The organism is Micrococcus sp. 140720015-1, from assembly GCF_053627595.1.
Map to the genome: position 1 here is coordinate 391783 of NZ_JBSEYC010000002.1, position 57497 is coordinate 449279.

Genomic DNA, 57497 nt, shown 5'->3' on the forward strand with positions numbered 1-57497 from the left:
CAGGGCGGGGCCCTCGTCCGCCTCGGCCTCCGGGTCCACGCCGATGCCGAGCTTCGTGAGGATGCGCTCCTCGATCTCCTGGGCGAGGTCCGGGTTGTCCTTGAGGAACCGGCGGGCGTTCTCCTTGCCCTGGCCCAGCTGGTCTCCGTCATAGGTGAACCAGGCGCCGGACTTCTTCACGATGCCCTCCTCGACGCCCATGTCGATCAAGCCGCCCTCGCGGGAGATGCCCACGCCGTAGAGGATGTCGAACTCGGCCTGCTTGAAGGGCGGGGCCATCTTGTTCTTCACGATCTTCACGCGGGTGCGGTTGCCGACGGGGTTGCCGGCCTCCTTGAGCGTCTCGATGCGGCGAACGTCGATGCGCACCGACGCGTAGAACTTCAGCGCCTTGCCGCCCGTGGTGGTCTCCGGGGAGCCGAAGAACACGCCGATCTTCTCGCGCAGCTGGTTGATGAAGATGGCCGTGGTCTTGGTCTGGTGCAGCCGGCCGGTGATCTTGCGCAGCGCCTGCGACATCAGGCGGGCCTGCAGGCCCACGTGGGAGTCGCCCATCTCGCCCTCGATCTCGGCGCGCGGCGTGAGCGCGGCCACGGAGTCGATCACGACGATGTCCAGGGTGCCGGAGGAGACCAGCATGTCCATGATCTCCAGGGCCTGCTCGCCGGTGTCCGGCTGGCTGACGAGGAGCGCGTCCGTGTCCACGCCGAGCTTGCGCGCGTACACCGGGTCGAGCGCGTGCTCGGCGTCGATGAACGCGGCGATGCCGCCGTTGCGCTGCGCGTTGGCCACCGCGTGCAGGGCCAGCGTGGTCTTGCCCGAGGACTCCGGGCCGTAGATCTCCACGACGCGGCCGCGGGGCAGGCCGCCGATGCCCAGCGCCACGTCCAGGGCCACCGAGCCCGTGGGGATGACCTCCACCGGCGTCTGCGTCTGATCGCCCAGCCGCATGACGGAGCCCTTGCCGAACTGCTTGTCGATCTGCGCGAGGGCTGCCTCGAGGGCCTTCTCGCGATCCGGAGTCTTGCTCATCCTTCACCCCTAGCTCTGGTGGCGGTGCGGCGGGCGGCTGCGCGCCCGTCTTCGGTCATGTGCGTGAACCTACGGGGAGCGGCGGACACGTTAAGCGCCCCCGATCCGCCTGTGGACGAGATCACCCCGTCGCACTGCTGTGCAGGACTCTACCGCACGGATCGAACATGTGTTCGATCTCCGGCGAGTCGCGCGCGCCCGGCAGCCTCCGGGCCTCAGGATGTCGATGGCTCGAGCCGACGCGCACGCCGGTCGAATCGGACCGAGCCCACGGCCCGGCCTCGCCCGTCCCACATGTCCAGGCGCCAGGACCCGTCATCGCCGAGCGGCTGCACGATCAGGGGCGGCACGGCGTCCTCCACCGTCGCCTCCGTCAGCCCGTCTGCCTCGATCGAGAAGTCCGCTCCGGCTGCCCGGCCGTCCGACAGCTCGGCGAGGTCCCAGTCGACGCGCACCCGACCGTCGTCGGTTCCCCGCACGGCGAGACCGGCGCTCGCGCCCTCGGCCGGCCCCGGCTCGTCTACGACCGGCGCCTCCGTAGGCTCCGGGCCCGTCCTCTCCTCAGGGGAGGACCGCGCCTCCGGCACCGCTCCGGGGGCGTGCGCGACTGCTGCCGGCGGACCGGACGCCAGGCGCCGCTGGAGGGCGGAGAGCACCGCCCTCGGGCGGCCGCCCCGGCGCAGTGCGTCGAGGACGAGCAGGAGCACCGCCGGAGGGATGTCATCCTCGCCGCCGGGCCACCGCAGCACGAGGGCTGCGTGGCCGTCCCCCACCCCGTACAGCAGGGGGCCGGGCCCCGCCCCGGGGGTCCGCTGGACGACCGGCATCAGAGTCGACTGGAGCCGAGGGTCCTCCGAACCCTGGAGGACCAGCGCACGCCGTCCCGCGACGAGGGAGTCGACGCGCTCTGTGCTCGCGCCGTCGCCCTCCTCGTCCTGCGGCTCGGGACCGGCATCCGGGTTCCACGCGAGCGCGGACGCCGCGTCTCCGAGCCGGCCGGCCAGCCGCAGCGCCTCGTATCCGGCGCCTCCGCCGCCCACGAGGAGCAGATCGCGGCCGGTCGCCTCGGACAGCTCGGCGAGCTCGGCCGCCGCCTCCGACACGGCCGTCTGGCCGCCGCGCACCGTCAGCGAGAACCACGGCACGGCCCTCTGCGTGAGCCACCCCTGCGCGGCCACGACCGCACGGGGCGCCGCCCCGTCCTCGTGGTGCAGACCGTCGAGGAGGACGACGAGGGATCGATCCTCCTCTGCCCGGGAGAGGTCACCGTGGAGGACGAGGCCGCCCGGGCGCCCGGCGACGCCCCCCGAGGTGGACTCCACCGCCGTGAGCACGCGACGTGCCAGCTCTGCGGCCGAGTCCGGACTCAGGGCCAGCGGATCAGCGCTCCCCTCGCCCGATGCGGCGGCGTGCGCCGCCGCTGGCGGAAGGGCCACGACCCGTCGCCAGGGCAGGTCTTCCTGCATGCGCCCGTACACCCGTGCGAGAAACCGGTTGGCCCGGCGTCGCTCGGCGGCGCCCGCCAGAACGTCCCCCGCTTCGTCCTGGGTCGGCAGCAGCACTCGATGGAGGATGAGCCGGTCGCGCAGGCCGACCGATTCGAACACCACCAGTGCGCGTTCCCACCCGGCCTCCCAGAGGGCGAAGTGACGGTCCGATCCGAACGGAACCCTCTCCCCTGCGACCTTGCCGAGCCTTCCCAGCTCGGGAGACGCGGTCACCACCGCGCCGGAGGGGAGGACGACGAGCGGCCATCTCTCCTCCAGCGCGTCCAGCACGACGACGTCCGGTTGCGAGACCACGACGTCCGCGAGGAGGGTGCGGCCCAGGTCGCGGGTCAGCGTCGTGCGTGCAGGGGTCGGCACCGATGCGAGGTCGACCTCCGCCACGGGAGGAGTGCCGCATCCGGCCAGGGACACGCGGGACAGGAATCCGGCCGTCGACGTCACGAAGTCCGGGTGCCTCGACAACGCGTTGAAGGTCAGCCGACTGCCGAGCACGGTGGTGCGCAGAGTCATGAGGCGGTCCTCCCGAACGAGGCCGCCATCTCCTCGGCGACCACGTGGTCCGCCCCGGACTGCGCCCGCACCCGCTCCGCGGCGGCGCGGGACATCCCCAGGTAGCGCTCCGGGTCCCGGTGCAGCGCCCGCAGCGCGTCGGCCAGGCCGTGGTGGTCCTCCGGCGGGGCGAGGAACGCGCACTCCTCGTCCACGAATTCCGGCACTGCGGCGACAGCGGATGTAATCGGCACCAGCCCAGAAGACATGGCCTCATCGCGACTCACGCCCTGAGTGTCGCTCCGGGTGGGCACAAGCAGTACGCCGTGGCGCGCGTGCTCGGCCGCGATCTCGGCGTGGGTCAGGAAGCCGCGGCGCACCGTCACGTTGGGCAGATCACGCAGCGGCGCGACCGTCTCCTCGAAGAGCGGCCCGTCCCCGAGGAACGTGAACTCGAGCTCGTCGAACCACGGCTCGGCCGTGAGATCGAGGACGGCCGCCACGGCCAGGTCGTTCGCGTACACCCGGGAATGGTACGGCCGGATCGAGAGGATGCGCAGACGGTCCTCGGCCGTCTTCTCCCGGTAGCGGAAGACGTCCGCGTCGATGGGGTTGTGGATGATGCTCCAGCGGTGGTCGGGCAGCCGCACGCCGACGTCCTCGAACACCGTCTCCGCGAACCACTGGGAGACGAAGACGAAGTGCATGTCCTCGGGGGAGGACTCGAAGATCTCCCGCCACATCGTCAGACGGGTCTCCGACAGGTCCTTGGCGGCCTCCAGCTCCTCCTCGGAGGTGTAGTTGAACCGCCGGCGCCACCAGGGCTGGATCTCGAACCCGTGGATCCACACGGTGGTGGGGGGCAGCGACGGAGCCGTCTTCAGCACGTCCCAGGTCTCCGGCAGGAGGCAGTGCACGGTGAGCGAGCGCGCCTCCCCCTTGGCGAGCGTGGCGGACAGGTCAGCCGGCCGCAGCACGGCCACGTCCACGTCCTCGAACTCCCGGAACTCCGGCTGATGAGCGGTCCCCAGGGTGACGGTCTCGAGTCGGCGCCCCGCCTCGAGGTAGCGACGCAGGCGGCTGTGCACGAACCCGTTGCGGTACAGGTTCCCGTAGGACGGGTAGATGTTCGTCACCAGCACGTCCGGGCTGCGCACCAACAGCGGGACGGGCGGCGCCACGAAGGGGCCGTTCACCACACGGTGGATCACCGCACTGCCGGACCCGCTCACCCGCAGTCCCCAGCGCATCGCCACGGCGTCGTCGGGAATGGTCACCTCCACGAACTGGCGCGCCGGGATCATCGCGTGGCCGATGCGTCCTCCCGCGGAGTCGAGCCAGTACGCGACCAGCATGACGTCGAGCCCGACCCCGACGTCCAGGTAGAGGGGCTCCGTGCGGCCGAGGAGCTCCGCGTCCAGCGGCCTGACGTGCGGGTTGATCCAGTACTGGTGACGGCCCGCCTCCATCCGCGATGTCAGCCGCGCCTCGCCGTCCTCCCACGTCATGGTGATGGCGTCGAAGGTCGTCATGCCCTCGAACAGCATGTCGAGGTCGAGGACGGGCAGGTCGTCGGAGGACTCCTCGAACACCAGCGCGTCGGCGTGGCGACGGATCTCGTCCAGTCCGAGCCCCTGGTCGAGGGGCAGCGCCGACACTGGCTCCAGGAGGGCGGCCGGGGCATGCGCCCCGCCCGCGCAGTACTCGAGCGCGGAGACGGCCAGGCCGGCAGGCGCCGTCGCCTCGGTGAGGACGCCGGACACTGCGGCCTCCGCCGCCGGGTCGAGGCGCACCAGCGACCGGTGCAGGGGCAGTCCGTCGCACGGGGTCCACGCGGTGCGCGGCTCGCGGCGCACCGGGGCGCCGCCGCCCTCCGGCACCGCGTAGTGCTCCCGGTGCCCGACGGCGTCCACGTCGGCCCACCGCAGGGTCAGCACGAGGTCCTCGAGGTAGTGCGGCCCGTACCAGTCCTGGGGCTCCAGGGTGCCGAGGGCGGTGCATCCGCGCGACCGCGCCAGCGCCGCAAGGCCGTCGGCGGACTGGACGGCGACCACGCGGTCGTCGTCCGCCGCGGCCTCGACGGCCGCCGCGTCCGCATCGTCCTCCACCAGGACGGCGAGCACCCAGTCGGTCCAGGACTGCCGCGTCCAGGACGCCAGGAGGCCGCGGACGGCCTCCTCATCGCGGCCCGGTGCATGCGGCACGATCAGCAGCGGGCGCTCGACCTCGGCCGGAGGCAGGGTGACCCCGGCGTGCTGGGCCACGAAGGAGAGCCGCTCGGCGTAGGTGTGCTCCCGCAGGACCTTGCGCAGCGCCATGGCGCGCATCCGCTCGTTGCCGTTGGAGTGGGCCTCGATCTGCTCGAGCCGACGTCGCATCTGCGTCCCCGAGTCCGTCGCCACCACGAGGTCGCCGAACATGAGCCGCAGCCCGCGGGAGAAGTTGCTGACCACCAGCGTGTTGGAGGCCAGGAGCTCGAACACCCGGCGGGCGAACATGGACTGGGACTGCTTCACGGAGTTCAGGTTGAGGTTGACCGTGTAGCCCTTGTAGGGGATGTCCAGCAGGTCCGGGGTCAGCGCGCCGCCCACGATGAACCGCTTGTACTCCTCCGGGAAGGCGTAGTCGGCGTTCCCCCGGCCCAGGTTGCGGTCGTAGATGTCGAACCGCCGGCCATCCGCGGAGAGCTGCGAGCTGAGCTCCCGCAGATCCGCCAGCCGCTCGGGGTAGCGGGCGTAGTAGGCGCCGGCGAAGGCGCACCCCTGCACCCGCTCGAAGGCCTCCACGGGATTGGAGTGGACCGGCTGGGCCGCGAACGGCAGGAAGTGCACGTTGCTGTGCCCGAGCTCGCGCTTGTAGCGCGGGACGCAGTCCAGGTCCGTGGTGAACACCGCGTCGAAGTGGCCCGCCGTGGTGAGGAACGTGTTGAAGTGCACCGGATCCTCCTTGTTCCAGAAGGCGGTGGGCACAGCCCTCTCACGGCACCACCGGAGGATGCCCTCCAGCTCGGGGCCGAACCGATGGACGGTGTTCCACCAGGTCTGGCGGTGCCCGCGCCACGCGGACTCCACGAGCAGCAGGTCCGGCTGCGCCGCCGTCAGCTCGGCGCGCCAGTACTCCATGGTCAGCGGCACCAGGTCCGCCTCGCCCTCGAAGGAGGTGAAGGAGAACTCGTCCAGGATGCAGGCCACGACGAGCTTCCCGGCCCGGCCGGTGCGTCTGCGGACCGGCACCGGATCCGTCTCACGGCGCCGCGACGGGACGTCCTCGGGAACCACAGGTGCGGGGATCCGGGGGCTCATGCCTGCCCACCCTTCTTGTCGGCGCGGATGATCGAGATGAGTCGGGGCACGGCGCGGCGCACGCCGGTCAGGCTCCGGGCCTCCCGCAGCGCCTTGCCCGCCTGGAAGGTGCGCGAGGACCGCACGTGACGCAGCGTGGCCCGCGTCTGCTGGACCGCCTGCAGGGCCGACTCCTTCTCCACCGCGAGGCGTTCCAGGGCGTCCTCCATCTCCTGCAGGCGTTCCTGCGCCGCCTCCCGCTCGGACTGGGCGTGCCGCTGGTTCCAGATGCGGTCCTCGGCCTCCGCCACGAACCCCCGGAGCACGCGGAAGTCCTCCCGGTTCCGGGCGACGAGCGCCTCCAGCTCCTCGACTCGACGGCGCGCCGCGTCCCGGTCCGCCTCCGCCTCCGCCAGGTCGGCTCGCATCTCCGCGCCCTCGCCGGGCTCACCGTCACCGGCCGGCAGCCGCTCCCGGAGGGCCAGCGCGGTCGAGCGCTCGGCGTACATGCGGCGCATGACCGCGTCCATCCCCGCCTCCTGCCGCCCGTCCGCGGATCGCGGGACGAAGAGGACGGTCGGCGAGGAGTTCTCCACGTCGGCCACGCGGTAGCCCAGGGGGCGGAGCCGCTCGACCGCCGCCTCGTAGGCGGGCTCGTCGAGGCACTCGATCCACAGCAGGGGCTGGCTGCGCCGGAGCGTGCGGCGGGCGCCGTCGAGCACGTGCGCCTCGAATCCCTCGACGTCCACCTTGAGCATCGCGACGAGGCGCGAGCCGACGATCTCGTCCACGGTGCGCACCGGCACCCGGTCGCCCTCGGCCTCCGGAGACCGGTCGATCGACCGCGTCCCGAGGTTGGCCGGGTCCCCCTCGCGCAGGACGGCCTCGCCCTCGCCGGCGCCTGCCGCGCAGGCGTGCACCTCCACGGCGTCCTCGACGCCGTTGAGCGCAGCGGAGCGGCGGACGGCGTCGGCGAGCCGTGCATCTGGCTCCACGGCGATCACCCGAGCCCCCACCGTGCAGGCGAGGAACAGGGTGTGGTTGCCCACGTTGGCCCCCACGTCGACGACCACGTCACCCGGCGAGAGCGCCTCCGCCATCTTCTCCAGCATCGCGGACTCGTACACCGTCCCCTCCAGCACCATCCCCTGGATGTAGTCCTCACCCGCATCGGGAACGATCACACTGTACTCTGAGCCGCGCGCCAGCAGGCGTGCGACCGGTTCATCCGAACCGGGCGTGGGCATAGGGCCTCCTCGAGGGGTGGGACGAGACATGGGTCCTCGCGCTGTCGAGAGGACGCGCGACGTGGGTCCTTCACGCGCGGCGCGCGCCGAAATCCACAGGTCACTGTAGCCGCCGCCACCGCCGGGCAGGCGCCGCGGCCTCCCCGGCGCGCCCCGGCGCCCTCACCGCTTCGGCGGCACGTACCGACCGAGACGCCGCTCCTGCGGGATCTCATGCAGGTCGCAGACCGCCAGCCACACCCGCCGCGGGTCCACGCCGGCGGCGAGCGCCGCCGTCGCGGTGGTGTCCAGGCCGGGCAGGTGCAGGGAGTCGGCCACGAGGCCGGCCCGGGCGGGGCCGAACTCCTCGTCCATCAGCCGGCGGAACTCGCTCTCGCGCACGGGAGGTCCTCTCTGTGGTCGGTCGCGGGGTCAGGGACGGGGACGCAGACGGCGCGGGCGCCCCGAGACGGGGCGCCCGCGCCGTGGGGGTGGCGGGGTCAGCGGCCGGCCAGCGAGCCCAGGCTCGGGTCCGTGAGATCGTCCGGCAGGGTGTCCGGGACGACCATGCCCTCCTGCTCCACGAGCCGGTCCGAGACCTCCCGCAGCAGGTAGGACAGCGGGATGTCCAGCGCCTGGCAGATCGAGGCCAGCAGCTCGGAGGAGGCCTCCTTCTGGCCGCGCTCCACCTCTGACAGGTAGCCGAGCGAGACACGGGCGTCGTGCGAGACCTCGCGCAGGGTGCGGCCCTGGAGCTGCCGGACGTCGCGCAGGACGTCGCCGATCTCGTGGCGGAGGAGGGGCATGCTGCGCTCCTTGATGTCGGGGGCGGCCGCGCGGGGACGGGGCTGGTCATCGACCCAGCGCGTGATTCCGTGGGAATGGACGGGATGTCGCATCATGTCTATCGCCTGCTCCTGGACTTTTCCTGAAGGGTGCCGGGCCGCGGGCCTGATCCCGCGAGGCACTCTTCTTGACTCGTTACATTCAACGTCGGGCGGGGTCGCGTTCATTCCCGGGGCACGGCCTCCCCCGCCGTCGGGCCCTCGGCGGCCCCGTCGCCCTCGTGCCGCTCCGAGCGCCGATGCCGTTCCCGCAGGGAGTAGGTGGCGTTCCGGATGCGGTCGGAGTCGTCCAGGCTCGAGCCGACGGCTCCGGCCATCGTGCCCATCGACGCCGCGAGCCACACGAGCCGGACGTAGTCGCCCACGCCGCTGGGCTGCTCGAGCTCCTCCCCCAGATACTCCACGGGGATGATCATGAGCGCGACCAGCAGCAGCGTCACGAAGAGCAGCACGTAGACGACGGTGCAGGCCAGGCCCACGGTGAGCACGGTGGAGAGGTTGTCCAGCCGCGAGCTGTGCCGGTGGGCCGCACCATGCGTCCACAGACCGTTCGTGGTGACCAGCCACGCCACCAGCAGCACCACGGACAGCACGCTGACCGCCGCGAGCCGCCCCGGGGACATCACGCTGGAGAGCACCCAGATGGAGCCGAAGAACACGCCGTAGGCACCGGCCGCGCTGGCCGACGCGATCGTGAACGTCATGTCCCGCGGCATGAGCAGCGGCCGGTTGGCCATCACCATCCCGGCCAGCAGACGCAGCGTGCCCGTCCAGCCCTTCACGTACACCGTGGACGTGCGCCGGGACCCGCCGCCCATCCCGGTGGTCGTGGCCACGTCCGCGTCGACGTCGCCCAGCGGGGCGATGCCCCGCAGGGCGTCCGTGTCGGGCTCGGGGGGCTCGTCCGCCGGGGGCCGGCCGCCGTCCTCCTCCACCTCGCCGGACTCGTCCGAGGACTGCACGTCCAGCTCCCCGTCCGGCGGGTCCACGTGCGGGGCGGTGTCGATGTGCTCGACGATCCGCAGCACCGTCTCCCGCAGCCGGCGGGCCGGGGTGATGACCCCCAGCGCCGGGACGCACACGACGCCGACCCGCAGCTGCGGCACGACGTCCGCCACCACGCCGCGCCGGTCGTCGAACCGGGGCAGGTCGACGACGGCGACCACCGTGTCCCATCCCTGACCGTCCGCGAGGGAGCGGACCGGCTCCTCCAGGACCATGCCCCCGGTCGCACCGACCGGCAGCGACTCCTGACGTGTCTCGACCCGCCAGCCGCCGGGCTGCGGCAGGCGTTCGTCGAGCCGGTCCTCGACGTCCCCGGCGATGCGGCGCACGAGCGCCCACGGGGTGCCCGGGTCGGCCACGAGGCCGATGACGCGGGGGCCCGGGGCGTCGTCGCCGTCCTGCGGTGCACGCTCGGGCGGGGTGGGAGGCGATGCGGTCTCCATCGCGCCGAACCTACGCGGCGGGGCGGGCCGGCACCAGGGACGGGGCGCCGAGGCGGGTCGGTCGAAGCCCCCCGTGCCGCCTCAGTGGCCGCGGCCGGCGAGCAGGCGCGTCAGGGCCTGCAGCGCCGCGGCGACGGTGGCCTCCCGGATCGCGGCCCGGTCGCCGTCGAGCCGGAGGAGGACCGCGGTGGCCGCGCCGTCGCGCTCGCCGCCGACCACGTCCAGCCCGCTCGCGTCCGCGTCGGGCACGGCCAGGCCGAGCCACACGGTGCCCACCGGCTGGCCCTGGTGGGGCTCGGGCCCGGCGACGCCCGTGGTGGCCACGCCGACGTCGGCGCCCAGGGCCGCGCGGGCGCCGAGGGCCATCCGCCGGGCCACGTCCGCGTCCACCGCCCCGACCCGCGCGAGCAGGTCCTCGGGCACGCCCAGCAGGCCGGTCTTCACGGCGTTCTGGTAGGCCACCACGCCGCCGTGCAGCACCGCCGAGGCCCCGGGGACGTCGGCCAGGCGCGCGGCCAGCAGGCCGGCGGTGAGGGACTCCCCCGTCGCCACCGTGAGGCCCGCCTCCGCGAGCGCGTGCACCACGTCCCGGGCCGCCGCCATGGTCATCGCCTCAGGCCCCCCGCTGGGCGGCGAGGGCATCCCGCCGCAGGACCCACGCGTCCTTCACGTACTCCAGGCCGGTCAGCACCGTCAGCACGGTGGCGGCCCCGATGACCACCCAGCCGGCCCACGGCCACCAGCCGCCCACGAGCGGGGCCAGGGGCAGGAGCAGCAGGCCGATGCCCACGGTCTGCAGCACGGTCTTGAGCTTGCCGCCACGGCCGGCCGGCATCACTCCGTAACGGATCACCACGAAGCGCATCAGGGTGATGCCCCATTCGCGCACCAGGATCACGATGGTCACCCACCACCACAGCTCCCCCAGCAGGGAGAACAGCACGAGGGCCGTGCCCGTGAGCAGCTTGTCCGCGATGGGGTCCGCGATCTTGCCGAAGTCGGTGATCAGCCCGCGGGCGCGGGCGATGTCCCCGTCGAGCTTGTCGGTGTACATGGCCGCCGCGAACAGCGCCAGCGCGAGCCAGCGGGCGACGGGCGAGTCGCCGCCCCACGGCCCGCCGCCCCACAGCGCCCAGGCGAAGAAGGGCACCATCAGGATGCGCACCGAGGTCAGGATGTTCGGCAGGTTCCAGGCGGACACGCGCTGCGCCCCGCCCGCCGTGCTCATCTGCCCGTCAGCTGCCACGCGTCCTCCGATCCCTCGTCGTCCTCATCGTTCCAGTCCACGGCGGCCGGGCGCGATTCCAGGTCCTCCTGCACCAGGTCGCGCGGACCGGCCGACGCCGAGGCGTCGCCGTCGCCGGATGCGGCCGAGGGCGGGGTGTCTCCGGAGATGGTGGCGAGCACGTCCGCGAGGTCGTCGGGCTTGACCAGCACGTCGCGGGCCTTGGAGCCCTCGGAGGGGCCCACGACGCCGCGGGACTCCATGAGATCCATGAGGCGGCCGGCCTTCGCGAAGCCCACCCGCAGCTTGCGCTGCAGCATGGACGTGGAGCCGAACTGCGTGGTGACCACGAGTTCGACGGCCTGCAGGAGCAGGTCCAGATCGTCGCCGATGTCCTCGTCGATGACCTTCTCGGTCTTCTCGGGGATCACGTCCTCGCGGTACTGGACCTGCATCTGCGACTTCACGTGCTCCACGACGGCGTGGATCTCGGACTCGTTGACCCACGCCCCCTGCACGCGCATGGGCTTGGACTTGCCCATCGGCAGGAACAGGGCGTCGCCCTGGCCGAGCAGCTTCTCCGCGCCGGGCTGGTCCAGGACCACGCGCGAGTCCGTGACCGACGACGTCGCGAACGCCATACGCGAGGGCACGTTGGCCTTGATCAGGCCCGTGACCACGTCCACGGACGGCCGCTGCGTGGCGAGCACGAGGTGGATGCCTGCCGCACGGGCCAGCTGGGTGATGCGCACGATCGCGTCCTCGACGTCGCGCGGGGCGACCATCATCAGGTCCGCGAGCTCGTCCACGATGACCAGCAGGTACGGGTACGGGCGCAGCACGCGCTTGGAGTCCGGCGGCAGCTTCACCTGGCCGGCCCGGACGGCCTTGTTGAAGTCGTCCACGTGCTTGTAGCCGAACGCCGCGAGGTCGTCGTAGCGGGTGTCCATCTCCTTGACGACCCACTGCAGCGCCTCGGCCGCCTTCTTCGGGCTCGTGATGATCGGGGTGACCAGGTGGGGCACGCCCTCGTACGCGGTGAGCTCGACGCGCTTGGGGTCCACCATCACCATGCGCACCTCGTCCGGGGTGGAGCGCATGAGGATCGAGGTGATCATCGAGTTCACGAACGAGGACTTGCCGGCGCCGGTGGCGCCCGCCACGAGCATGTGGGGCATCTTCGCGAGGTTGGCCACCACGTAGCCGCCCTCCACGTCCTTGCCGACGCCCATCACCATCGGGTGGTCGGTCCGCTGGGCCGCTTGCGAGCGCAGGACGTCGCCGAGGGCCACGACCTCCTTGTCCGTGTTGGGGATCTCGATGCCGATCGCGCGCTTGCCCGGGATGGGGCTGAGGATCCGTACGTCCGAGGAGGCCACCGCGTACGCGATGTTCTTCTCCAGCGCCGTCACCTTCTCCACCTTGGTGCCGGGGGCGACCTCGACCTCGTAGCGCGTCACCGTCGGCCCGCGGGAGAACCCGGTGACCTGGGCGTCCACCTTGAACTCGGTGAACGTGGTGGTCAGCGCGGCGACGACCCGGTCGTTGGCCTCGGAGCGCTCCTTCGGCTGGGGGCCGGCCGGGAGCAGGGCCGACTGCGGCAGCGTGTAGGACACGTCCCCGCCCAGCTCGGACTGGGTGCCGCGGGCCGGCTCGGCGGTCACCGGCGGCACCGGCGCGGGGGTGCGGGCGGGCACGGCGGAGGACGACGACGGCGCGGCGGCCCCGGAGCCCTGACCCGGGGCGTCGTCCAGGGCGAACGGGGTGTCCTCCCCCGCGTCCTCCTCCGGGGCTCCGGCGGCCGGGGCGGCGGCCTCACGCTGGGCGCGGGCGTGCTCGCGGACCTGCTCGAGGGCACGGTCCGCGGCCGTCGGCCGGCGCACTCCGGCGGGCGGCTGCGGCTCGGCGTCCGCGTCCTCGGGCGCGTCGTCCTCGTCCACCCACGGGTCGAAGTCGTCCGAGGCGTCCCGGTCCGTGTCCCGCGGGTCGCGCGCGTCCGCGGCGGCCTGCTCGGCGTCGAACACGCCCTGCTCCCCGCGGGCGGCCCGCCGGGGGGCGGGCCGGGGCAGGACCTGGGTGGTCTCCGCCTCGGGGGCGGCGTGGGAGCCGGCCTCGGCCTCGTGGATCACCGGGGAGTCGTAGGCGGTGCTGGCGGTGCGCTCCGGGGCGGGGTCGGCGGCCTGCTCCTCGCGTGCCCGGCGCCCGCCGAACAGGCGCGCGAACAGGCCGGGGCGGGAGGCTTCTGCGGCGTGGGCGCCGGCGGCCGGGCCGTCCAGGTAGGACTGGTCGTGGTCCGGGTGGGTGCGCCCGGTCTCCGCGTCCACGGAGAGCGGGGTGGCGAGGTCCTCGGCCTCACGGCGCACCTCACGGGCCCGGCGCCGTTCGGCGCGGCGGGCGGCCCGCTGCTCGGAGGCGCCCTCGGGGTCCTGGCCCGTGAGCCAGTCGTAGCCGCCCGCGATCCGCTGCGGGATCGCGCCGACGGGCGTCGCGGTGAGCACGAGCACCGAGAAGAAGGCCAGCAGGATCATGAGGACCCAGACGGGCACGGGTGTCAGCAGGGAGGCCAGCGGCGCCGTCGCCAGGTAGCCGACCATGCCCCCGGCGCCGAGCATGTCCTCGAAGGCCTCGGCGGCCGAGGGCACGCCGCCCACGAGGTGGGCGATGCCGGAGCCCGCGACGGTGGCCATGAGCAGGCCGATGATGATGCGTCCGTTGGCGCGATGGTCTGTGGCGTGGCGGAAGCAGCGCACGGCCACGACGAGCAGGGCGACCGGCACCAGGAGGGCGAACCACCCGACGGTGCCGCCCACCACCCCGTGCACCACGCGGCCGACGGCGGTGCCGCGCAGGCCCCACCACTCCACGGCCGCGATCAGCGCGGCGAGCAGCAGCAGGAGCAGGCCGGTGCCGTCACGGCGTTCCTCGCGGTCGATGCGCACGTCCGGGCCGAGCTTGCGGAAGCCCGCGCCGACCGGTGTGGCCAACCCCATCCACAGGGTGTGCAGGGCGCGCAGGGGCGCGGCGGGCCGGTCGGCCTCGGGGACGGTCGCGGTCGACCCCTTCCGTCCGGAGCCTCGGCGTCCGGCGGAGCCGGAGCGGGACGTGGCGGAGGAGGACGACGAACGCGTGGGGGAAGTACGGGTCGCCATGCCCACCAAACTACCGCGAACCGCGGACACGGCAGGCATGGCGACCCGGAGGGGTCAGGCCTCCAGGACCACCGGGATGATCATCGGGCGGCGGCGCAGCTTGCGGTTGACCCACGTGCCGACGGTCCGGCGGACCACCTGCTGGAGCTGATGGGCGGTGTGGTCCTTGCTGGACTGCACGGCCTCCTCGAGCGCCCGGACGATCTTCGGCTTGATCTCCTCGAACACCTTCTCGTCCTCGGCGACGCCGCGGGCGTGGACGTCCGGGCCGGACACGATCGTGCCGGTCTGCCGGTTGACCACGGTGATGATCGAGATGAAGCCCTCCTCGCCCAGGACACGGCGGTCCTTGAGGTCCGAGTCGGAGATCTCGCCCACGGAGGAGCCGTCCACGTACACGTAGCCGCACTCCACCTCGCCGACGACCTTCACGAGGCCGTCGGTCATGTCCACCACGGTGCCGTTGCCGGCCAGGATGACGTTCTCGGCCGGCACGCCGGTCTTCTCCGCGATCCGGCCGTTGGCGATCAGGTGGCGGGTCTCGCCGTGCACCGGCATCACGAACTCGGGCTCGACGATGTTGTAGCAGTACAGCAGCTCGCCCTCGGAGGCGTGGCCGGAGACGTGCACCTTGGCCATGCCCTTGTGCACCACGGTCGCGCCGAGCTTCATGAGCCCGTTGATCACGCGGAACACGGAGTTCTCGTTGCCCGGGATCAGCGAGGAGGCCAGCACGACGAGGTCGCCCTCCTCCAGCTGCACCTGGTGGTCCCCGTTGGCCATGCGGGACAGGGCCGCCATCGGCTCGCCCTGCGAGCCGGTGACCATGAGCACGATCTCGTCGTCGCGGTACTTGTCCACCTTGCGGATGTCCACGAGGATCCCGTTCGGCACGTTGAGGTAGCCGAGCTTCGCCGCGATGGTCATGTTGCGGATCATGGAGCGCCCGCCGAAGGCGACCTTGCGACCGTGCTTGTGGGCGGCGTCGAGGACCTGCTGGACGCGGTGCACGTGGGAGGAGAACGAGGCCACCACGATGCGGCGCTTCGCCGTGGCGAAGTAGCGCTCGAGGGTGGGGCCGATCTCCGCCTCCGTGGTGGTGAACCCCGGGACCTCGGCGTTCGTGGAGTCGGTCATGAACAGGTCCACGCCCTCCTCGCCGAGTCGGGCGAAGGCGCGCAGGTCCGTGATGCGGCCGTCGAGCGGCAGCTGGTCCATCTTGAAGTCGCCGGTGTGCAGGATGGTGCCGGCGTCCGTGTGGATGGCGACGGCGAGCGCGTCCGGGATCGAGTGGTTCACGGCCACGAACTCGCACTCGAACGGGCCGAACTCGACGATGTCGTCTTCCTTGACCACGCGGGTGCGCGGCTTGATCCGGTGCTCCTCGAGCTTGGCCTCGATCAGGGCGAGCGTCAGCTTGGAGCCGATCACGGGGATGTCGTCGCGCAGGCGCAGCAGGTACGGCACGGCGCCGATGTGGTCCTCGTGGCCGTGGGTCAGGATGATGCCGACGACGTCGTCCACCCGGTCCCGGATGTAGTCGAAGTCCGGCAGGATCAGGTCGACGCCGGGCTGGTGCTCCTCGGGGAAGAGGACGCCGCAGTCGACGATGAGGATCTTGCCGTCGATCTCGAAGGTGACCATGTTGCGGCCGACCTCCTCGAGGCCGCCCAGCTGGACGATGCGGCAGGTGCCCCGCTTGAGCTTGGGCGGGGTGGACAGGCGGGTGCCTGCGGTCATGGAACGGGTCCCTTCTAGAAGGTGATGCCGGCCTCCGCGAGGTCGGCTCGGATGACGGAGAGCTCGTCCGGCGTGGCCTGGACGAGGGGCAGCCGCACGGCTGCGGACGGGATGACGCCCTGGGCGGCGAGGACGGCCTTCGCGGCCACCGCGCCCTGGACGTGGGTCATGATGCCGCGCTGGACGGGGTCCAGCGCGAAGTGGTGATCACGGGCACCGGCCAGGTCGCCGGCGTGGACGGCGTCCACGAGCTGGCGGTACAGCTCGGGGGCCGCGTGCGCGGCCACCGAGACGACCCCGACGGCGCCGAGCGCCATGAGCGGCAGGGTCGCGCCGTCGTCGCCGGAGTAGAGGTCGAGGTCCGTGTGCGCCAGGACGGTGGTGGTGGACTGCAGGTCCCCCTTCGCGTCCTTGAGCGCACGGATGTTGGGGTGCTGCGCGAGCGCGATGATCGTCTCGGGCTCGATCGGCATCACGGAGCGGCCCGGGATGTCGTAGAGCATGATCGGCAGGTCCACGCCGTCGGCCACGGCCTCGAAGTGCGCGCGGATGCCGGCCTGGTTGGGCTTGTTGTAGTACGGGGTGACGAGCAGCAGCCCGTCCACACCCGTCTCGGCCGCGCGGCGGGACAGCTCGAGGGTGTGCGCCGTGTCGTTGGTGCCGGTGCCGGCCACGACCCTGGCGCGGTCCCCCACGGCCTCGACGACGGTGCGGAACATCGCCACGTTCTCGTCGTCCGTGAGCGTGGAGGTCTCGCCGGTGGTGCCGGTGACCACGAGGCCGTCGGCCCCACGGTCCACCAGGTGCTCGGCCAGCGCGGCGGCCGCCTCGAGGTCCACGGCGCCCTCGTCCGTCATGGGGGTGACCATGGCGGGCACGACCGTGCCGAAGAGCAGCTCGGAGGGGATGACGGCGGAACGGACGGCACTCATGGGCCCCACCCTACCTGCGAGACTGGGGGTCCGCGCCGTCCGTGGCCCCTCCGCGACGCGCGGCGACCCGAGAGGAGCCCGCCCTGCGTCCCGCCCCGCCCCCCGCCGCCGTCCGCCCGGACCGGCCCGCGCGTCGTCGGCTGCCCGGCGTCGACGCGGCCCGCGGGATCGCCCTGCTCGGCATGATCACCGTCCACGTCGTCGACCCGGCGACGGCGGACGGGGCGCCGCACCCGGCGTTCCTGTGGTTCGCCGGACGCGCCTCGGTGCTGTTCGTCCTGCTGGCCGGGGTCGGGCTGGCCCTGTCCACGGGGGGCGCGACGCCGGCCACGGGGGTCCGGCGCGCGGCGCTGCGCCGCCGGATCGCCCGACGGGCGGGCCTGCTGCTCGTGCTCGGGCTCGCCTGCGGGACGCTCGGGGTCCCCGTGGCCGTGATCCTGTGCCACTACGCCCTGCTCTTCCTGCTCGCGCTGCCCCTGCTGGGCCTGCGCGCCCGCGCCCTGGGCCTGATCGCGGGGGCGTGGCTCGTGCTCGGGCCGGTGCTGGTGTTCGCGGTGGTCGCGGCCGCGCAGGCCGCCGTGGGGCGCCAGGAGTTCTTCGTGGGCGGGCGGCTCTGGCTCTCCCCCGGCCCCGCGGACCTGCTGCGTCCCGGGCTGCTGCTGGCCGATCTGACGGTCACGGGCTACTACCCCGTCCTGTCCTGGGGCGCGTTCCTCGTGCTGGGGCTGGCCCTGGGGCGGCTGCCGCTGGACCGGCCCCGCGTGGCCGCCGGGATCCTCGGCGGCGGGGCTGCGGCGTGGGCGGCGGCCGGCGCCGTGGGTGCGGCGGTGCTGCGGGCCCCGGGCACGGTCGAGCGGGTCGCTGCGGCGATCGGCACGGACCCGGCCGAGACGGCGCTCACGCTGCGCACGGGCGAGCCGCGGCTCGCGCTGCTGATCCCGGATCCGCTGTGGCTCGCCCTGCCGACCCCGCACTCCGGGTCCGTGGTGGCCGCCGTGCTCGCGGCGGGCTGGGCCTGCGCCGTGCTGGGCGCCTGCCTGCTGGCCCGGCCGCTGGTCGGGCACGCCGCGCTGCGCCCGCTCGTGGGTGCGGGGCGCATCCCGCTCACGCTCTACGTGGGACACCTCGTGGTGCTCGCGCTCGTGGACGCGACCGGGCTCGACCCGGCCGACGGGGCGCTGCTCGCCGTCTTCGTCGTGCTGTGCCTCGCGGCCGGGCTGGCCGCCGAGCTCAGCGGCCGACGGGGTCCGCTCGAGGCCGTGATGGCCCGGCTCTCCCGGGCGGATGGGGAACGGGCCGTCGCAGGGCGCTGAGGGACGCGTGGGCCGCGTCAGCCGGCGCGGTGCAGGCGGACGGCCTCCCGGGCCGCCTCGCGGGCGCGGCGGCGGTCGCCCGAGGCGTCGTAGGCCAGGGCGAGGCGGTAGCGGGCCCGCCAGTCGCGCGGTGCGGCCTCGGCCTCCACGCGGTACAGCTCGAACTGGGCATCGGCGGCCTCCCGGTCGATCCGGCCGCCGGGCGAGCGCGGCAGGTCGTCCTCCGGCAACCCGCCCTCGGCCTCGAGCTGGTCGGCCAGGCGTTCGGTCTGGCGGCCGAACCACACCTCGCGGGCCAGGACGGCCACGGTCACCAGCACCACGAGGATGACGCCCGCGCCGATCGCCTTGGCCAGCGGCTGCGGGGCGCGCACCAGCGCGACGGACGCGTTGAGGGCGAACCCGGCGAACAGCAGCACGAGCAGGCACACGAAGCCGACCCACACCTTGCTCATCAGGGTCGAGCGGCGGGCGCGGGCGGCGTGGTCGGTCGGGCCCACGGCGCCGTCGTCGGGGGTGCGGGAGGGCTCAGCCAAGGTCCAGGTATCCGTCCAGTCCGTAGGTCAGTCCCGGGCGGGAGGCCACGGTCCGCAGGCCGAGGACGACGCCCGGCATGTAGGCGCCGCGGTCGAACGCGTCGTGCCGGACCACGAGCTGCTCGCCCGGCCCGCCCAGCAGCACCTCCTGGTGCGCCTCCAGGCCGCGCAGGCGCACCGCGTGCACGTGCACGCCGTGGACGACGGCGCCGCGCGCGCCGTCCGGGTCGTGCTCGGTGGCGTCCGGGGAGACGGGCACGCCGGCCGCATCCCGGGCCGCGCCGATGAGCTCGGCGGTCCGCACGGCCGTGCCCGACGGGGCGTCCACCTTGTCCGGGTGGTGCAGCTCGACGAGCTCGACGGACTCGAAGTACCGCGCCGCCTGCGCGGCGAACGCCGAGGCCAGCACCGAGCCGACCGAGAAGTTCGGGGCGATCAGCACGCCCACCCCCGGGTGCTCAGCCAGCTGCGCCTCGAGGCGCTCGCGGCGCTCGGGCACCCAGCCCGACGTGCCGACCACGGTGTGCAGCCCGTGCTCCACGGCGAAGGCCACGTTCTCGGGCGAGGCGTCCGGGACCGTGAGGTCCAGGACGTGGGTGGCGCCGGCGTCGAGCACCGCGTCCAGGCGGTCCTGTGAGCCGAGCTCGGCCACGAGCTCCAACCCCTCGGCCGCTCGCACCGCGGGCACCGCGTGGCGGCCCATGCGGCCACGGGCGCCCAGGATCGCGACGCGCGGGACGTCGTCGGGAGCGGACACGGCGGAGGGGGTGCGGGTCTCGGTCATGGCCTCCAGCCTACGCGGCCCGCCCCGGCGGCCGTGGCCGAGGTCAGGCCGGGGCGACGACGACGCGCGCCCGGTCCCCCGCGGCCAGGCGCGCGGCCACGGCCCGGACCTGGCCGGCGTCGACCTCCCGGACCCGGGCGAGGGAGGCCGCCAGGTCCACGTACTCCCCCGTGACCAGCTCGGCCCGTCCCAGCCGGGACATGCGGGCGCCCGTGGACTCCATGCCCAGCACGGTGCCGCCGCAGATCTGCCCGTGGGCGCGCGCGAGCTCCTCCTCGGTGACGTCGGCCTCGGCCATCCGGTCCAGCTCGGCCTCCATCAGCGCGGCCACCTCCTCCACCCGGTCCGGCTGGCAGCCCGCGTACAGGCCCCAGTAGCCGGCGTCGGAGTACCCGGCGGAGAACGAGTAGGTGTTGTAGGCCAGGCCTCGGCGCTCGCGGATCTCCTGGAACAGCCGCGAGGACATGCCCCCGCCCAGGACGGACTGCATGACGCCCAGGGCGAAGCGGTCCGGGTCCGTGGTGGACAGCGAGCGGCCGCCGACGAGGACGTTGGCCTGCTCGACCGCCTTGGTGACGGTGTGCGTGCCGGTCCGCACCCGCGAGGCCGCGGCCCCGGCGGTGTCCACGGCACGACGTGGGGCGGGCAGGGCCCCCGGGGTGAGCTCCCAGCCCGAGGCGCGCAGGGCGGCGAGGACGAGGCGGCAGACCTCGTCGTGGTCGAGGTGGCCGGCGGCGGTGACGACGAGCTCGTCCGGGCGGTACCAGTGCGTGTAGTGCCCGACCACATGGCCGCGGGTGACGGCCCGGATCGTCTCGGGCGTGCCGCCGATCGGCCGGCCGAGGGGGTGGCCGTCCAGCATGACCTCGGCGAGCTTCTCGTGGGCCACGTCCACGGGGTCGTCCGCGTCCATGGCGAGCTCCTCGAGGATCACGCCGCGCTCGGTCTCGAGCTCGTCCGGGTCGATCAGGGAGGAGGTGAGCATGTCCGTGAGGACCTCCACGGCCATCGGCAGGTCCTCGTCCAGCACGCGGGCGTGGTAGACGGTGGACTCCTTGGCCGTGCCGGCGTTGGACTCCCCGCCCACGCGGTCGAAGGCGGCCGCGATGTCCATCGCGGTGCGCGTGGGAGTGCCCTTGAAGAGCAGGTGCTCGAGGAAGTGCGTGGCGCCGTAGCCCTCGGGCGACTCGTCGCGGGACCCGACGGCCACCCAGTAGCCGATGGTCACCGAGCGCTGGTCCGGCATGGCCTCGGTGAGCACGCGGACGCCGCCGGGCAGCACGGAGCGGCGCACCACGGAACCGTTGCCCTCGTCCGCCAGCACGCCGTCGAAGTCCAGGGGGATCTCACGGTGAACACTCATGACGGCCATTCTCGCCCATGCGCGACGACGGCGCCGCACCACTCGCGGGGAGGGTGCGGCGCCGTCGTGGTCACCGGGCCGGGCATGCCCGGCCGGGGCGGATCAGGCCTCGGTCTGCGAGGACTCGATCGCGTCCGCGGTCTCGGCCACGGCGTCGGACTCCGCCACCACCGGGGAGAGGGAGAGCTTGCCGCGGTCGTCGATCTTGGTGATCTCGACCTGGACCTTCTGGCCCACGCCGAGCACGTCCTCGACGTCGTCCACGCGCTTGCCCTCGTTGAGCTTGCGCAGCTCGGAGATGTGCAGCAGGCCGTCCTTGCCCGGGGTGAGCGAGACGAACGCGCCGAACGTGGTCAGCTTCACGACCGTGCCGAGGTAGCGCTCGCCGATCTCGGGGACCTGCGGGTTGGCGATCGCGTTCACCGCGGAGCGCGCGGCCTCGGCCGAGGCGCCGTCGGTGGCGCCGATCAGCACGGTGCCGTCGTCCTCGATGGTGATGTCCGCGCCCGTGTCGTCCTGGATCTGGTTGATCATGGCGCCCTTGGGGCCGATGACCGCGCCGATCTTGTCCACCGGGATGCGCACGGAGATGATCCGCGGGGCGGTGGGGGCCATCTCGTCCGGGGCGTCGATGGCGGCGTTCAGCACGGACAGGATGTGCAGGCGCGCCTCGCGGGCCTGCGTCAGGGCGGCGGCCAGCACGGAGGCCGGGATGCCGTCCAGCTTGGTGTCCAGCTGGATCGCGGTGACGAACTCGGCGGTGCCGGCCACCTTGAAGTCCATGTCGCCGAACGCGTCCTCGGCGCCGAGGATGTCGGTCAGGGCCGCGTACTGGGTCTGGCCGTCCACCTCGGCGGAGACCAGGCCCATGGCGATGCCGGCCACGGGCGCGCGCAGCGGCACGCCCGCGTTCAGCAGGGACAGGGTGGAGGCGCAGACGGAGCCCATCGACGTCGAGCCGTTGGAGCCGAGGGCCTCGGAGACCTGGCGGATCGCGTAGGGGAACTCCTCGCGGGCCGGCAGCACGGGCACCAGGGCGCGCTCGGCGAGGGCGCCGTGGCCGATCTCGCGGCGCTTCGGGGAGCCCACGCGGCCGGTCTCGCCGGTGGAGTACGGCGGGAAGTTGTAGTGGTGCATGTACCGCTTGGCCGTCTCCGGCGCCAGCGAGTCGATCTGCTGCTCCATCTTGAGCATGTTCAGCGTGGTGACGCCCATGATCTGGGTCTCGCCGCGCTCGAAGATGGCGGAGCCGTGCACGCGGGGCAGGACCTCCACCTCCGCGGTCAGCTTGCGGATGTCCGTCAGGCCGCGGCCGTCGATGCGCACCTGGTCGGTGAGGATGCGGCGACGCACGATCTGCTTGGTGAGGGAGCCGTAGGCCTTGGCGATCTCGCCCTTGCGCTCGGCGTAGTCCTTGCCCTCGCCGGCGAGCTCCTCGAGCACCTCGAGCAGGTAGGCGTCCGAGGCCGACTCGCGCTCCTGCTTGTCGCCGATGGAGAAGATCTCGGTCAGGCGGTCCGTGGCGAGCTTCTCGACGGCGGCGTAGGCGTCGTCCTGGTAGTCCTGGAACACGGGGACGTCCACCGGGTCCTTGCCGGCGCGCTTGACCAGGTCGGCCTGAGCCTCGCACAGGGCGCGGATGAAGGGCTTGGCGGCCTCGAGGCCCTCGGCCACGACCTCCTCGGTGGGCGCCTGCGCGCCGCGCTCCTTGACCAGGGTCCAGGAGTCCGGGGTCGCCTCGGCCTCGACCATCATGATGGCGACGTCGTCGCCCACCACACGGCCGGCCACGGCCATGTTGAACACGGCGCCCTCGAGCTGGGAGTGCTTCGGGAACGCGACCCACTGGCGCTGGCCGGAGCCGTCGTCCATGAGGGCCATGCGCACGCCGCCGATGGGGCCGGAGAACGGCAGGCCGGACAGCTGCGTGGACAGGGAGGCGGCGTTGATGGCCACCGTGTCGTAGATCTCGTCCGGGGCGATCGAGGTGACGGTCACGACGACCTGGACCTCGTTGCGGATGCCCTTGACGAACGCCGGGCGAAGCGGGCGGTCGATCAGGCGGCAGGTGAGGATCGCGTCCGTGGACGGGCGGCCCTCGCGGCGGAAGAACGAGCCGGGGATGCGGCCCGCGGCGTACATGCGCTCCTCGACGTCCACGGTCAGCGGGAAGAAGTCGAAGCCCTCGCGGGGGGACTTGCCCACGGTGGTGGCGGACAGCATCGACGTCTCCTCGTCGATGTAGACCATGGCGGCGCCGGCGGCCTGCTGGGCGAGGCGCCCGGTCTCGAAGCGGACGGTGCGCTTGCCGTACGAGCCGTTGTCGATGACGGCCTCGGCGAAGGTGATCTCAGGACCCTCCATGAGGGCCTCCTTTCAGGTGGACGGCGCCGCAGGCGTCCCTGTCCCCCTGGTCTTCGATCGAGGCCCTCGGCATCCCGCCGTGCGGCGGGGTCCGGGAGCCACTGTCGAGGACCGCGAGCGATGGGCGCGGAGCCGTCGGGTGTTTCGATGATGCGGGGATGCGCGCCGTGGCGCGCCGGAGTGCCGCAGGCTGCGGCGGTCTCCCCCGGGACACACTACGTGCGTCCGGGGGCAGACGAAAGGCGGCGCCGGCGCTCGCGGGTCTCCCGCGGGCTCCGGCGCCGCCTCCTCAGGTCACTTGCGCAGGCCGAGGCGCTCGATCAGCGCGCGGTAGCGCTCGATGTCGACCTTCTGCAGGTAGCCCAGCATGCGACGACGGCGACCCACCAAGGCCATCAGGCCGCGACGGGTGTGGTGGTCGTGCTTGTGCTCCTTGAGGTGCTCGGTCAGGTCCTTGATGCGGCGGGACAGGACCGCGATCTGCACCTCGGGGGAACCGGTGTCGCCCTCGTGGGTGGCGTACTCCTTGATGATCTGCTGCTTGACAGCGGGATCCAGGGCCATGGTGGGCCTCCTTCACTTCGGTACCGCGAACACGGGCCGCGCCCCGCCGGGGCGGACGACGCGGGGCCCACCCCACCGCGGACTGCAGGGAGGCCGAGGGTCGAGTCTACCGCATCGCCTACCCTGGCCCGGTGAGCACCCCACCGGTCCCCCACCCCCCGGCCCCGCCGTCGTTCCCCGTCCGGCCGCCCGCGCCGCCCCTGGATCTGCCGCTGATCGGCCACGGCTACCCCGCGCTGCTGCGCACGCCGCGGGCCCGATGGTGGAACCCACTCGCGTCCCTCGGCCTCGTGCTGGCCGGCCTGGTGGGCCTCCTCGTGCTCGGGGGCGTGCTGGGCGCTCTCGCCCTGATCGCCACGTCCGGGCCCGCGCTGCTCGGCGCGGCCGACCCGACGGACGTGACCGACCTCGACCTGTACTCCGCGCCCATGGTGCTGCTGAACAACCTCCTGCTCGCCGCGCTGATCGGGGTCGCGCTGCTGGCCGTGGCGCTGGGCCACCCCGTCGCCGCCCGCTTCGTCCACTCGGTCGAGGGCAGCGTGCGCTGGCGCTGGCTGGCGCGCTGCGTCGTCGCGCTGACGCCGCTGTTCCTCGCCTACGTGCTGGGCGCGTGGGCCCTCGACGGCGCCCCCACGGCCCCGCGCGCGCAGGACTGGGTCTGGCTGCTCGTCATGGCGTTCGTGCTCACCCCGTTCCAGGCCGCGGGCGAGGAGTACCTGTTCCGCGGGTGGCTGCTGCTGGCCGTCGGCACGTGGGTCCGCCGGCCGGTCGTGGCCGTCGCGGTCACCGCGGTGCTCTCGGCGGCGACCTTCTCCCTCGCCCACGGCTCGCTCGACCCGTGGATCCTGCTGGACCTCGCCGCGTTCGCCGTCGCCGCCGTCCTGCTCACGTGGCGCACGGGCGGGCTCGAGGCCGCCGTCGCCCTCCACGTGGTCAACAACGTGGTGATCATCGCCGTCGGCACGCTCGTGGGCACCGTCGAGGACAGCTACGTGGGCGCGGAGACCGCCGGCTCCCCGGCGGCCACGCTGCTCTCGGTGGCGGTGGTCGCGGTGGCCACGGCGCTGCTGCTGTGGCAGGCGCGGCGGGCCGGGATCGCCCGGACGGTCCCGGTCACCGTGGGCGCCCGCCCCTGACCGGCGCCGCCCACCAGGCCACCGTCACGTAGGGCACCTGCAGGACCGCGTCCGCCGCATGGCCCAGGTGCTCGTGCAGGTACCAGTCGAGGTTGGCCGTCATCCGGGACCGGATCCGCTCGTCCGCGCGCAGCCAGTACGAGCGCGAGGCCATGAGCCCGTGCAGCCCCGTCGCGGTCATCGGCTGCGTCCACGCCCAGCGTGCGTGCTCCTCCGCCCCGAACGGGGCGGCGAACCGGCGCTGCTCCGGCCGGGCAGCGTGCACGTCCCCGGCGTGCATGATCCGGGTGAGACGGTGCACCCACGGCACCGCCGTGTCGAGCTGGTTCCACACCGCGGCCAGGCGCCCGCCCGGGCGCAGCACCCGTGCGGCCTCCGCGCTCGCCGCGGCCGGGTCCATCCAGTGCCATGCCTGGGCCGCCACCACGACGTCGGCGCTCGCCGCCGGCAGGCCCGTGGCCTCGCCCGTGCCCGGCACGGCGCGCACCCGCCCGCCCGTGCCGGCCGCGACCTCGCGTTCCAGGACGGCGCGCATCGACGCCGACGGCTCGAGGGCCGTCACCGTCCGCACCCGGTCCGCCGGGCGGGCCGCGAGCAGCCGGGTGAACAGTCCCGTCCCGGCCCCGAGCTCCACCACGTCCGCGCCGTCGGCGGTGCCCGCCAGGACGCGGTCCACCGCGGCGGCCGGGTAGGAGGGGCGGACGGCGTCGTAGTGCTCACCGCCGGTCTCGAAGGGGTTGGGCCCGGCCCGACGGGCCCGGGCCGGGCGCCCCGGCAAGTTCGGCACGACGGTGGGAGCGCCCGGCTCCGGGGCGCTCACCGGTCGGAGGGGGTCGTGGCCAGGATCGCCCGGGCCTCGTCCACGTCCTGCGTGATCTGCGCCACGAGCTTCTCGACGCCCTCGTAGGCGACCATCCCGCGCAGCCGGGCCACGAACTCGACGTCGATGTGCTGGCCGTACAGGTCGAAGTCCTCCACACGCTCGTCGTGGCGGTCGATCACGTGGGCCTCCACCACGCGGGAAACGTCCTCGAACGTGGGGTTCGAGCCGATGGAGATCGCGGCCGGCCACACGCCGCCGTGCGCGTCGTGCACCCAGCCGGCGTAGACGCCGTCGGCCGGGATCATGCCCTGCACATCCGTCTCGAGGTTCGCCGTGGGGAAGCCGAGCTCGCGGCCGCGCGCGAACCCGTGCACCACCTCGCCGGCGAGCACGTGGTGCCGGCCGAGCACGGCCGCGGCCTGGGCGACGTCGCCCGCGGCCAGGGCCTCGCGCACCCACGTCGAGGAGCAGCGGCGCTCCGGCTCGGCCCCGTGCTCGGCGGGGAACTCCTCGACGGCCTCGACGTCGAAGTCGTAGCGGGCCCCCAGGCGCACCATCTCCGCGACGTCGCCGGTGTTGCCCCGGCCGAAGCGCACGTCGTGCCCCACGACCACGACGGCGGCGTGCAGCCCGTGCACGAGCATGCCGCGGACGAACTCCTCCGGGGACTGGTCCGCGAACTCGAGGGTGTAGCGCTGCAGGAGCACCGCGTCCAGACCCGCCTCGTCCAGGAGGACGACCCGCTGCTCGGGGCTGATGATGTCCACGTGGGGCACCTCGGGATGGTGCACGGCGCGCGGGTGCGGGGTGAAGGTCACGGCCACGGCCAGGGCGTCGCGGGCCCGCGCCAGCTCGACGACCCGGCGCAGCACCTCCCGGTGGCCGCGGTGCACGCCGTCGAAGTTGCCCAGGGTGACCACGGTGCGCGGCAGGTCCGTGGGGACCTCGTCCAGGCTGTTCCAGACCCGCATCAGAGCGCCCCCGCCTCGGCCGGGCGGGCGGGGCGGTGCGTCAGCAGCCAGATCAGGCCGACCACCGGCAGCACGAGCGGCACATAGCCGTAGCCCGCGCCGAACCGGGACCACACGGTGTCGTGGGCGAACATCCCCGGATCCAGGACGGTCCACAGGCCCACGCCGACCACGCCGGCCAGCTCCACGAGCACGGCCCCGAGCGCCACGGCCCAGGCGCGCGCGCCGGAGCGGGCGAGCGCGAACGTCGCCACGATGTACACGACCGCCGCGACCGCGGAGAGCGTGTACGCCACGGGGGCGGCGTCGAACTGCGTGAGGATCTGGAAGAGGCTGCGCGCGCTCGCCGAGAGGGCGAACACCGCGTAGACCATGACGATGATCCGGCCGAGACCCTGGTTGCGCGCGGGGGCGCCGTCGCTGGGTGCCATGTCCATCCTCCTCACCACTGCCCGAACCAGATGACCTGCATGCGGTGCAGCATCACGGCGATCGTGGGCCCGACCACGGCCAGCACGAGGTTGGACCACCGGGTCTTGTCCGTGACGGCCCAGCCCACGGCGATCACCGGCACGATCAGGGCGGTGAGGATGTAGCCCCAGAACTCCCAGCCGGGGCCGTTCAGGGTGTCCCCGCCGAGCTGGCGGACGGCAGCGGCCGCCGCGTAGACGAGCGTGAACAGCTCGACGGCGGCCACCGAGAGGATCGAGGCGTCCGCGGGGTGGCGGCGGATCGCCGTCATCACCACGCAGACCACGAACGAGACGGCGCCGATCACCAGTCCCGTCCAGAACCAGGCGTCGAGGATCATGCGGTCCTTCCCTGTCCCGGCCCCTCGGCCGGGGCGAACACGAGCTGGGGCTTGGCGACGTCGGCGCCGCGGCGGCGCACGTCGGAGACGAGGGCGATGACGCGGCCGTCCGGCGCGCGCCCGGCGACGAGCGTCTCACCCGTGCCGGTGGGCGCCACGACCCGCCCGAAGGCGAGCTCGTGGGCCTCGTGCTCCGTCAGCTCGCGCACCGGGAAGAGCCCGGCGGCGGCCTCGGAGAGCTCGGTCATCGCGAAGCGCTCGGCGAGGGCCTCGAGCGTGAGGGCGTCGGCCACGTCGAACGGGCCGACGGCGGTGCGGCGCAGCGCCGTGAGGTGCCCGCCGGTCTCGAGGGCCTCGCCCAGGTCGCGGGCGAGCGCCCGGATGTAGGTCCCGGAGGAGCAGCGCACGGTGACGTCGAGGTCGACCAGCCGGCCGCCGTCGAGCCGGCGCAGCTCGTGCACCGTGAACTCGTGCACGGTGACGGGCCGGGCGTCGAGGGTGACGTCCTCTCCCGCACGGACGCGGTCGTAGGCGCGCCGGCCCGCCACCTTGACGGCGGAGACGGCCGAGGGCGCCTGCAGGATCTCGCCCGTCAGGGCGGCGACCTGCTCGGCGACGCGCTCCGGCGTGACGGCGTTGGCCAGCCGGGTCTGCACGACCTCGCCCTCGGCATCGTCCGTGACGGTCGACTGCCCGAGCCGGATCGTGGCCGTGTACGTCTTGTCCGTGCCCGTGATGGCGGTCAGCAGGCGCGTGGCCTTGTTGACGCCGACCACGAGCAGGCCCGTGGCCATGGGGTCCAAGGTGCCGGCATGGCCCACCTTGCGGGTGCCCGCCAGCCGGCGGACCCGCCCGACGACGTCGTGCGAGGTCCACCCCTGCGGCTTGTCCACGAGGACGACCCCCGACGCCTCCGTTCCCGGCGCGTCGGGGGCCTGTCCCCCGGTGCTGCGTGCGCTCACCGTGCCGCGGGCCTCAGGCGCGCGGGGCGTCGTCGGCGTCGGCGTCCGGCTCCGCGGTGCGGTACGGGTCCGCGTCACCGGCGTACGACGCGCCCTCGCGCGCCTTCGCCAGCTCGGCGTCCCGCTCCTTGGCCGCGCGGAGGACGTCCTCCAGGTGTGCGGCCGCCTCGGGGACGGTGTCCGCCACGAACTCGAGCGTGGGCACCAGACGGATGGTGAGCCCGCGGCCCACCTCGCGGCGCAGGATCCCGCGGTTGTCCTGGATGCCCTCGTGGGCGGCGGCCACCGTGGCCTCGTCGCCCAGGACGGTGTAGTAGACGGTGGCGTGCTGCAGGTCGTTGGTCACGCGGACCTCCGTCACGGTGACGGGCTCCACGCGGTCGTCCTTGACGCCGCGGCGCAGCGCCTCGGCCACGAGGACCTTGATGCGCTGGGCCAGGCGGCCGGCGCGTGCCGGATCGGCCATGGTGCGGTTCCTTCCGGTGGTGATGGTTCAGAGGGTGGGACGCGGAGGGCGGGGGCCCGTGCGGGCCCCCGCCCCGGCCGTCAGACGCGCGGCTTCTCCTGCATCTCGAAGGTCTCGATCACGTCGCCCTCCTTGATGTCGTTGAAGCTGCCCAGGCCGATGCCGCACTCGTAGCCCTCACGGACCTCCGTGGCGTCGTCCTTGAAACGGCGCAGCGACTCGATCTTGAGGTGCTCGGAGACCACCACGCCGTCGCGCACCAGGCGGGCCTGGGCGTTGCGGCGGATGAGGCCCGAGCGCACGAGCGAACCGGCGATGTTGCCCCACTTGGAGGAGCGGAACACCTCGCGGACCTCGGCCGAGCCGAGCTCGACCTCCTCGTACTCCGGCTTCAGCATGCCCTTGAGCGCGTTCTCGATGTCGTCGATCGCGTCGTAGATCACGCTGTAGAAGCGCATGTCCACGCCCTCGCGGTCGGCCAGGTCGGCGACCCGCTCGGCGGGGCGCACGTTGAAGCCGATGATGATGGCGTTGTCCACGGTCGCCAGGTTCACGTCGTTCTGCGTGATGGCGCCGACGCCGCGGTGGATGACGCGCAGCTGCACCTCGTCCTCGCCGACCTCGATCTTGAGCAGCGAGTCCTCGAGCGCCTCGACGGCACCGGACGCGTCGCCCTTGATGATGAGGTTGAGCGTGTCCAGCTTGCCCTCGGCCACGGCCTGGTCGAAGTCCTCCAGGGTGATGCGCTTGCGGCGCTTGGCCAGCTGGGCGTTGCGGTCCGCGGCCTCGCGCTTCTCCGCGATCTGGCGGGCGGTGCGCTCGTCGTCGGTGACGAGGAACGAGTCGCCGGCCCGCGGCACCGCGGACAGGCCGAGCACCTGGACGGGACGCGACGGATCGGCCGCCTCCACGGCGTTGCCGTTCTCGTCGAACATGGCGCGCACACGGCCGTGGGCGGAGCCCACCACCATGGTGTCGCCCACGCGCAGCGTGCCGGTCTGCACCAGCACGGTGACGACGGCGCCGCGGCCCTTGTCGAGGTTGGCCTCGATGGCCACGCCGCGGGCGGCCTTGTCCGGGTTCGCCGTGAGCTCGAGGGCGGCGTCTGCGGTGAGCAGGACCGCCTCGAGCAGCTGGTCGATGTTGATGTTGTTGCGCGCGGAGACGTCCACGAACATCGTGTCGCCGCCGTACTCCTCGGGCACGAGGCCGTACTCGGTGAGCTGACCGCGGATCTTGTCCGGGGCGGCGGTGTCCTTGTCGATCTTGTTGACCGCCACCACGATCGGCACGCCGGCCGACTGGGCGTGGTTGAGCGCCTCGACGGTCTGCGGCATGACGCCGTCGTCGGCCGCCACCACCAGCACGGCGATGTCGGTGACCTTCGCACCGCGGGCACGCATGGCGGTGAACGCCTCGTGACCCGGGGTGTCGATGAAGGTGAGGCGACGCTGCTCGCCCTCGTGCTGCACGGGCACCTGGTAGGCGCCGATGTGCTGGGTGATGCCGCCGGCCTCGCCCTCGATGACGTTCGAGGAGCGGATGGCGTCGAGCAGTCGGGTCTTGCCGTGGTCGACGTGGCCCATGACCGTGACGACCGCGGGGCGCGGCTCGAGGTCGGCCTCGTCCTCGTTGGCCTCCTCGGCCTCGAGGTCGATGTCGAACGCCTCCAGCAGCTCCTTGTCCTCGTCCTCCGGGGACACGATCTGGACCTTGTAGCCCAGCTCGTCGCCGAGCAGCTGGAAGGTGTCCTCGTCGAGGGACTGGTTGGCCGAGGCCATCTCGCCGAGGGTGAAGAGCACCTTCACCAGGTCGGCGACGTCGGCGCGGATCTTCTCGGCGAAGTCGGCCAGGGACGCGCCGCGGCGCAGACGCAGGACGGTGGTGCCGTCGCCCTTGGGGACCTTGACGCCGCCGATCTCACGCGTGTGCTGCTGCTCGAACTCCTGGCGCTTCGCGCGCTTCGACTTGCGTCCCTTGCGCGGGCCGCCGCCGCGCCCGAAGGCGCCCTGGGCGTTGCCGCGACCGCCACGGCCACCCGGGCCGCCGGGACGACCCGGACCGCCGCCGGGGCCGCCGCCCGGACGGCCACGGCCGCGGGCCGGCTGCGGGGCCGGGGTGATCTGCTTGGGCATCATGCCCGGGTTCGGACGGGGCGCGCCGGGGCGGGGGCCGCCGGCACCCGCGGCCGGACGCGGACCGCCCGGACGGGGCCCGCCGGCGCCGGCCGGCGGACGGGGGCCGCCCGGACGCGGCGCACGGTCCTCACGACCGGAGCGCATGCCCTGCGAGGGGGCAAACGGGTTGTTGCCCGGACGCGGAGCGCCGCCACGGCCGCCCGGGCGGGCGCCCGGACGGGGCCCGGCGGGGCCGCCCTTGGGGCTGAACGGGTTGTTGCCGGGGCGCGGGGCGCCCGGCTTGGCCGCGGACGGCTTGGGCGCGGACGCACCCGGCTTGGGCGCAGCCGACCCCGGCGTGGCCGACGGCTGCGGAGCCTTCGGCGCGGGGGCCGGGGCGGCCGGGGCCTGGGCGGCCGGCGTCGGTGCGGCGGGGCCGGGGGTCGGGGCGGCGCCCGGCTTGGGCGCGGCGGTGCGGCCCGCGGCGGGGCCGGGCACCGGGGCTCCGGAGTTCGACGTGGGGGCCGCGGCGCGCGGCGACGGGGCGGCCGCCGGCTTCGGCGCGGCGGGACGGCCCGCGGCCGGGGCGGCGGGCGTGGAACCGGGCTTGGCGGCGGACTTGCCGGCGCCCGGGTAGGCGTTGCGCAGCTTCTTGACCACCGGGGGCTCGATGGTGGACGAAGCCGAGCTGACGAACTCGCCGAGGTCCTTGAGCGTGCTCAAGGCCTCCTTCGAGGTGATGCCGAGCTCCTTGGCGAGCTCATGGACGCGGACCTTGGCCACGGTTCTCCTGTTCTGGCCCCACGGGCCGGAACGGAGCCGCTCGGGCTGTCCGTCTCAGCGCGTCCTGGGACCGTTGACGTTGCTCCAGGCCGTCGCGCGCGCCACCAGGGCACGCGCACCACGGCCTGCCTGATAGCAGGGGGTGAAGTTCATCGCTGGGCACTCATGCTTCAGTGCTCATCGGGTACGCATCAGATCTCTGACCCGCCTTCATCTGTCGGTCTGTCAGCCGGTGCCTCCGCGGTGCGGACCAGCGCGTCGGCGTCGACGGCGGACCGGAAGGCCCGCCCGAACGCGCGGCGGCGCAGGGCGAGGTGGAGGCAGTCCTCGCCGGGGTGCAGCCATGCACCCCGGCCGGGACGGCGTCGTCCCGGGTCCCAGACGACGGATGGGGGTTCCGTCGAGGAGTCCAGGGCGACGCGCACCAGCTCTTGCTGGTCCGCCCTCGATCGGCATCCGATGCAGGTGCGCACGACCGTTCGAGACGTCATGCGTTCACCCCTCACGGGCGTCGGATCGAGAAAGGACCTCATCCATCCTAGCGCGTCCGGGCCCGGATCTGTTCCCGGGGACGGTCAGCGTCCCGGGGCGGAGGTGGTGACCCCGTCGCCGACGATGTCGATCCGCCAGCCCGTGAGCTTGGCCGCGAGGCGGGCGTTCTGGCCCTCCTTGCCGATGGCCAGGGACAGCTGGTACTGCGGCACCACGGCGCGGGCCGAGTGCTGGTCCGCGTCGAGGATCTCCACCGAGACGGTCGTGGCGGGCGAGAGGGCGTTGGCGATCATCGCGGCGGGGTCGTCCACGTGGTCGACGATGTCGATCTTCTCGTCGTTGAGCTCCGTCATGACGGCGCGCACGCGGCTGCCCATCTCGCCGATGGAGGCGCCCTTGGCGTTCACCCCGGGGCGGGTGGCGCGCACGGCCATCTTGGTGCGGTGGCCGGCCTCGCGGGCCAGCGCCGTGATCTCGACCGAGCCGTCCGCGATCTCCGGGACCTCGAGCTCGAAGAGCTTGCGCACGAGGCCGGGGTGCGAGCGGGACACCGTGACGGACGGGCCCTTGGCGCCGCGCGTCGCGGAGACCACGTACGCGCGGATCCGGCGGCCGTGCGCGTAGTCCTCGCCGGGCACCTGCTCGGGCGGCGGGAGGACGGCCTCGAGGGTGCCGAGGTTCACCTGGACCATCTGGCGGTTCAGGCCCTGCTGGATGACGCCGGAGACGAGCTCGCCCTCCTTGTCCTTGAACTCGCCGAGGACCTTGTCGTCGTCCTCCTCGCGCATGCGCTGGATCATCACCTGGCGCGCCGTGGAGGCGGCCACCCGGCCGAAGCCGTTCGGGGTGTCGTCGAACTCGCCGATGGGCGTGTCGTCCTCGTCCAGCTCCGTGGCCCACACGGTGACGTGGCCGGTCGCGCGGTCGATCTCCACGCGGGCGCGCTTCAGAGCCCCCGGGGTGCGGTGGTACGCCATGAGCAGGGCCTGCTCGATGGTGGGGATGAGGCGGTCCATCGGGATCTCCCGCTCCGCCTCCAGCATGCGCAGCGCGCTCATGTCGATGTCCAACTCATGCCTCCGTGTGCTCGGCCGTGTCCTCGCCCGCGGCGGCGTCGGCGTCGCCGGCCTGCTGAGCGGGGCTCCACTCTACCTGCACGATCGCCGGACCGAGGCGGTCGAGGGCGACCCGCTCGGCGGGCAGCTCCTTGGCCTTCATGCCCTTCTTCGCGGGCGGGCGCACCACGGCCAGCTCGACGTCGTCCTCCGTCACGTCCTTCAGGCGCGCGGTCACGGGCGCGGCGCCGTCGACCGAGACCTCGACGAGACGGCCGACGTTGCGGGCGAAGTGGCGGGGCTCGGTGAGCGGGCGGTCCACGCCCGCGGTGGTGACCTCGAGCAGGTACTCCCCGGCGCCGACGCCGGGCACGTGGTCGCCCAGGGCGTCGAGGGCGGCGGAGACCCGGCCGGAGAGGCGGGCGATGTCGTCCAGGCTCAGACCCCGGGTGCCCGAGGCGCGGTCGAGGACCACCTCGACGGTGCGGTGCTCGGCGGTGCCCGTGACGCGCACCTGCTCCACCACCACGTCGTCGGCCGCCAGGGCCTCCTCGACGCGGGTGCGCAGCTCGGCGAGGTCGTCGCGGCGGTCGGTGCTGTCCATGGGGTGCCTCACTCGTCGGGTCGGGGCCGCCGCGCCACGCGGGCGGGGGCCGGGGTCGGGATCCGGGGCCGAGCCTACCGGCGGCCCACGGCGGGGCCGAGTGCTCCCGACCGGGTCGGACGGGGCGAGGTCAGCGCAGCAGCGGGGCGAGGGTGTCCGCGCCGACCTTGACGATGAGCGCGGTCACCACCATGAGGTACACCACGCGGATGAAGCCGGTGCCGCGGGCGATCGCCATGCGGGCCCCCACGTAGCCGCCCACGAGGTTGGCCGCGCCGAGCAGCAGCCCCAGGCCCAGCACCGCGTGCCCCGAGGGCACGAAGTACGCGAGCGCGCCGAGGTTGGTCGCGAGGTTGACCACCTTCGCCTGCGCCGAGGCGTGCAGGAAGTCGAACTTGAGCAGCAGGACCAGCCCCAGGATGAGGAACGTGCCCGTGCCGGGGCCGAGGACGCCGTCGTAGAAGCCCACCGCCGCGCCGAGCGCCACGGCCCGGGCCAGCGCGGTGCGCCGCCGCGGCCCCACGCCGGCGACCTGCCCGAGGCCCGGGCGCACGGCCGTGAACACGGCGACGGCGATCAACGCCGCCAGGATCACGGGCCGGATCACGCCGGCCGGCAGATGCGCGGCCACCACGGCCCCGCCCAGGGCCGCCGCGAAGGCGACGGCGGCCATCGGCAGTGCGGTGGACAGGTCCTGCCGCAGGCGGCGCCGGTAGGTGAGCGCCGACGTCGCCGTGCCGAACACCGAGCCGAGCTTGTTGGTGGCCAGGGCCTGGATCGGGCTCAGCCCGGGCACGAGCAGCAGGGCCGGCAGCTGCAGGAGCCCGCCCCCGCCCACGACGGCGTCGATCCAGCCCGCCGCGAAGCCCGCGGCGAGCACGAGGACGAACAGTCCGGCGGTCAGCTCGACGGCGCCGAACCACTCAGCGCCCGTCGCGCACCTCCGCGAGCACGGCCGCGACGGCCCCGTCCACGGGCACGGGGCGCGCCTCGCCGGTGGCACGGTCCTTGAGCTCGAGCTCGCCGTCGGCCAGGCCGCGGCCGATCACCACGGCGGTGGGCACGCCGATGAGCTCCGCGTCCTTGAACTTCACGCCGGGGCTGACCTTCGGACGGTCGTCCACGAGCACGGTCAGGCCCTCGGCCTCGAGGCCCGCGGCGAGCGTCTCGGCGGCGGCGAGGCCGTCCTCGCCCTTCGTGGCGACGACGACGTGCACGTCCGCCGGGGCCACCGCGCGCGGCCACGCCAGGCCCTTGTCGTCGTGGTAGCGCTCGGCGATCGCGGCGACGGCGCGCGTGATGCCGATGCCGTAGGAGCCCATGGTCACCACGACCTGCTTGCCGTGGACGTCGAGGACCTTCAGGTCGAGGGCCTCGGCGTACTTGCGGCCGAGCTGGAAGATGTGGCCCATCTCCATGCCGCGGCGGGTGTGCAGCGGGCCGGAGCCGTCGGGGGCCTCGTCGCCCTCGCGCACCGCGGTGGCCTCGAGCACGCCGTCCCACGTGAAGTCGCGGCCGGCCACGAGGCCGAACACGTGGCGCTGGTCCGCGTTCGCGCCGGTGATCCACGCGGTGCCGGGGGCGATGCGGGGGTCCACGAAGAAGGGCAGGCCCGAGACGGAGTCCTCCGCGCCGAGGACCGGGGTGCCCTCGACCGCGTCGGCCGCCGCGGGGCCGATGTAGCCCTTGACCAGGGCGGGGTGCGCGGCCAGGTCCGCGGCGGTCGCGGCCTCGAGCGTGGGCTCGCCGACCACGCCGAGCGCCGGGCCCACGGAGGCCTCGAGACGCTTGAGGTCCACCTCACGGTCGCCGGGCACGCCCACGACGAACGGGCGACGCTCACCGCCGTCCACCACCGCGGTGACCACGACGCACTTGAGCGTGTCCGCGGCGGTCCACGGCTCGCCGTCGCGCGGGGCCAGCTGGTTGGCGACGTCCACGAGTGCGGCGATGGTGGTGGAGACCGGGGTGTCCTTGACCTCGGCGGCGGGCAGGGCCGCCATGGCCGCCTCGTCCAGCGGGGCGGGGGCAACCGTGGTGACGGCCTCGACGTTGGCGCGGTAGCCGCCGTCGGACTCGACGAAGGTGTCCTCGCCCACCTCGGTGGGGTGCAGGAACTCCTCGGAGCGGGAGCCGCCCATCGCACCGGAGGTGGCCCGCACCGGCACGACCTCGAGGCCGAGACGGTCGAAGATCCGCAGGTAGGCGGCCCGATGGGCCTCGTACGCGGCGTCCAGGCCGGCGTCGTCCACCGTGAAGGAGTAGGAGTCCTTCATGATGAACTCGCGCCCGCGCAGCAGGCCGGCGCGCGGGCGGGCCTCGTCCCGGTACTTGGTCTGGATCTGGTACAGGTACGCGGGCAGGTCCTTGTACGAGGAGTACAGGTCCTTCACCAGGAGCGTGAACATCTCCTCGTGCGTGGGGGCCAGGAGGTAGTCGTTGCCCCGGCGGTCCTGCAGGCGGAACAGCCCGTCGCCGTACTCGTCCCAGCGGCCCGTGGCCTCGTAGGGCTCCCGCGGCAGCAGCGCCGGGAAGTGCACCTCCTGGGCGCCGATCGCGTCCATCTCCTCGCGCACGATCCGCTCCACCTTGGCCAGCACCTTCAGGCCCAGCGGCAGCCACGAGTAGATGCCCGGGGCCGCGCGACGGATGTAGCCGGCGCGGACGAGGAGCCGGTGGCTCGCCACCTCGGCCTCCGCCGGGTCGTCGCGCAGGGTGCGCAGGAACAGGGTGGACATGCGCAGGGGCATGACGGGGCCTCCTCGGACGGGCTCGCGCGGTCGGGAGCGGCGCGCGGGACGGGACGACGCCGGCACGGGGGTGCCCGGCGTCCTGACCGCCGATCCTATCGCCCGCGCAGGGTCCGCCGGGTCAGTACAGGACGGTCGCGAACGTGCCGCGCCGCTCGAACCCCACGCGCTCGTACGTGCGCAGCGCGGGGGTGTTGTACGCGTTGACGTAGAGGCTGACCACGGGCGCCTGGAGGCGCACGTAGTCCACGACGGCGGCCATTGCCGACGCCGCCAGCCCTCGGCCGCGCGCGGCGGGGGCCATCCACACGCCCTGGATCTGGGCGCACCGGGAGGAGAGCAGCCCGATGTCCGCCTTGAAGCGCAGCGGGCCGCCCGCGTCGCGCGGGCCCGGGTCGATGAAGACGCGTCCCGCGTGGATCAGCCGCTCGACGCGGTCCCGGTACTGGGCCGCGCCGCCGGCGAACGGGGAGAAGCCGAGCTCCTCCTCGAACATCGCCGCGCTGGCGGGCAGGACGCGTGCGAAGTCGCGTGGCTGCGCCTGCACGACGTACGGGTTCGGGTCGACGCCCCCGGCCGCGCCCAGCACGAGCAGCGGCTGGTCGGCGCGCACGGACCGGGACCGGTGACCCGCGGCGGCGAGGGCCTCGCCGGCGGCCAGCACGGGACCGGCCGGGCCGTAGATCGACCCGTACCGGCGGCGCAGCGCGGCGACCGCCGCGCCGAGCGCCTCCGCGTCGCCCGGCGCCCAGCCCGCATCCGGGGCCTCGGACGCGGCGACCGGCACCACGTTCGAGCCGATCCAGACGGCCGCGCGCAGCCCCCCGGAGCCCGGGGCGTCGTCGTCGATCCCGAGGAACAGGGTGCCCGCCGCTCCCCCGCGCGGGCCGGCCAGACGGCCCGCCTCGAGCAGGGAGTCCACGAACACGTTGGACACGGGGGCGCGGGCGGACAGGGCCGCGAGCGCGGCGGTGTCCGCGTCGGTCAGCAGGCGGACGCGGTCACCCGTGGCGGCCCGGACCTCCCGGTCAGTGGACGGAGACCACCGGGGCACCGGCGGCAGCCTGGTCACCGCCGTCCTCCCCCAGGTCCATCTCACCGGCGATCCGGTTGGCCTCCTCGATGAGGGTCTCCACGATCTGGTCCTCGGGCACGGTGCGGATGACCTCGCCCTTGACGAAGATCTGGCCCTTGCCGTTGCCGGAGGCGACGCCGAGGTCGGCCTCGCGGGCCTCGCCCGGCCCGTTGACGACGCAGCCCATGACGGCCACCCGCAGCGGGACCTCGAGGTCCTTGAGGCCCTCGGTGACCTGGTCGGCCAGCGTGTACACGTCCACCTGCGCTCGGCCGCACGAGGGGCAGGAGACGATCTCGAGCTTGCGCTCGCGCAGGTTCAGGGACTGCAGGATCTGCAGGCCCACCTTGACCTCCTCGACCGGCGGCGCGGAGAGGGAGACGCGGATGGTGTCGCCGATGCCCTGACCGAGCAGGTAGCCGAAGGCGGTGGCGGACTTGATGGTGCCCTGGAAGGCCGGGCCGGCCTCGGTGACGCCGAGGTGCAGGGGCCAGTCGCCCTGCTCGGCGAGCAGCTCGTAGGCGCGGGCCATGATCACCGGGTCGTTGTGCTTGACGGAGATCTTGAAGTCCTTGAAGCCGTGCTCCTCGAAGAGGGAGGCCTCCCAGACGGCGGACTCGACGAGGGCCTCCGGGGTGGCCTTGCCGTACTTCTGCAGCAGGCGCGGGTCCAGGGAGCCGGCGTTGACGCCGATGCGGAGGGAGGTGCCGTGGTCCGAGGCGGCCTGCGCGATCTCCTTGACCTTGTCGTCGAACTTCTTGATGTTGCCCGGGTTCACGCGCACGGCGCCGCAGCCGGCCTCGATCGCCGCGAACACGTACTTCGGCTGGAAGTGGATGTCCGCGATCACGGGGATGGTGGACTGCTGGGCGATGACCTTGAGGGCCTCGGCGTCCTTGTCCGTGGGGCAGGCCACGCGGACGATGTCGCAGCCGGCGGCCGTGAGCTCGGCGATCTGCTGCAGGGTCGCGCCGATGTCGTGCGTCTTGGTGGTGGTCATCGACTGCACCGAGACGGGATGCTGCGAGCCGACGCCCACCGAGCCCACCTGGATCTGCCGGGTGGTGCGGCGCGGGGCCAGCACGGGTGGCGGGGCGGACGGCATTCCAAGGCTGACGGGCACGGGGGCGCTCCTCATGGGTTCTCGGGGTCGACGGCGCGGGGCCGCCGGGTTCTCCTGCCCATCCTAGGCGCGCGGACCCCCCGGGGCGCGGGGCGACCGCCCACGGCGAACGGACCGGACTCAGAACAGCCGGACCGGCTCCACGATGTCCGCCACGATCAGGATGACGCCCATGAGCAGCATCGCCGCGCCCACCGCGTAGGTCAGCGGCAGCATGCGGGCCAGGTCGAACGGCCCCGGGTCGGGGCGGCCCGTGATCCGGGCCCAGCCGCGGCGCACCGCCTCCCACAGGGCGCCGACCACGTGGCCGCCGTCGAGCGGGAGCAGCGGGATGAGGTTGAACACCATGAGCGCCACGTTCACGCCCGCCAGCAGGGACAGCAGCAGGGCGGCCTTGTCCGTCAGTGTCGCCTGCTCGAGGGCCGCCGCCTCCCCGGCGATCCGGCCGACTCCCACCACGGACATCGGGCCGTCCGGGTCGCGCTCGGCCGGGGTCACCACGGCGACGGCGGTGTCCCACAGCCGCTGCGGCAGCACGAGGACGACGTCGACGACGCCCCGCACCTGCTGGGCGACGAGCGGGCCGGCGTCGAGCGGGGTGCCGCGGACCGTCTCGAGCTGCGCGCCCATGCCGATGAACCCGACCTCGTGGGTCGCGACGGCCCCGTCCGGGGCCCGCTCAGGCCGGCCCAGCGCGTCCGTCACGGGCCGTTCCGTCAGGCGCGGGGTCAGGGTGGCGCTCATCCGCTCGCCGTCGCGCTCCCACTCGATCCGGGTGGGCTGTCCGGCGCGGTCCCGGATCGCGGCGGAGAGGGCGTCCCAGTCGGAGACCGGCCGCCCGTCGAAGGCGAGCACGGTGTCCCCGGGGCGCAGTCCCGCCTCGTGGGCGGGCCCGGCGGGGTCGCCCGGGCGGCAGTCCTCTGTCCCGCCCGAGGCGGCGCGGGCCTGCTGCTCCTGCGTCGTGACCACGCACCGGTAGACCTCGGCGACGGTGGTGCTCGGCTGCGAGGTGCCCACCGTCGTGACCAGCAGGGCGGTGACGCCCAGCGCGATGAGCAGGTTCATGAACGGCCCGCCGAGCATGATCACCACGCGCTTCCACACCGGCAGGGCGAGGAAGCGGCGGTGCTCGTCGCCGGGGCGGACCTCCTCGGCGGCCTGGGCCCGTGCGTCGTCGGCCATGCGGCCCAGCTGCTGGACGAAGCCCGTGGACGCCGTGCGGGGCGTCTGCCCGGGCCGCGGCGGGGGCAGCATCCCGATCATCGCGACGTAGCCGCCCAGCGGGACGGCCTTGAACCCGTACTCCGTCTCGCCGCGGCGCCACGAGACGAGCGTCGGGCCGAAGCCGATCATGTACTGCGTGACGCGCACGCCGAAGAGCTTGGCCGGGACGAGGTGGCCGACCTCGTGCAGGGCGATCGAGACCGCCAGGCCTAGCGCGACCGCGAGGACGCCCGCGACGTACCAGAGGATCTCCACGACGGTCACCAGCGGGCCCGCGCCGCACGGCGTGCCCAGGCCTCGGCGGCGAGCACGGCGTCCACGGTGAGCGCCGCGGGCGCGGGGTCGTGGCCGGCCGCGGCGATCACGTGCTCGGGGGCGTAGTCGGCGACGACGGCGCGGACCGTGTCCACGATCCCGTCGAAGGGCAGGGCGCCGGCGTGGAAGGCGTCCACCGCCTCCTCGTTGGCGGCGTTGAACACGGCCATGTGGGTGGGCGAGGCGGCTGCCGCCTCCTTCGCGGCCCGCACGGCGGGGAAGGCCTCCTCGTCGAGGGGCTCGAACGTCCAGGTGGCCGCCCGCGTCCAGTCGCAGGCCGGGGCCGCGCCCGGGACCCGGCGCGGCCAGCACAGCCCCAGGGCGATGGGCAGGCGCATGTCCGGCGGGGAGGCCTGGGCGAGCGTGGACCCGTCGACGAACTCGACCATCGAGTGCACCACGGACTGCGGGTGGACCACGACGTCGATCCGGTCCAGGGGCACGTCGAACAGCAGGTGGGCCTCGATCACCTCCAGGGCCTTGTTCACGAGGGAGGCGGAGTTGGTGGTGACGACGCGGCCCATGTCCCATGTGGGATGGGCGAGGGCCTGGGCGGGGGTGACGGCGTGCAGGGCGGCGCGGTCCAGGCCGCGGAACGGCCCGCCCGAGGCCGTGAGCACGAGGCGGCGGACCTCGTCCGCCGTGCCGCCGCGCAGCGCCTGCGCGAGCGCGGAGTGCTCGGAGTCCACCGGCACGAGCTGGCCCGGGCGGGCGGCCGCCTTGACGAGGGCCCCGCCGACGATGAGCGACTCCTTGTTGGCCAGGGCCAGGCGGTGACCGGCGTGCAGGGCGGCGAGGGTGGGCCGCAGCCCGATGGAGCCGGTGATCCCGTTGAGCACGGTGTCGGCGCCGGGCCACGCGGCGATCTGCTCGGCGGCGCGCGGGCCGGTGAACAGCACGGGTCGGGGGGCTGGGCGCCCGAGGCGGGCGGCGGCGTCGGCGAGGGCGGCGCGCAGCTCCTCCTCCCCCGCCGCGGCGGAGCCCACCGCCTCGACCTCGAAGCGCACGGCCTGCTCGGCCAGCAGGGTCGTGTTCGTCCCGCCCGCGAGCGCGACGGCCCGGAGCCGGGCGGGGTCCTGGGCGATCACGTCGAGGCCCTGGGTGCCGATCGAGCCCGTGGAGCCGATCAGGGCGACGGCGCGCGGGGCGCCGTCGTCGTCCGCCGGGGCGGGGGCGGGCAGCGTGTAGTCGGTGAGGGATCCGTGCGTCACCCCGCCATGATGCCAGCCGGGCCTGGACACGGACGGGGGCCGACCGGACGGACGCCGCGCCGCGACGTCCCGCCCCGCCGACCCCCGTGGGACCGGGTCAGCCGCGGATCAGTGCTGCACCGGCTTCTCGGCGCCGATGCCGGTGAGGGAGCGGACCTCCATCTCGGCCTGCTTATCGGGGTCCTCGGCGCGCGACGAGGTCACCGAGCCGAGCCAGCCGAGGAAGAAGGCCAGCGGGATGGAGACGATGCCCGGGTTCTTCAGCGGGAACACCGCGAAGTCCGCGCCCGGGATCATCGAGGTCGGCGTCCCGGACATCACCGGGGACAGGACGATCAGGATGATCGCGGAGAGCAGTCCGCCGTACATCGACCACACCGCGCCGCGGGTGGTGAAGCGCCGCCAGAACAGGGAGTAGAGGATGGTCGGCAGGTTCGCCGAGGCCGCCACCGCGAAGGCGAGCGCCACGAGGAACGCCACGTTCTGGCCCTGGGCGGCGATGCCGCCGACGATCGCCAGGACGCCGATCACCACCACGGTGATCTTGCCGATCCGCACCTCCTCCTGCGGGGTGAGGGGGTGCTTGGCGATCACGGAGCCATACACGTCGTGGGCGAAGGACGCCGCCGCCGTGATGGCCAGGCCCGCGACCACCGCGAGGATGGTGGCGAACGCGACCGCCGAGATCAGGCCCAGCAGGATGGAGCCGCCGAGCTCGAACGCCAGCAGCGGGGCCGCGGAGTTCTGCCCGCCGGGCGCGGCCAGGATGCGCTCGGGGCCGATCAGCGCGCCGGCGCCGTAGCCCAGCACGAGGGTGAACAGGTAGAACGCGCCGATGAGGACGATGGCCCACACCACGGACTTGCGCGCCTCCTTGGCGGTGGGCACCGTGTAGAACCGCATGAGCACGTGCGGCAGGCCGGCGGTGCCGAGCACGAGCGCGATGCCCAGGGACACGAAGTCGAGGCGGGTCAGGGCGCTGGCGCCGTACTGCAGGCCCGGCTCGAGGATCGCCTCGCCCTTCGGGTTCAGCTCGACGGCGGCCCCCAGCATGGCGTTGAAGTCGAAGCCGAACAGCGCCAGCGACCACACCGTCATGATCCCCGCGCCGGCGATCAGCAGGATCGCCTTGATGATCTGCACGTAGGTGGTGCCCTTCATGCCGCCGATCAGCACGTAGACGATCATCAGCACGCCCACGATCACGATCACGAGGGCCTGGCCGGCCCGGTCGTTGATGTTCAGCAGCAGGGACACCAGACCGCCGGCGCCGGCCATCTGGGCCAGGAGGTAGAAGAGGCAGACGGCCATGGTGCCGAAGGCGGCGGCGATGCGCACGGGCTTCTGGCGCAGCCGGAAGGAGAGCACGTCCGCCATGGTGAACTTGCCGGTGTTGCGCAGCAGCTCGGCCACGAGCAGCAGGGCGACGAGCCAGGCGACGAGGAAGCCGATGGAGTAGAGGAAGCCGTCGTAGCCGTAGAGGGCGATCGCGCCCACGATGCCCAGGAACGAGGCCGCGGAGAGGTAGTCGCCCGCGATGGCCGTGCCGTTCTGGGTGCCGGAGAAGCCGCGGCCACCGGCGTAGTAGTCGGCCGACGACGCGTTCGTCTTGGACGCGCGGATCACGATCACGAGGGTGACGACCACGAAGGCGACGAAGATGCCGATGTTCACGGCGGGGTTGCCGACCGTCTGCGGGGCGGCCTGGAGCAGGGGGGTGAGCGCGCTCATCGCGTGGCCTCCGGGTTCTCGTGGGCGCCGGCGGCCTCGCGCTCGAGGCGCTCACGCAGCGCGGTGGCGCGGGGGTCCAGAGTCCGGTTGGAGAAACGGACGTAGGCGAAGGTGATCAGGAACGTGGTGACGAACTGGAACAGGCCGAGGATCAGGCCGAGGGTGATGTTGCCGCCGAGGCGGATCGCCATGAACTCGGGGAAGAACGCTCCGACGATCACGAACACCAGGTACCAGACGAAGAACGCCACGGTCATGGGGAAGGCGAAGGATCGGTGGGTGCGCCGGAGCTCGATGAACTCCTCGGACTGCTGCGCGGCGCGGAACTGCGCGGCCGTGGGGACCGGCGCCGTGGGCTCGCTGGATGACATGGGCCCTCCGGGGTGCGTAGGACGAATCAGTGTGAGACAGATCACTGTGATGACAACCACACTGTGGCGGGTGGAGGGGTGCGCCGTCAAGCGCGCCCCTGGGCCGTGCGGCCATGTGACAACGCCGGTGCGCAGCCGTGCGGACACGGTCGCGCCCCGACGGCACGGGGCCGCCGGGGCGCGGAGCCGCCCAGGAGCCGGTCAGGTGCTGCCCGGCCGGGGCGCGTCCGCGCGGCGCAGGACCGCGCGGGCCTGGGCGAGGACCACCTCGTCGACCATCGCCCCGTCCAGCTCGAAGGCCCCGTGCCGGCCCGCGGCCGCGGCGAGGACGCGCCGGGCGTGCTCGAGGGCCTCCGGGGCGGGCGTGTAGGCGGAGCGCACGACGGGCACCTGGCGCGGGTGCAGGCACACGGTCGCGGTGCAGCCCAGGGCGACGGCGTCCTCGGCCTCGGCGGCCAGCCCGGCCTCGTCGCCGAGGTCCAGGTGGACGGCGTCCCACGCGGCCACCCCGTGGGCGGCCGCCGCCAGGAGCACCGTCGCGCGGGCGTGCTGGACCACGGAGCGGTAGGCGCCCCCGGGGGTGCGGGAGGAGCTGCCGCCCATCGACGCCACGAGGTCCTCGGCACCCCACATCAGCGCGCCCACGTGCGGGTGGGCGGCCAGGTCGGCGGCGGCGAGGATCCCGGCCGCGGTCTCGCACAGGGCGACGACGCGGGTCTGCGGTCCGAGGGCGGCGACGACCCCGTCCACCTGGGCGGCGGACTCGGCCTTGGCGAGCATGAGCGTGCGCCAGCCCGTCCCGGCGAGCATGGCCAGGTCGGCGTCGTGGTCCGCGGTGCCCGCGGGGTTCACGCGCACCACCACGCGGTCCTCGTCCAGCGGGCCGCCGTCGACCCCGCCCGTCGCCCGCCCCGCCCAGGCCGCCGCGACGGCGTCCCGCGCGGCGGGCCGGGCCTCCGGGGTGACGGCGTCCTCGAGGTCGAGGATCACCGCGTCCGCGCGCTCGAGCGCCGTGGCGTACCGCTCGGGGCGGTCCGCCGGAGTGAACATGACGGCCGGTCCGAGGGTCAGCGCGCTCATGCCCGCTCCCCCGTGCCTGCGGCGTCGGCGGCCTTCGCCTTGGCCTCCGCGTGCGCCCGCGCGGTCCACATCAGACAGGTGCGCTGGGCGCGGACGACGACGTCGCCGTGCTGGTTCTCCCCCGTCATCGCGAACGTGACGATCCGCTGCCCCGGCCGCGAGGAGGACTCGCGGATCGCGGTGACCTCGGAGCGCCCGTAGAGCGTGTCCCCATGGAAGACCGGCTTCGGGAACGCGATCTCCCCCAGGCCGAGCTGGGCCACGAGCGTGCCCTGCGTGGTCTGCCCGACGGCGAGGCCCACCAGGGTGGACAGCGTCAGCATCGAGTTGACCAGTGGTCGGCCGAACGGCTGGGCCGCCGCGTACGCGTGGTCCAGGTGCAGGGCCTGCGGGTTCATCGTGAGGGTGGTGAACAGGACGTTGTCCGCCTCGGTGAGCGTGCGGCCGGGCCGGTGCAGGTAGACCTGACCGACCGCCAGCTCGTCCGCGTAGCGGCCCCGCTGCTCGATCTCGACGCGCTCCGCCACGTCAGAGGCCCAGCTCGCGGGCGATCAGCATGAGCTGCACCTCGGTGGTGCCCTCGCCGACCTCGAGGATCTTGGAGTCGCGGTAGTGCCGGGCCACGAGGGTCTCGTTCATGAAGCCGTAGCCGCCGAACACCTGGGTGGCGTCCCGGGCGTTGTCCATGGCGGCCTCGCCGGCGATCAGCTTGGCCATGGCGGCCTCGGTCTTGAACGGCTTGCCGGCCAGCATCTTCTGGGCGGCCTCGTAGTAGGCCAGGCGGGCGGCGTGCGCGCGGGCCTGCATGCGGGCGATCTTGAAGGACACGGCCTGGAACTGCCCGATCTTCTGGCCGAACGAGGTCCGCTGCTTGGCGTAGGCGATCGACTCGTCCACGCAGCCCTGGGCCGCTCCGGTGGCCAGGGCCGCGATGGCGATGCGACCCTCGTCCAGGATCTCGAGGAAGTGGGCGAAGCCGCGGCCGCGGGCGCCCAGCAGGTTCTCCTCCGGCACACGCGCGTCCGTGAAGTGCAGGGCGTGGGTGTCCGAGGAGTTCCAGCCGACCTTGTCGTAGGCCTTGGCCACGGAGAAGCCCTCCGTGCCGGCGGGCACCAGGATCGTGGAGATCTCCTTGGCGGGGCGGCCGTCGTGGCCGGTCTTGCCCTCCACCGTGCCGGTCACGGCGGTGACGGTGACGAGCGAGGTGATGTCCGTGCCGGAGTTGGTGATGAACTCCTTGGCGCCGTTGATGCGCCACTGGCCGTCCTCGAGCGCGGCGGTGGTCTGGGTGCCGCCGGCGTCGGAGCCCGCGCCCGGCTCGGTGAGGCCGAAGCCGGCCAGGTGCGTGCCGGCCACGAGGTCCGGCAGCCAGCGCTGCTTCTGCTCCTCGGTGCCGAACTTCAGCAGCGGCATGGCGCCCAGGGAGACGCCGGCCTCGAGGGTGATGGCCACGGACTGGTTGACGCGGCCGAGCTGCTCGAGGGCCAGGGCCAGGGCGAAGTAGTCGCCGCCCATGCCCCCGTACTCCTCGGGGAACGGCAGGCCGAACAGGCCCATCTCGCCCATCTGGGCCACGATCTCGTACGGGAACTCGTGCTTGGCGTCCAGCTCGGCGGAGACCGGGGCCACGACCTCGTCGGCGAACTCGCGGACGGTGTCGGAGAGGACCTGGTAGTCCTCCTCGAGGGCGGGCAGGGTGCGGTGCTTGGTGCTCATGGTCCTCTCCTGTTCTCAGGCGTTCTCTGCGGGTGCTGCGTGCTCGGTGGGCTCGACGACGGCGATCAACGCCTGCGCGGCCACGGCGTCGCCCTCGGCGACGTGGACGGTCACGATGCCGGCGACGGCGGCCGTGACGGGGTGCTCCATCTTCATGGCCTCGACCACCGCCAGCTCCTGGCCCGCGGCCACGGTGTCCCTGGTGGCCACGGACACGGCGACGACGGTGCCCGGCATGGGCGTGCGGGCCTCGGGGGACGCGGCGCCGGCCGGGGCACGGCGCGCGGCCGCGGCCGCGCGGGCGGCCTCGACCACCTCGGCCCGGGTGAGGCGGCGGACCTGCCACGCGGCGCCGTCGCGGTGCAGCCACGCCGAGCGCGGGTCCCGCGGGTCACCGGCCAGGAGGTTGACGCCCGCCAGGGCTCCGGCGTCCTCGTCCACCTCGGCGTCGGCGGCGGGGGCGGTGAGGATCCGGTGCTCGTCCCCCACCCGGACGCGCATCCCGGGCTGCGGGGCGCCCGCGGCGCGCCAGCCGTCCGCCCGGGCCCACGCGGTGCCGGCCGCGCGATGCTCGGCGACGGCCGCGTCCTCGGACACGTCGGCCAGGGCCTCGGCCGCGAGCGCGGCGAGGTCCTCGGGCAGCGCGGGGGCGGTCCACGCCTCGAGGCCGTCGATCAGCTCGGTGGTGAGCCGGCCGGCCCGCACATCCTCACGGGCGGCGAGCTCGCGCAGCCAGCCCAGGTTGGAGCGGACGCCGAACAGCACGGTGTCCGCGAGCGCGGCGTCGAGCCGGTCCAGGGCCTCGGCGCGGTCGGCGCCACGGGCGATGAGCTTGGCGATCATCGGGTCGTAGAAGCCGGTGATCGCGGGCTGTGCGCCGTCGACGTCCACGGGGTCCACGGCGCCGGCGGCGGGCCGCGCCTGCAGCCCGGAGCCGAACGCGCGCTCCTCGGACGGCCGCGAGGGCAGCAGGAGCGTGTCGACGCGGACGCCCTCGCCGGCGGGCTCGCGCCAGCGCAGCACCGGCCCGGTGGAGGGCAGGAAGCCGTTCGCGGGGTCCTCTGCGTAGACGCGGGCCTCGACGGCGGCGCCGTCGAGGCTCACGTCCGCCTGGGCGAAGCCGAGCGGCTCCCCCGCGGCGATGCGCAGCTGCAGCTCCACGAAGTCCAGGCGCTGTCCGCGCACCCGGACGACCTCCTCGGAGACCGGGTGCTCCACCTGCAGGCGGGTGTTCATCTCCATGAAGAAGAACTCGTCCGGGTTCTCGTCCGAGACGAGGAACTCGACGGTGCCGGCACCGCGGTAGCCCACGGACACGGCCGCGTCCACGGCGGCCCGGCCCAGGCGCTCGCGGAGCTCGGCCCCGTGCGCCAGCCCGGTCAGCAGGGGCGCGGGGGCCTCCTCGATCACCTTCTGGTGGCGGCGCTGCAGGGAGCACTCGCGCTCACCCAGGTGCACGGTGGCGCCGTGGGCGTCCGCGAACACCTGCACCTCGATGTGCCGGGGCGCGGTGATGAGCCGCTCGAGCAGCAGCGTGTCGTCGCCGAACGTCGAGCGCGCCGTGCGCCGGGCCGAGGCGAGGGCGCCGGGCAGCTCCTCGGCGGCGCGCACGGCCACCATGCCCTTGCCGCCGCCGCCCGCCGAGGGCTTGATCAGCAGCGGGAAGCCGACGCGCTCGGCCTCGGCCGTGATCTGCTCGTCGGTGAGCGTGGGGTCCTGGATGCCGGGGACCACCGGCACGTCGTACGCGGCCACGGTCTCCTTCGCGCGGATCTTGTCCGCCATCGCGTCGAGCGAGCCCACAGGAGGGCCCACGAACACGATGCCGGCCGCCTCCAGTGCGCGGGCGAAGTCGGCGTTCTCGGACAGGAAGCCGTAGCCGGGGTGCACGGCCTGGGCGCCGGCGCGGCGCGCGGCGTCGACGACGGCGTCGATGTCCAGGTAGGACTCGCGGGCCGGGGCCGGGCCGAGGCGGACCGCCGTGTCCGCCTCGCGGACGTGCCGCGCGTCGGCGTCGGCGTCGGAGTGCACGGCCACCGAACGGATGCCGAGGCGGCGCAGGGTGCGGATGACGCGCACGGCGATCTCGCCGCGGTTGGCCACCAGCACGGTGTCGAACAGGGGCGTCCCCTGGGCGTGGTTCTCGGTCACGGGTGCCTCACATGCGGAACAGGCCGAACCGGGAGTCCGGCAGCGGGGAACGGGAGATGACGTCGAGGGCCAGGGAGAGCACCCGGCGGGTCTGGCCGGGGGTGATCACACCGTCGTCCCAGAGGCGGGCGGTGGAGTACAGGGGGCTGCCCTGGTCCTCGTACTGCCGGCGGACCGGCGCCTGGAAGGCCTCGACCTCCTCGGGGGACATCGGCTCCTCCCCCGCGGCGGCCCGCTGGTCCTGCTTGATCTGCGTGAGCACGGAGGAGGCCTGCGGGCCGCCCATCACGGAGATGCGCGCGTTCGGCCACATCCACAGGAAGCGGGGTGAGTAGGCGCGGCCGCACATCGCGTAGTTGCCGGCCCCGAACGAGCCGCCGATCACCACGGTCAGCTTGGGCACGCGGGCGGTGGCGACGGCGGTGACCATCTTGGCGCCGTCGCGCGCGATGCCGCCGGCCTCCGCGTCCCGGCCCACCATGAAGCCGGAGATGTTCTGCAGGAACAGAAGCGGGATGCCGCGCTGGTCGCACAGTTCGATGAAGTGCGCACCCTTGCGGGCGGAGTCGCCGAACAGGATGCCGTTGTTGGCGAGGACGCCCACGGGGTGGCCGTCGATCCGCGCGAACGCGGTGACCAGGGTGGTGCCGTGGAGGGGCTTGAACTCGTGGACGGAGCCGCCGTCCACGAGGCGGTCGATCACCTCGCGCACGTCGTAGGGGGTGTTCACGTCCACGGGCACGACGCTGGTCAGCTCGGCCGGGTCCTTCGCGGGCTCCGCGGCGGGGGCGACCTCCCAGGCCGGCGCCTCGGCCGGGGACAGGGTGGCCACGATGTCCCGGAGGATCTGCATGGCGTGCAGATCGTCGTCCGCCAGGTGGTCCGCGACGCCGGAGCGCTCGGCGTGCAGCCGGCCGCCGCCGAGGTCCTCGGGCGAGACGTCCTCCCCGATCGCGGCCTTCACGAGCGGGGGGCCGCCGAGGAAGATGGTGCCCTGCTCGCGCACGATCACGGTCTCGTCCGACATGGCCGGCACGTACGCGCCGCCCGCCGTGGAGGAGCCGCACACCGCGGCCAGCTGCGGGATGCGCCGCGAGGAGAGCAGCGCCTGGTTCCGGAAGATGCGGCCGAAGTGCTCGCGGTCCGGGAAGACCTCGTCCTGGCGGGGCAGGAACGCGCCGCCGGAGTCCACGAGGTAGATGCACGGCAGGCGGTTCTCCAGGGCGATCTCCTGGGCCCGCAGGTGCTTCTTCACCGTCATGGGGTAGTAGGTGCCGCCCTTCACGGTGGCGTCGTTGCCGACCACCATCACGAGGCGGCCGTGGACCAGGCCGATGCCCGCCACGACGCCCGCGGCGGGGCTGTCCCCGTCGTACAGGCCGTGCGCGGCCAGCGCGCCGACCTCAAGGAAGGGCGAGCCCTCGTCGAGCAGCGCGTCGATGCGGTCCCGCACCAGCAGCTTGCCGCGGCCGGTGTGGCGCTCGCGCGAGCGCTCGGACCCGCCGAGCGACGTGCGGGCGACGAGGTCGGCGAGCTCCTGCTCGAGCCGGGCGTGGCCGGCCGCGTTGCGCTCGGCCACGGTGGGCGCGGACTGCGCGGCCGGGGCCGGGGTGCTGGCGGTCATGAGACCCCCTTCAGTGAATGACGACTAACTGAACCGAGCCTCAGTGTAGTGATGATCGTCACTGACGTCGACCGGGCGCCCGGCGCGCCTCGTCCCGTCCTACAGTGGATCCCATGCCCGCCGCCGATCCCGCGTCCCCCGCCGCCCCGGCGACCCCGCCGACCGCCCGGGAGGCCGCCAAGGCCCGACGCCGGGTGGACCTGCTCGCGGCCGCGGCGCGACTGTTCGCGGCCCGGGGCTTCGACGCGGTCCGCCTCGAGGACATCGGCGCCGCCGTCGGGATCAGCGGCCCCGCCATCTACCGCCACTTCGCCGGCAAGGCGGCCGTGCTCACGGCGATCCTCGACACAGCCTCACAGGACCTGCTCGACGGCGGGCTGGCCGCCGAGGCGCAGCACGCGCCGGGGGCGGAGACCCTGCGGGCCCTCATCGGCTTCCAGGCGGACTTCGCCCTCGCCCAGCGCGACGTGATCCGCGTGCAGGACCGCGACATGTCCGCCCTGCCCGACGGCGCGCGCACGGCCATCACGCGCACCCAGCGCGCCTACATCGACGTGTGGGCACGCCAGCTGCAGGTCGTCCACCCCCACGAGGACCAGGCCACCGCCGTGTTCCGCGCCCAGGCCGTGCTGGGCCTGCTCAACTCCACCCCCCGCTCGGTGCGGCGCACCGCGGCCGACCGCGCGGCCCGCCGCGCGACCCTCGTGGCCATGGCCTGGGCCGCGGCCACGGCCCCCGGCCCGCTGTCCGGCGAGGACTGAGCGGGCGGCACCGGCCCGGCGGGTCGGCGTCGTGCCCGGTGGTACGGTGGCCGGTACCCGCGACGGCGGACGCCGTCGAACCCCGCCCCGAGAGGTCCACCGCCGTGCTTCTTCGTGACGTCCGACCCGAGGATCTGGACGAGTTCTTCCTCCACCAGCAGGACGAGCAGGCCAACCTGATGTCCGCCTTCGCCCCCCGCAACCCCCGGGACCGCGGCGTCTTCGACTACCACTGGGCCCACCTGCTCGGGGACGAGGACACCGTCGTGCGGACCATCGAGCACGAGGGTCGCGCCGTGGGCGCGCTTGTGTGCACCCAGCAGGACGGCGTGGGCGAGCTGTCCTTCTGGACCGCGCAGGACTACTGGGGCCTCGGTCTGACGACCGCGGCCGTGGACCGGTTCCTCGAGGAGCACACCGCCCGCCCGCTGCGGGCGCACGTGCCCGAGGACAACGTGGGCTCGGTGAAGGTGCTCTCCCGCCGCGGCTTCGAGACCGTCGGCGAGGAGAAGGTCTTCTCCAACGCCCGCGCCGAGGTCATCACCGAGCTCGTGATGGAGCTGCCCGCCGCCGACTGAGCGCGCCCTGCGGCCCCCGCCGTGTCGGCGGCCGCGCCGGTCTGCCACGACGACGGCCCCGCCTCCCGGTGCCCGGGTGGCGGGGCCGCGGCGCGTCCGGCGCCGTCAGACCATGGTCAGGGTCAGACCCGGGCGACGCAGGATCGCGCCGACGTCCGCGAGGAAGCGCGAGCCCTGCTTGCCGTCCACGAAGCGATGGTCGAACGAGAGGGACAGCGTCATGACGTCCCGCAGGGCGATCTCGCCGCGGTGCTCCCACGGCATCCTCCGGACCTGGCCGATCGCGATGATCGCCCCCTCGCCCGGGTTGATGATCGGGGTGCCCGCGTCCACGCCGAACACACCCACGTTCGTGAGCGTGAAGGTGCCGCCGGCCAGGTCCGCCGGGGACAGCCGCCCCTCGCGGGCGAGGCCCGTGAGATCGCGGATGGCGTCGGCCAGCTCCCTCAGGCTCATCGCCTGGGCGTCCTTGACGTTCGGCACCATCAGGCCGCGGGGGGTGGCGGCGGCGAAGCCGAGGTTGACGAAGTTCTGCTGCACGATCGTGCCGGCGGCCTCGTCCCACCGGGCGTTGACGTCCGGGGTGCGCTCCATCGCCACGAGGCACGCCTTGGCGGCGAGCGTCATGGGCGTGAGCTTGACGTCCCGGAACTCGCGGGAGGCCTTGAGCTCGGCGAGCAGCTCCATGGTCTCGGTGACGTCCACCTGCAGGAACTCGGTCACGTGCGGGGCGGTGAACGCGGACTGCACCATGGCCGCCGCGGTCGCCTTGCGCACGCCCTTGACCGGCACGGCCTCGGTGCGCGGGCGGCCGCCCAGGGTGCGGACGCCCCCGGCCGCAGCCGACTCGGCGCCGGACTGCGGCGGCGCCGCCGCGGCCGCGGGCTGCCCGCCCCCGGCCAGGAACGCCTCGACGTCCGCGCGGGTGATGACCCCGCCCGCGCCGGTGCCGGTGACCTGTTCCAGATCCACGCCCGCGCGGCGCGCGTACAGGCGCACGGGCGGGGTGCAGCGAGGCCGCTCGCCCGGCGCCGCCACGGGGGCCGCGTCCGCGCGGTCCGGCTCGGCGGCCTCGGGCTGCGGGCGCCCGGCGCCGGCCGGGGCCGCCTCCGACGTGGACGGCGCCTGTCCGCGGGCGGGCTCGCCCGCCGGGGCGGCCGACGTCGCCGGGGCCGCGGAGCCGCGCCGCGCACGGCGGCCGGGCTTGCCGGTGTCCGGTGCGGCGCCGTAGCCGACGAGGGTGGGCACGCGACCGTCACCCTCGGCGGGCCCGCCGACGTCGGGCTCGGCGCCCTCGAGGGTGAAGGTCACCAGGGGCGCACCGACCTCGAGGGTCTCGCCCTCGGCGCCGTGCAGGGCCGCGACGACGCCCGCGAACGGGCTCGAGACCTCGACCACGGCCTTGGCCGTCTCGACGTCGGCGAGCACCTGGTTCACGGTCACCGCGTCGCCCTCGGCCACGCGCCACGTCACGATCTCGGACTCGGTCAGGCCCTCGCCGAGGTCGGGCAGGCGGAAGGTCTTCTGGCTCATCGGGTCTCCTCCCCGGCGTTCTGGGCGGCGAGGAACTGCTCGGCGGTCTCGGGGGCGGCGAACGCGTCCACGGAGTCCAGCGAATTCGGCCGGCCCAGAGCACGGTCCAGGCCGTCGAGGATGCGGTCGAGGTCCGGCAGGTGCAGGTGCTCGAGCTTGGACGGCGGGTAGGGCACGTCCATGCCGGTGACGCGCACCGGCGGGGCCTCGAGCCAATGGAACGCGCGCTCGGCCACCGTGGCCACGAGTTCGGCGCCGAGGCCGCCGGTGCGGGAGGCCTCGTGCGCCACGACGAGTCGGCCGGTCCGCCGCACCGAGGACTCGACGAGGCCGGTGTCCAGCGGGGACAGGCTGCGCAGGTCGACCACCTCGACCTCGACGCCCTCCTCGGCTGCCACCTCGGCGGCCTGCAGGGCGGTCTTCACGAGCGGGCCGTAGGCCACGAGCGTGGCGTCCCGGCCCTCGCGCAGGATGCGGGCAGGGCTCATCGGCGGGATTGCGACGTCCAGGTCCACGTCGCCCTTGTCGTGGTAGCGACGCTTGGGCTCGAGGTAGACCACCGGGTCTTCCGAGGCGATCGCGGCGCGGATGAGGTCGTACCCCTCCTGTGGGGAGGACGGGGAGACCACGCGCAGGCCCGCGGTGTGCAGGAAGTAGGCCTCGGGCGACTCGGAGTGGTGCTCCGGGGAGCCGATGCCGCCGCCGAAGGGGATGCGGATGGTGACCGGCATCGGCACGGCGCCGCGGGTGCGGGCGCGCAGCTTGGCCAGGTTCGCCACGATCTGGTCGAACGCCGGGTACACGAAGCCGTCGAACTGGATCTCGACGACGGGCCGGTAGCCGCGCATCGCCAGGCCGATGGCCGTGCCCACGATGCCGGACTCGGCCAGCGGGGTGTCGAGCACCCGGTCCTCGCCGAACTCGGCCTGCAGGCCGTCGGTGATGCGGAACACGCCGCCGAGGGCGCCGATGTCCTCGCCCATGAGCAGGACCTTGGGGTCGTCGGCCAGGGCACGGTGCAGGCCGCGGTTGATCGCCCGGCCGAAGGTCATGCGCTCGCTCACGCGCCCGCCTCCTCGTCGTCGAACTGCTGCAGGTAGAGCGCGTGCTCGCGGCGCTGCCGCTCGAGCTCCTGGTGGGGCTCCGCGTAGATCTCGTCGAAGAGCCTGTCCGCGCCGTCCTCCTCGAGCGCCTCGAGGGCGCGGCGGACCTCGGCCGCCAGCTCGTCGGCCTCGGCCTGGGCCTGTGCGAGCACGGCGTCCACGTCCACATCGAGGGTGCGCAGGTGCGCCTCCACGCGGGTCAGCGGGTCACGGGCCTTCCAGGCCTCGAGCTCGGCGTCGTCCCGGTAGCGGGTGGGGTCGTCCGCGGTGGTGTGCGGGCCCATGCGGTAGGTGACGGCTTCGATGAAGGTGGGACCGCCCCCGTCGGCCGCGCGCTCGACGGCGGCGCGGGTCGCGGCGAGCACGGCCAGGACGTCGTTGCCGTCCACGCGCATCGACGGGATGCCGAAGCCCCACGGGCGGTCCGCGATGCTGCGGCGGGTCTGCAGGCGCACGGGCTCGGAGATGGCCCAGTGGTTGTTCTGGCAGAAGAACACCACGGGCGACTGGTACGAGGCGCTGAAGACCATGGCCTCGTTGACGTCGCCCTGGCTCGTGGCGCCGTCGCCGAAGTAGACGATCGTGGCGACGTCCGCCTGGTCCCGCTGGACGCCCATCGCGTAGCCGACGGCATGCAGGGCCTGCGCGCCGATGATGATCTGCTGGGTGGCCACCCGCGTCTCGTTCGGGTCCCAGCTCGAGAACGTGGAGCCGCGCCACACCCGCAGCAGGTCCAGCGCGGGGACGCCGCGCAACAGGGCCACGCCGTTCTCGCGGTAGGACGGGAAGACGAAGTCGTCCGGGCGCAGCGCGACGGCGGAGCCCACCTGGGCGGCCTCCTGGCCCAGCAGCGGCGGCCACAGGGCCAGCTCGCCCTGACGCTGCAGGTGCGTGGCCTCGACATCGAGGCGACGGACCACGGCCATCTGGCGGTACAGCGCGGCGAGGGCGTCGGCGTCGACGTCCTCGATCCACGGGTCGAGCTCCGGCTGCGGACGGCGGCGGCCCTCCGTGTCGAGCACCTGGAGCATCACGGCCTCGGCCGGGCCCGCCAGGGGCGGAGAGCCGGCGGACTGTCCGCCGGTGGGACGGGTGTGGTCCACGAGGGTCACTGGACTGCCTTCCGATCGACGCCCACGGTGCGGGGCGAGGGAGTTGTACGCATGCGCGAGCAGGGGTGGAGCGCGCGGCGTCTCGGTGGTGTGATTGTAATCACGGTAGTGTGATCTGCGCCACTCTCCCGGGGCCGCCGCGCGAGGGCCGGGTGTCAGGCGCGGCGCAGCAGCACGTCGACGGCGGCGTCGAGGTAGGCGTCGACCTGGCCCTCCTCGTAGCCGGCGGCACCCTCCGCCTCACCGAACGACGCGCGGCGCACGTCGTCCGCGGTCAGCCCGCCCTCGGCGTCGGGATCCGTCGAGCCCTCCGCGCCGGCCAGGGTGACGCGCAGGCGGTCCACGAGCGCGTCCACCTGGTCCACGTCGTAGCTCACGGCGTCCGCGCGGGAGGGGCGGCGGAAGCGCTCCGCCGGGGCCCGGTCGGCGCGGGCCACGAGTTCGGCCACGCGCTCCTCGAGGTCCGCGGCCCAGTCCTCGTCCCCGCGCTCGGCGACGAAGGCCTGACGCTCGGCGGCGGCCAGCTCCTCCTCCAGACGGTCCAGCTCGTCGTCCACCTCGTCGGTGGCGTAGCCGCCGTTGACGGTCGCGAAGCGGACCTGGCGCACCTCCTCCGCCGTCAGCGGGGCACCGCCGTCGCGCGCCTCACGGGCACGCGCCATGAAGGCGTCCACGTGGGTGGTCTCGTAGCCGATCTCGTCCTGCTCGACGAGCTCGAAGACCGGCTCGGCGTCCGGGGTGGTGCGGGGGGTCATGGGCGTCTCCTGCGGTGCGGGTCCCGGCCGTGCCGGGTCGAGGGGTGGATCAGGTCAGAGGCAGCGCCAGCACGGTGTAGGCCACCGGCGAGGCGAACACGAGGGAGTCCAGGCGGTCCATCACGCCGCCGTGGCCGGGCAGGGCGGAGGACATGTCCTTGATGCCGAGCTCACGCTTGACCATGGACTCGGAGAAGTCCCCCGAGGTGGCGGCGGCGACGGTGGTCACGCCGAGGACGGCGCCGATCCACCACGGCTGGCCGACCAGCAGGGGGACGGCGACGACGCCCACCAGCATCGAGCCCGCCAGGGAGCCGGCCAGGCCCTCCCAGGACTTCTTGGGGCTGATGCGCGGGGCGATCGGGGTGCGGCCGAAGCGGTAGCCCACGATGTAGCCGAACGTGTCGTTGGAGACCACCATCAGCAGCAGGATCGCCACCATGAGGTGCCCCAGGGGCTCGTCCAGCAGCGCCACGGCGAAGGAGAGCAGGAACGGCGCCCACAGCACGATGAACACGCCCGCGAGCATGAACTGGCCCGCCGGGCGCCGGCGCGTCAGCGCCGTCCACACGGCCACCAGGGCCAGGCACGCCACGAGGGCGACGAACAGCGCGGGCACCCCCCATCGCCACGCCGTGAGCGGCAGGACCGCCGCGGCCACCCAGAGCGGGGGCCGCGGCACGTCCAGGCCGATGCCGCGCACCGCCGTCGCGATCTCGGACACCGCGCCGACCAGCAGGGCGACCATGAGCACGACCAGCAGCCAGTCGAGCCAGAAGAGGCCGACCAGCGCCGTCGCCAGCAGCCCCACCCCCACGAGGACGGCGGACTTGAGGTCGCGGCCGCCGCGCGGGGGTGCGGGCGAGGTGGACACGGTGGAGGTCATGGAGCGAGCGCGGACGGCGGGAGGCTCAGACCTCCAGCAGCTCCTGCTCCTTGTTCTTGGCCATCTCGTCGATGAGCTCGACGTGGCGCTTGGTGAGCGCGTCCAGCTCCTTCTCGCCGCGGGCGCCCTCGTCCTCGCCGACCTCGCCGTCCTTGACGGCCTTGTCCATGGCCTCCTTGGCCTTGCGGCGGGCGTTGCGCACGGAGATCTTGTGCTCCTCCGCCTTGGACTTGACCAGCTTCACGTACTCCTTGCGGCGCTCCGCGGTCAGCTCCGGCATCACGATGCGGATGACCTTGCCGTCGTTGGACGGGTTCGCGCCGACCTCGGACTCGGACAGGGCCTTCTCGATGTTGCGCAGCGCCGACTGGTCGAACGG

General features: G+C 73.8%; 50 protein-coding genes (2 of these 50 only partly in view). 4 read left to right on the forward strand and 46 right to left on the reverse strand.

Going from position 1 to position 57497, the window contains the following annotated elements; all coding sequences use genetic code 11:
- The 12 genes from recA to dapA form a co-directional block, all read right to left on the reverse strand.
- Window positions 1–1032, reverse strand: the 5' portion of a protein-coding gene (recA, locus tag ACUXPL_RS05105) for a recombinase RecA (RefSeq protein ID WP_180537184.1). Its footprint begins 33 nt before the window's first position; only the first 1032 of its 1065 coding nucleotides appear in the window; the start codon lies at window positions 1030–1032; its stop codon lies off the left edge, out of view.
- 215 nt (window positions 1033–1247) lie between these two features.
- Entirely contained in the window at window positions 1248–3050 is a 1803-nt protein-coding gene (locus ACUXPL_RS05110; RefSeq protein WP_454182332.1) for a DUF6270 domain-containing protein, read from the reverse strand.
- Entirely contained in the window at window positions 3047–6331 is a 3285-nt protein-coding gene (locus ACUXPL_RS05115; RefSeq protein ID WP_454182334.1) for a glycosyltransferase family protein, read from the reverse strand. The genes ACUXPL_RS05110 and ACUXPL_RS05115 overlap by 4 nt, the downstream gene beginning before the upstream one ends.
- Entirely contained in the window at window positions 6328–7557 is a 1230-nt protein-coding gene (locus tag ACUXPL_RS05120; protein ID WP_454182336.1) for an FkbM family methyltransferase, read from the reverse strand. The genes ACUXPL_RS05115 and ACUXPL_RS05120 overlap by 4 nt, the downstream gene beginning before the upstream one ends.
- Window positions 7558–7719: 162 nt before the next feature.
- A complete protein-coding gene (locus ACUXPL_RS05125; protein WP_454182338.1) occupies window positions 7720–7938 on the reverse strand; it encodes a DUF3046 domain-containing protein in 219 nt (72 codons plus the stop codon).
- 98 nt (window positions 7939–8036) lie between these two features.
- Window positions 8037–8438, reverse strand: a complete 402-nt coding sequence (locus ACUXPL_RS05130; protein ID WP_036315027.1) for a helix-turn-helix domain-containing protein — start codon at window positions 8436–8438, stop codon at window positions 8037–8039.
- 107 nt (window positions 8439–8545) lie between these two features.
- A complete protein-coding gene (locus ACUXPL_RS05135; protein ID WP_454182339.1) occupies window positions 8546–9829 on the reverse strand; it encodes a hypothetical protein in 1284 nt (427 codons plus the stop codon).
- An 81-nt stretch (window positions 9830–9910) separates the two neighbouring features.
- A complete protein-coding gene (locus ACUXPL_RS05140) occupies window positions 9911–10432 on the reverse strand; it encodes a CinA family protein (RefSeq protein WP_454182341.1) in 522 nt (173 codons plus the stop codon).
- A 10-nt stretch (window positions 10433–10442) separates the two neighbouring features.
- Entirely contained in the window at window positions 10443–11057 is a 615-nt protein-coding gene (locus ACUXPL_RS05145) for a CDP-alcohol phosphatidyltransferase family protein (protein ID WP_454182427.1), read from the reverse strand.
- Complete coding sequence (locus tag ACUXPL_RS05150; protein WP_454182343.1) at window positions 11054–14203, reverse strand: DNA translocase FtsK 4TM domain-containing protein; 3150 nt, start codon at window positions 14201–14203, stop codon at window positions 11054–11056. Before ACUXPL_RS05150 ends, ACUXPL_RS05145 begins: the two co-directional genes overlap by 4 nt.
- A 54-nt stretch (window positions 14204–14257) precedes the next feature.
- Entirely contained in the window at window positions 14258–15943 is a 1686-nt protein-coding gene (locus ACUXPL_RS05155; protein ID WP_145033237.1) for a ribonuclease J, read from the reverse strand.
- Between the two features lie 14 nt (window positions 15944–15957).
- Window positions 15958–16875 carry a 4-hydroxy-tetrahydrodipicolinate synthase gene (dapA, locus tag ACUXPL_RS05160; RefSeq protein WP_036384223.1) on the reverse strand — a complete coding sequence of 306 codons (918 nt, stop codon included), beginning with the start codon at window positions 16873–16875 and terminating at the stop codon, window positions 15958–15960.
- Between the two features lie 41 nt (window positions 16876–16916).
- Here dapA and ACUXPL_RS05165 point away from each other — a divergent pair, with 41 nt between their 5' ends.
- The gene (locus tag ACUXPL_RS05165) at window positions 16917–18188 is read left to right on the forward strand and encodes a heparan-alpha-glucosaminide N-acetyltransferase domain-containing protein (RefSeq protein WP_454182345.1); all 1272 of its coding nucleotides are present in this window, start codon (window positions 16917–16919) and stop codon (window positions 18186–18188) included.
- A 17-nt stretch (window positions 18189–18205) separates the two neighbouring features.
- On the opposite strand, the gene ACUXPL_RS05170 is transcribed toward ACUXPL_RS05165, so the two are convergent.
- The 5 genes from ACUXPL_RS05170 to rpsO all read right to left on the reverse strand — a co-directional run bounded on the left by ACUXPL_RS05170 (window position 18206) and on the right by rpsO (window position 23799).
- The gene (locus ACUXPL_RS05170) at window positions 18206–18724 is read right to left on the reverse strand and encodes a hypothetical protein (RefSeq protein ID WP_454182347.1); all 519 of its coding nucleotides are present in this window, start codon (window positions 18722–18724) and stop codon (window positions 18206–18208) included.
- Window positions 18717–19508, reverse strand: a complete 792-nt coding sequence (dapB, locus tag ACUXPL_RS05175; protein WP_002855289.1) for a 4-hydroxy-tetrahydrodipicolinate reductase — start codon at window positions 19506–19508, stop codon at window positions 18717–18719. Before dapB ends, ACUXPL_RS05170 begins: the two co-directional genes overlap by 8 nt.
- 43 nt (window positions 19509–19551) lie before the next feature.
- Entirely contained in the window at window positions 19552–20880 is a 1329-nt protein-coding gene (locus ACUXPL_RS05180) for a M16 family metallopeptidase (protein WP_420826598.1), read from the reverse strand.
- A gap of 93 nt (window positions 20881–20973) precedes the next feature.
- Window positions 20974–23235 (reverse strand): polyribonucleotide nucleotidyltransferase, encoded by a 2262-nt coding sequence (locus ACUXPL_RS05185; RefSeq protein ID WP_454182349.1) that lies wholly within the window; start codon window positions 23233–23235, stop codon window positions 20974–20976.
- 294 nt (window positions 23236–23529) lie between these two features.
- Entirely contained in the window at window positions 23530–23799 is a 270-nt protein-coding gene (gene rpsO / locus ACUXPL_RS05190; protein WP_017488396.1) for a 30S ribosomal protein S15, read from the reverse strand.
- A gap of 131 nt (window positions 23800–23930) precedes the next feature.
- Between rpsO and ACUXPL_RS05195 the strand changes: the two genes are divergently transcribed.
- Window positions 23931–24935 (forward strand): CPBP family glutamic-type intramembrane protease, encoded by a 1005-nt coding sequence (locus ACUXPL_RS05195; RefSeq protein ID WP_454182351.1) that lies wholly within the window; start codon window positions 23931–23933, stop codon window positions 24933–24935.
- Here ACUXPL_RS05195 and ACUXPL_RS05200 read toward each other — a convergent pair.
- From ACUXPL_RS05200 to ACUXPL_RS05310, 23 genes are all read right to left on the reverse strand, one after another.
- Window positions 24913–25755 carry a class I SAM-dependent methyltransferase gene (locus ACUXPL_RS05200; protein WP_454182353.1) on the reverse strand — a complete coding sequence of 281 codons (843 nt, stop codon included), beginning with the start codon at window positions 25753–25755 and terminating at the stop codon, window positions 24913–24915. The two genes, ACUXPL_RS05195 and ACUXPL_RS05200, sit on opposite strands and share 23 nt — an antisense overlap.
- Window positions 25752–26729, reverse strand: a complete 978-nt coding sequence (locus ACUXPL_RS05205) for a bifunctional riboflavin kinase/FAD synthetase (protein ID WP_454182355.1) — start codon at window positions 26727–26729, stop codon at window positions 25752–25754. The genes ACUXPL_RS05200 and ACUXPL_RS05205 overlap by 4 nt, the downstream gene beginning before the upstream one ends.
- Window positions 26729–27160 carry a hypothetical protein gene (locus ACUXPL_RS05210; RefSeq protein ID WP_036314984.1) on the reverse strand — a complete coding sequence of 144 codons (432 nt, stop codon included), beginning with the start codon at window positions 27158–27160 and terminating at the stop codon, window positions 26729–26731. Before ACUXPL_RS05210 ends, ACUXPL_RS05205 begins: the two co-directional genes overlap by 1 nt.
- Before the next feature lie 11 nt (window positions 27161–27171).
- A complete protein-coding gene (locus tag ACUXPL_RS05215) occupies window positions 27172–27540 on the reverse strand; it encodes a hypothetical protein (protein ID WP_002855305.1) in 369 nt (122 codons plus the stop codon).
- Window positions 27537–28502, reverse strand: a complete 966-nt coding sequence (gene truB / locus ACUXPL_RS05220; RefSeq protein ID WP_180537169.1) for a tRNA pseudouridine(55) synthase TruB — start codon at window positions 28500–28502, stop codon at window positions 27537–27539. Before truB ends, ACUXPL_RS05215 begins: the two co-directional genes overlap by 4 nt.
- A gap of 13 nt (window positions 28503–28515) precedes the next feature.
- A complete protein-coding gene (gene rbfA / locus ACUXPL_RS05225) occupies window positions 28516–28968 on the reverse strand; it encodes a 30S ribosome-binding factor RbfA (protein ID WP_036314977.1) in 453 nt (150 codons plus the stop codon).
- A gap of 80 nt (window positions 28969–29048) precedes the next feature.
- Window positions 29049–31868 carry a translation initiation factor IF-2 gene (infB, locus tag ACUXPL_RS05230; protein ID WP_454182357.1) on the reverse strand — a complete coding sequence of 940 codons (2820 nt, stop codon included), beginning with the start codon at window positions 31866–31868 and terminating at the stop codon, window positions 29049–29051.
- A 191-nt stretch (window positions 31869–32059) separates the two neighbouring features.
- Entirely contained in the window at window positions 32060–32401 is a 342-nt protein-coding gene (locus ACUXPL_RS05235; RefSeq protein ID WP_180537167.1) for a YlxR family protein, read from the reverse strand.
- Between the two features lie 42 nt (window positions 32402–32443).
- Window positions 32444–33430 (reverse strand): transcription termination factor NusA, encoded by a 987-nt coding sequence (gene nusA / locus ACUXPL_RS05240; protein ID WP_180537166.1) that lies wholly within the window; start codon window positions 33428–33430, stop codon window positions 32444–32446.
- Between the two features lies 1 nt (window position 33431).
- Window positions 33432–34019, reverse strand: coding sequence for a ribosome assembly cofactor RimP (locus ACUXPL_RS05245; RefSeq protein ID WP_454182359.1), 588 nt, complete (start codon window positions 34017–34019; stop codon window positions 33432–33434).
- A gap of 130 nt (window positions 34020–34149) precedes the next feature.
- Window positions 34150–34899 carry a sulfite exporter TauE/SafE family protein gene (locus ACUXPL_RS05250; protein WP_454182361.1) on the reverse strand — a complete coding sequence of 250 codons (750 nt, stop codon included), beginning with the start codon at window positions 34897–34899 and terminating at the stop codon, window positions 34150–34152.
- A gap of 43 nt (window positions 34900–34942) precedes the next feature.
- Window positions 34943–36769, reverse strand: a complete 1827-nt coding sequence (locus ACUXPL_RS05255; protein ID WP_454182363.1) for a proline--tRNA ligase — start codon at window positions 36767–36769, stop codon at window positions 34943–34945.
- A 121-nt stretch (window positions 36770–36890) separates the two neighbouring features.
- The gene (locus tag ACUXPL_RS05260; protein ID WP_454182365.1) at window positions 36891–37823 is read right to left on the reverse strand and encodes a GNAT family N-acetyltransferase; all 933 of its coding nucleotides are present in this window, start codon (window positions 37821–37823) and stop codon (window positions 36891–36893) included.
- Window positions 37798–38982 carry a flavodoxin-dependent (E)-4-hydroxy-3-methylbut-2-enyl-diphosphate synthase gene (gene ispG, locus ACUXPL_RS05265; protein WP_180537161.1) on the reverse strand — a complete coding sequence of 395 codons (1185 nt, stop codon included), beginning with the start codon at window positions 38980–38982 and terminating at the stop codon, window positions 37798–37800. The genes ACUXPL_RS05260 and ispG overlap by 26 nt, the downstream gene beginning before the upstream one ends.
- Window positions 38983–39087: 105 nt before the next feature.
- Window positions 39088–40455 carry a M50 family metallopeptidase gene (locus ACUXPL_RS05270; RefSeq protein WP_454182367.1) on the reverse strand — a complete coding sequence of 456 codons (1368 nt, stop codon included), beginning with the start codon at window positions 40453–40455 and terminating at the stop codon, window positions 39088–39090.
- Window positions 40452–41687 (reverse strand): 1-deoxy-D-xylulose-5-phosphate reductoisomerase, encoded by a 1236-nt coding sequence (dxr, locus tag ACUXPL_RS05275; RefSeq protein WP_180537542.1) that lies wholly within the window; start codon window positions 41685–41687, stop codon window positions 40452–40454. Before dxr ends, ACUXPL_RS05270 begins: the two co-directional genes overlap by 4 nt.
- Before the next feature lie 138 nt (window positions 41688–41825).
- Complete coding sequence (locus ACUXPL_RS05280) at window positions 41826–43448, reverse strand: solute symporter family protein (RefSeq protein WP_180537159.1); 1623 nt, start codon at window positions 43446–43448, stop codon at window positions 41826–41828.
- Window positions 43445–43819 carry a DUF485 domain-containing protein gene (locus ACUXPL_RS05285; RefSeq protein WP_454182369.1) on the reverse strand — a complete coding sequence of 125 codons (375 nt, stop codon included), beginning with the start codon at window positions 43817–43819 and terminating at the stop codon, window positions 43445–43447. Before ACUXPL_RS05285 ends, ACUXPL_RS05280 begins: the two co-directional genes overlap by 4 nt.
- Before the next feature lie 201 nt (window positions 43820–44020).
- Window positions 44021–44899 carry an HpcH/HpaI aldolase/citrate lyase family protein gene (locus tag ACUXPL_RS05290; protein ID WP_454182371.1) on the reverse strand — a complete coding sequence of 293 codons (879 nt, stop codon included), beginning with the start codon at window positions 44897–44899 and terminating at the stop codon, window positions 44021–44023.
- Window positions 44896–45426 (reverse strand): MaoC family dehydratase, encoded by a 531-nt coding sequence (locus ACUXPL_RS05295; RefSeq protein WP_454182373.1) that lies wholly within the window; start codon window positions 45424–45426, stop codon window positions 44896–44898. Before ACUXPL_RS05295 ends, ACUXPL_RS05290 begins: the two co-directional genes overlap by 4 nt.
- 1 nt (window position 45427) lies before the next feature.
- Window positions 45428–46615: an acyl-CoA dehydrogenase family protein gene (locus ACUXPL_RS05300; RefSeq protein WP_454182375.1), complete on the reverse strand. Its 1188-nt coding sequence runs from the start codon at window positions 46613–46615 to the stop codon at window positions 45428–45430.
- A 15-nt stretch (window positions 46616–46630) separates the two neighbouring features.
- Entirely contained in the window at window positions 46631–48766 is a 2136-nt protein-coding gene (locus ACUXPL_RS05305; RefSeq protein WP_454182376.1) for an acetyl/propionyl/methylcrotonyl-CoA carboxylase subunit alpha, read from the reverse strand.
- 7 nt (window positions 48767–48773) lie between these two features.
- Window positions 48774–50390 (reverse strand): carboxyl transferase domain-containing protein, encoded by a 1617-nt coding sequence (locus ACUXPL_RS05310; RefSeq protein ID WP_454182378.1) that lies wholly within the window; start codon window positions 50388–50390, stop codon window positions 48774–48776.
- Window positions 50391–50503: 113 nt separating this feature from the next.
- On the opposite strand from ACUXPL_RS05310, the gene ACUXPL_RS05315 reads away from it, so the two are divergent.
- Complete coding sequence (locus ACUXPL_RS05315) at window positions 50504–51151, forward strand: TetR/AcrR family transcriptional regulator (protein ID WP_044660003.1); 648 nt, start codon at window positions 50504–50506, stop codon at window positions 51149–51151.
- Between the two features lie 104 nt (window positions 51152–51255).
- Entirely contained in the window at window positions 51256–51729 is a 474-nt protein-coding gene (locus tag ACUXPL_RS05320) for a GNAT family N-acetyltransferase (protein WP_051995227.1), read from the forward strand.
- Window positions 51730–51834: 105 nt separating this feature from the next.
- Here ACUXPL_RS05320 and ACUXPL_RS05325 read toward each other — a convergent pair whose 3' ends face one another.
- From ACUXPL_RS05325 to frr, 6 genes are all read right to left on the reverse strand, one after another.
- Window positions 51835–53262: a dihydrolipoamide acetyltransferase family protein gene (locus ACUXPL_RS05325; RefSeq protein WP_454182380.1), complete on the reverse strand. Its 1428-nt coding sequence runs from the start codon at window positions 53260–53262 to the stop codon at window positions 51835–51837.
- Complete coding sequence (locus ACUXPL_RS05330) at window positions 53259–54314, reverse strand: alpha-ketoacid dehydrogenase subunit beta (RefSeq protein WP_044659478.1); 1056 nt, start codon at window positions 54312–54314, stop codon at window positions 53259–53261. Before ACUXPL_RS05330 ends, ACUXPL_RS05325 begins: the two co-directional genes overlap by 4 nt.
- An 8-nt stretch (window positions 54315–54322) precedes the next feature.
- A complete protein-coding gene (gene pdhA, locus ACUXPL_RS05335; RefSeq protein ID WP_454182382.1) occupies window positions 54323–55477 on the reverse strand; it encodes a pyruvate dehydrogenase (acetyl-transferring) E1 component subunit alpha in 1155 nt (384 codons plus the stop codon).
- A 155-nt stretch (window positions 55478–55632) separates the two neighbouring features.
- Window positions 55633–56232, reverse strand: a complete 600-nt coding sequence (locus ACUXPL_RS05340) for a DivIVA domain-containing protein (protein WP_180537151.1) — start codon at window positions 56230–56232, stop codon at window positions 55633–55635.
- 49 nt (window positions 56233–56281) lie between these two features.
- Window positions 56282–57118, reverse strand: coding sequence for a phosphatidate cytidylyltransferase (locus ACUXPL_RS05345; protein WP_180537150.1), 837 nt, complete (start codon window positions 57116–57118; stop codon window positions 56282–56284).
- A gap of 25 nt (window positions 57119–57143) precedes the next feature.
- A protein-coding gene (gene frr, locus ACUXPL_RS05350; RefSeq protein ID WP_002857704.1) for a ribosome recycling factor crosses the window boundary here: on the reverse strand, window positions 57144–57497 show its 3' portion. The gene runs 204 nt beyond the window's last position; 354 of the gene's 558 nt are visible here — the last part of the coding sequence; the start codon falls outside the window, past its right edge — the gene reads right to left on this strand; its stop codon occupies window positions 57144–57146.

What these genes read in the sequence shown, in the direction of transcription:
- rpsO (WP_017488396.1), bottom strand. Translation starts at nt 23,799, where the DNA reads ATGGCCCTGGATCCCGCTGTCAAGCAGCAGATCATCAAGGAGTACGCC.
- ACUXPL_RS05115 (WP_454182334.1), bottom strand. Translation starts at nt 6,331, where the DNA reads ATGAGCCCCCGGATCCCCGCACCTGTGGTTCCCGAGGACGTCCCGTCG.
- ACUXPL_RS05150 (WP_454182343.1), bottom strand. Translation starts at nt 14,203, where the DNA reads ATGGCGACCCGTACTTCCCCCACGCGTTCGTCGTCCTCCTCCGCCACG.
- ACUXPL_RS05210 (WP_036314984.1), bottom strand. Translation starts at nt 27,160, where the DNA reads ATGGCACCCAGCGACGGCGCCCCCGCGCGCAACCAGGGTCTCGGCCGG.
- ACUXPL_RS05345 (WP_180537150.1), bottom strand. Translation starts at nt 57,118, where the DNA reads ATGACCTCCACCGTGTCCACCTCGCCCGCACCCCCGCGCGGCGGCCGC.
- ACUXPL_RS05300 (WP_454182375.1), bottom strand. Translation starts at nt 46,615, where the DNA reads ATGAGCACCAAGCACCGCACCCTGCCCGCCCTCGAGGAGGACTACCAG.
- ACUXPL_RS05285 (WP_454182369.1), bottom strand. Translation starts at nt 43,819, where the DNA reads ATGTCATCCAGCGAGCCCACGGCGCCGGTCCCCACGGCCGCGCAGTTC.
- ACUXPL_RS05145 (WP_454182427.1), bottom strand. Translation starts at nt 11,057, where the DNA reads ATGAGCACGGCGGGCGGGGCGCAGCGCGTGTCCGCCTGGAACCTGCCG.
- ACUXPL_RS05315 (WP_044660003.1), top strand. Translation starts at nt 50,504, where the DNA reads ATGCCCGCCGCCGATCCCGCGTCCCCCGCCGCCCCGGCGACCCCGCCG.
- ACUXPL_RS05180 (WP_420826598.1), bottom strand. Translation starts at nt 20,880, where the DNA reads ATGGCCGTCATGAGTGTTCACCGTGAGATCCCCCTGGACTTCGACGGC.
- dapB (WP_002855289.1), bottom strand. Translation starts at nt 19,508, where the DNA reads ATGACCGAGACCCGCACCCCCTCCGCCGTGTCCGCTCCCGACGACGTC.
- ACUXPL_RS05280 (WP_180537159.1), bottom strand. Translation starts at nt 43,448, where the DNA reads ATGAGCGCGCTCACCCCCCTGCTCCAGGCCGCCCCGCAGACGGTCGGC.
- ACUXPL_RS05120 (WP_454182336.1), bottom strand. Translation starts at nt 7,557, where the DNA reads ATGCCCACGCCCGGTTCGGATGAACCGGTCGCACGCCTGCTGGCGCGC.
- ACUXPL_RS05155 (WP_145033237.1), bottom strand. Translation starts at nt 15,943, where the DNA reads ATGACCGCAGGCACCCGCCTGTCCACCCCGCCCAAGCTCAAGCGGGGC.
- ACUXPL_RS05205 (WP_454182355.1), bottom strand. Translation starts at nt 26,729, where the DNA reads ATGCGGGTCTGGAACAGCCTGGACGAGGTCCCCACGGACCTGCCGCGC.
- ACUXPL_RS05255 (WP_454182363.1), bottom strand. Translation starts at nt 36,769, where the DNA reads ATGCCCCTGCGCATGTCCACCCTGTTCCTGCGCACCCTGCGCGACGAC.
- ACUXPL_RS05110 (WP_454182332.1), bottom strand. Translation starts at nt 3,050, where the DNA reads ATGACTCTGCGCACCACCGTGCTCGGCAGTCGGCTGACCTTCAACGCG.
- ACUXPL_RS05215 (WP_002855305.1), bottom strand. Translation starts at nt 27,540, where the DNA reads ATGATCCTCGACGCCTGGTTCTGGACGGGACTGGTGATCGGCGCCGTC.
- ACUXPL_RS05140 (WP_454182341.1), bottom strand. Translation starts at nt 10,432, where the DNA reads ATGGCGGCGGCCCGGGACGTGGTGCACGCGCTCGCGGAGGCGGGCCTC.
- dapA (WP_036384223.1), bottom strand. Translation starts at nt 16,875, where the DNA reads ATGAGTGCCGTCCGTTCCGCCGTCATCCCCTCCGAGCTGCTCTTCGGC.
- ACUXPL_RS05290 (WP_454182371.1), bottom strand. Translation starts at nt 44,899, where the DNA reads ATGAGCGCGCTGACCCTCGGACCGGCCGTCATGTTCACTCCGGCGGAC.
- ACUXPL_RS05245 (WP_454182359.1), bottom strand. Translation starts at nt 34,019, where the DNA reads ATGGACAGCACCGACCGCCGCGACGACCTCGCCGAGCTGCGCACCCGC.
- rbfA (WP_036314977.1), bottom strand. Translation starts at nt 28,968, where the DNA reads ATGGCCGATCCGGCACGCGCCGGCCGCCTGGCCCAGCGCATCAAGGTC.
- ACUXPL_RS05310 (WP_454182378.1), bottom strand. Translation starts at nt 50,390, where the DNA reads ATGACCGCCAGCACCCCGGCCCCGGCCGCGCAGTCCGCGCCCACCGTG.
- ACUXPL_RS05130 (WP_036315027.1), bottom strand. Translation starts at nt 8,438, where the DNA reads ATGATGCGACATCCCGTCCATTCCCACGGAATCACGCGCTGGGTCGAT.
- ACUXPL_RS05325 (WP_454182380.1), bottom strand. Translation starts at nt 53,262, where the DNA reads ATGAGCCAGAAGACCTTCCGCCTGCCCGACCTCGGCGAGGGCCTGACC.
- ACUXPL_RS05185 (WP_454182349.1), bottom strand. Translation starts at nt 23,235, where the DNA reads ATGGAGGGTCCTGAGATCACCTTCGCCGAGGCCGTCATCGACAACGGC.
- ispG (WP_180537161.1), bottom strand. Translation starts at nt 38,982, where the DNA reads ATGAGGAGCGCCCCCGTGCCCGTCAGCCTTGGAATGCCGTCCGCCCCG.
- ACUXPL_RS05235 (WP_180537167.1), bottom strand. Translation starts at nt 32,401, where the DNA reads ATGAGGTCCTTTCTCGATCCGACGCCCGTGAGGGGTGAACGCATGACG.
- ACUXPL_RS05330 (WP_044659478.1), bottom strand. Translation starts at nt 54,314, where the DNA reads ATGACCTTCGGCCGGGCGATCAACCGCGGCCTGCACCGTGCCCTGGCC.
- ACUXPL_RS05135 (WP_454182339.1), bottom strand. Translation starts at nt 9,829, where the DNA reads ATGGAGACCGCATCGCCTCCCACCCCGCCCGAGCGTGCACCGCAGGAC.
- ACUXPL_RS05340 (WP_180537151.1), bottom strand. Translation starts at nt 56,232, where the DNA reads ATGACCCCCCGCACCACCCCGGACGCCGAGCCGGTCTTCGAGCTCGTC.